57 protein-coding genes and 1 tRNA gene (2 of these 58 only partly in view) are annotated in these 55,584 nt (G+C 64.7%); 22 read left to right on the top strand and 36 right to left on the bottom strand.

Annotated elements, in window-relative coordinates:
- From pilW to trmJ, 13 genes are all read right to left on the bottom strand, one after another.
- Positions 1-461, bottom strand: partial view of a type IV pilus biogenesis/stability protein PilW gene (gene pilW, locus OGL92_RS08070; protein WP_263142532.1) — the 5' portion only. 301 nt of this gene lie to the left of the window's left edge; 461 of the gene's 762 nt are visible here — the first part of the coding sequence; the start codon lies at positions 459-461; its stop codon lies beyond the left edge, outside the window.
- 12 nt (positions 462-473) lie between these two features.
- Positions 474-1,619, bottom strand: coding sequence for a 23S rRNA (adenine(2503)-C(2))-methyltransferase RlmN (gene rlmN, locus OGL92_RS08065; RefSeq protein ID WP_263142531.1), 1,146 nt, complete (start codon positions 1,617-1,619; stop codon positions 474-476).
- A 22-nt stretch (positions 1,620-1,641) separates the two neighbouring features.
- Positions 1,642-2,073 carry a nucleoside-diphosphate kinase gene (ndk, locus tag OGL92_RS08060; protein ID WP_263142530.1) on the bottom strand — a complete coding sequence of 144 codons (432 nt, stop codon included), beginning with the start codon at positions 2,071-2,073 and terminating at the stop codon, positions 1,642-1,644.
- 91 nt (positions 2,074-2,164) lie between these two features.
- Positions 2,165-2,365, bottom strand: a complete 201-nt coding sequence (gene iscX, locus OGL92_RS08055; protein WP_263142528.1) for a Fe-S cluster assembly protein IscX — start codon at positions 2,363-2,365, stop codon at positions 2,165-2,167.
- 9 nt (positions 2,366-2,374) lie between these two features.
- On the bottom strand, positions 2,375-2,713 hold the full coding sequence (gene fdx, locus OGL92_RS08050) for an ISC system 2Fe-2S type ferredoxin (RefSeq protein ID WP_263142527.1): 339 nt from the start codon (positions 2,711-2,713) through the stop codon (positions 2,375-2,377).
- A 3-nt stretch (positions 2,714-2,716) separates the two neighbouring features.
- On the bottom strand, positions 2,717-4,579 hold the full coding sequence (hscA, locus tag OGL92_RS08045) for a Fe-S protein assembly chaperone HscA (RefSeq protein ID WP_263142522.1): 1,863 nt from the start codon (positions 4,577-4,579) through the stop codon (positions 2,717-2,719).
- Between the two features lie 45 nt (positions 4,580-4,624).
- The gene (hscB, locus tag OGL92_RS08040; protein WP_263142519.1) at positions 4,625-5,146 is read right to left on the bottom strand and encodes a co-chaperone HscB; all 522 of its coding nucleotides are present in this window, start codon (positions 5,144-5,146) and stop codon (positions 4,625-4,627) included.
- Positions 5,147-5,154: 8 nt separating this feature from the next.
- Complete coding sequence (gene iscA, locus OGL92_RS08035; RefSeq protein ID WP_263142516.1) at positions 5,155-5,478, bottom strand: iron-sulfur cluster assembly protein IscA; 324 nt, start codon at positions 5,476-5,478, stop codon at positions 5,155-5,157.
- Between the two features lie 16 nt (positions 5,479-5,494).
- Positions 5,495-5,881, bottom strand: a complete 387-nt coding sequence (iscU, locus tag OGL92_RS08030; RefSeq protein ID WP_263142514.1) for a Fe-S cluster assembly scaffold IscU — start codon at positions 5,879-5,881, stop codon at positions 5,495-5,497.
- Positions 5,882-5,913: 32 nt separating this feature from the next.
- Positions 5,914-7,128 carry an IscS subfamily cysteine desulfurase gene (locus OGL92_RS08025; protein WP_263142513.1) on the bottom strand — a complete coding sequence of 405 codons (1,215 nt, stop codon included), beginning with the start codon at positions 7,126-7,128 and terminating at the stop codon, positions 5,914-5,916.
- Positions 7,129-7,166: 38 nt separating this feature from the next.
- Positions 7,167-7,661 (bottom strand): Fe-S cluster assembly transcriptional regulator IscR, encoded by a 495-nt coding sequence (gene iscR / locus OGL92_RS08020; protein WP_263142511.1) that lies wholly within the window; start codon positions 7,659-7,661, stop codon positions 7,167-7,169.
- Positions 7,662-7,797: 136 nt separating this feature from the next.
- The gene (gene cysE / locus OGL92_RS08015; protein ID WP_263142509.1) at positions 7,798-8,571 is read right to left on the bottom strand and encodes a serine O-acetyltransferase; all 774 of its coding nucleotides are present in this window, start codon (positions 8,569-8,571) and stop codon (positions 7,798-7,800) included.
- The gene (gene trmJ, locus OGL92_RS08010) at positions 8,571-9,344 is read right to left on the bottom strand and encodes a tRNA (cytosine(32)/uridine(32)-2'-O)-methyltransferase TrmJ (RefSeq protein ID WP_263142507.1); all 774 of its coding nucleotides are present in this window, start codon (positions 9,342-9,344) and stop codon (positions 8,571-8,573) included. The genes cysE and trmJ overlap by 1 nt, the downstream gene beginning before the upstream one ends.
- Before the next feature lie 144 nt (positions 9,345-9,488).
- On the opposite strand from trmJ, the gene suhB reads away from it, so the two are divergent.
- A complete protein-coding gene (gene suhB, locus OGL92_RS08005) occupies positions 9,489-10,304 on the top strand; it encodes an inositol-phosphate phosphatase (protein WP_263142505.1) in 816 nt (271 codons plus the stop codon).
- A gap of 57 nt (positions 10,305-10,361) precedes the next feature.
- Here the strand turns inward: suhB and OGL92_RS08000 are convergent, their stop codons facing one another.
- From OGL92_RS08000 to queA, 6 genes are all read right to left on the bottom strand, one after another.
- Entirely contained in the window at positions 10,362-10,913 is a 552-nt protein-coding gene (locus OGL92_RS08000) for a glycine zipper 2TM domain-containing protein (RefSeq protein ID WP_263142503.1), read from the bottom strand.
- A 122-nt stretch (positions 10,914-11,035) separates the two neighbouring features.
- The gene (gene secF, locus OGL92_RS07995) at positions 11,036-11,953 is read right to left on the bottom strand and encodes a protein translocase subunit SecF (protein WP_263142502.1); all 918 of its coding nucleotides are present in this window, start codon (positions 11,951-11,953) and stop codon (positions 11,036-11,038) included.
- A gap of 9 nt (positions 11,954-11,962) precedes the next feature.
- A complete protein-coding gene (secD, locus tag OGL92_RS07990; protein ID WP_263142496.1) occupies positions 11,963-13,825 on the bottom strand; it encodes a protein translocase subunit SecD in 1,863 nt (620 codons plus the stop codon).
- A 61-nt stretch (positions 13,826-13,886) separates the two neighbouring features.
- Positions 13,887-14,225 (bottom strand): preprotein translocase subunit YajC, encoded by a 339-nt coding sequence (gene yajC, locus OGL92_RS07985; protein WP_263142491.1) that lies wholly within the window; start codon positions 14,223-14,225, stop codon positions 13,887-13,889.
- Positions 14,226-14,267: 42 nt separating this feature from the next.
- Entirely contained in the window at positions 14,268-15,383 is a 1,116-nt protein-coding gene (gene tgt, locus OGL92_RS07980; protein ID WP_263142596.1) for a tRNA guanosine(34) transglycosylase Tgt, read from the bottom strand.
- A gap of 14 nt (positions 15,384-15,397) precedes the next feature.
- The gene (gene queA / locus OGL92_RS07975) at positions 15,398-16,447 is read right to left on the bottom strand and encodes a tRNA preQ1(34) S-adenosylmethionine ribosyltransferase-isomerase QueA (RefSeq protein WP_263142481.1); all 1,050 of its coding nucleotides are present in this window, start codon (positions 16,445-16,447) and stop codon (positions 15,398-15,400) included.
- A 109-nt stretch (positions 16,448-16,556) separates the two neighbouring features.
- Between queA and OGL92_RS07970 the strand changes: the two genes are divergently transcribed.
- Positions 16,557-16,641 (top strand) — tRNA-Leu (locus OGL92_RS07970).
- 402 nt (positions 16,642-17,043) lie between these two features.
- Here the strand turns inward: OGL92_RS07970 and OGL92_RS07965 are convergent.
- Complete coding sequence (locus tag OGL92_RS07965; protein WP_263142480.1) at positions 17,044-18,357, bottom strand: PAS domain-containing methyl-accepting chemotaxis protein; 1,314 nt, start codon at positions 18,355-18,357, stop codon at positions 17,044-17,046.
- 786 nt (positions 18,358-19,143) lie between these two features.
- Between OGL92_RS07965 and OGL92_RS07960 the strand changes: the two genes are divergently transcribed.
- Entirely contained in the window at positions 19,144-19,875 is a 732-nt protein-coding gene (locus OGL92_RS07960; RefSeq protein ID WP_263142477.1) for a hypothetical protein, read from the top strand.
- A gap of 109 nt (positions 19,876-19,984) precedes the next feature.
- Here the strand turns inward: OGL92_RS07960 and OGL92_RS07955 are convergent, their stop codons facing one another.
- Both OGL92_RS07955 and OGL92_RS07950 read right to left on the bottom strand, forming a co-directional pair.
- Positions 19,985-20,188 carry a hypothetical protein gene (locus tag OGL92_RS07955; RefSeq protein ID WP_263142476.1) on the bottom strand — a complete coding sequence of 68 codons (204 nt, stop codon included), beginning with the start codon at positions 20,186-20,188 and terminating at the stop codon, positions 19,985-19,987.
- A 157-nt stretch (positions 20,189-20,345) separates the two neighbouring features.
- A complete protein-coding gene (locus OGL92_RS07950) occupies positions 20,346-20,591 on the bottom strand; it encodes a hypothetical protein (protein WP_263142474.1) in 246 nt (81 codons plus the stop codon).
- 571 nt (positions 20,592-21,162) lie between these two features.
- Here OGL92_RS07950 and OGL92_RS07945 point away from each other — a divergent pair.
- Entirely contained in the window at positions 21,163-21,375 is a 213-nt protein-coding gene (locus tag OGL92_RS07945; protein WP_143486974.1) for a cold-shock protein, read from the top strand.
- A 95-nt stretch (positions 21,376-21,470) separates the two neighbouring features.
- Positions 21,471-21,968, top strand: coding sequence for an RDD family protein (locus tag OGL92_RS07940; RefSeq protein WP_263142471.1), 498 nt, complete (start codon positions 21,471-21,473; stop codon positions 21,966-21,968).
- A 48-nt stretch (positions 21,969-22,016) separates the two neighbouring features.
- Here OGL92_RS07940 and lptG read toward each other — a convergent pair whose 3' ends face one another.
- On the bottom strand, positions 22,017-23,078 hold the full coding sequence (gene lptG / locus OGL92_RS07935) for an LPS export ABC transporter permease LptG (protein ID WP_263142469.1): 1,062 nt from the start codon (positions 23,076-23,078) through the stop codon (positions 22,017-22,019).
- Positions 23,071-24,186, bottom strand: a complete 1,116-nt coding sequence (gene lptF, locus OGL92_RS07930; protein WP_263142467.1) for an LPS export ABC transporter permease LptF — start codon at positions 24,184-24,186, stop codon at positions 23,071-23,073. The genes lptG and lptF overlap by 8 nt, the downstream gene beginning before the upstream one ends.
- A gap of 486 nt (positions 24,187-24,672) precedes the next feature.
- Between lptF and OGL92_RS07925 the strand changes: the two genes are divergently transcribed.
- From OGL92_RS07925 to OGL92_RS07915, 3 genes are all read left to right on the top strand, one after another.
- Positions 24,673-26,160, top strand: coding sequence for a leucyl aminopeptidase (locus OGL92_RS07925; RefSeq protein ID WP_263142466.1), 1,488 nt, complete (start codon positions 24,673-24,675; stop codon positions 26,158-26,160).
- A gap of 81 nt (positions 26,161-26,241) precedes the next feature.
- The gene (locus OGL92_RS07920; protein WP_263142464.1) at positions 26,242-26,670 is read left to right on the top strand and encodes a DNA polymerase III subunit chi; all 429 of its coding nucleotides are present in this window, start codon (positions 26,242-26,244) and stop codon (positions 26,668-26,670) included.
- Positions 26,671-26,678: 8 nt separating this feature from the next.
- Positions 26,679-27,104 (top strand): DNA polymerase III subunit chi, encoded by a 426-nt coding sequence (locus OGL92_RS07915; protein ID WP_263142460.1) that lies wholly within the window; start codon positions 26,679-26,681, stop codon positions 27,102-27,104.
- A 13-nt stretch (positions 27,105-27,117) separates the two neighbouring features.
- Here OGL92_RS07915 and OGL92_RS07910 read toward each other — a convergent pair whose 3' ends face one another.
- The gene (locus tag OGL92_RS07910) at positions 27,118-27,714 is read right to left on the bottom strand and encodes an ACP phosphodiesterase (RefSeq protein ID WP_263142458.1); all 597 of its coding nucleotides are present in this window, start codon (positions 27,712-27,714) and stop codon (positions 27,118-27,120) included.
- Between the two features lie 121 nt (positions 27,715-27,835).
- On the opposite strand from OGL92_RS07910, the gene OGL92_RS07905 reads away from it, so the two are divergent.
- Genes OGL92_RS07905 through OGL92_RS07895 form a run of 3 tightly spaced genes read left to right on the top strand, consistent with a single transcriptional unit; the run spans position 27,836 to position 30,417 of the window.
- The gene (locus OGL92_RS07905; protein WP_263142455.1) at positions 27,836-28,138 is read left to right on the top strand and encodes a metalloregulator ArsR/SmtB family transcription factor; all 303 of its coding nucleotides are present in this window, start codon (positions 27,836-27,838) and stop codon (positions 28,136-28,138) included.
- A 48-nt stretch (positions 28,139-28,186) separates the two neighbouring features.
- Complete coding sequence (locus tag OGL92_RS07900; RefSeq protein ID WP_263142454.1) at positions 28,187-29,350, top strand: MFS transporter; 1,164 nt, start codon at positions 28,187-28,189, stop codon at positions 29,348-29,350.
- Positions 29,351-29,367: 17 nt separating this feature from the next.
- The gene (locus OGL92_RS07895; RefSeq protein ID WP_263142452.1) at positions 29,368-30,417 is read left to right on the top strand and encodes an alkene reductase; all 1,050 of its coding nucleotides are present in this window, start codon (positions 29,368-29,370) and stop codon (positions 30,415-30,417) included.
- 48 nt (positions 30,418-30,465) lie between these two features.
- On the opposite strand, the gene OGL92_RS07890 is transcribed toward OGL92_RS07895, so the two are convergent.
- A complete protein-coding gene (locus OGL92_RS07890) occupies positions 30,466-31,290 on the bottom strand; it encodes an ATPase (RefSeq protein ID WP_263142450.1) in 825 nt (274 codons plus the stop codon).
- Positions 31,291-31,609: 319 nt separating this feature from the next.
- Between OGL92_RS07890 and OGL92_RS07885 the strand changes: the two genes are divergently transcribed.
- On the top strand, positions 31,610-31,873 hold the full coding sequence (locus tag OGL92_RS07885) for a hypothetical protein (protein ID WP_263142448.1): 264 nt from the start codon (positions 31,610-31,612) through the stop codon (positions 31,871-31,873).
- A 2-nt stretch (positions 31,874-31,875) separates the two neighbouring features.
- Here OGL92_RS07885 and OGL92_RS07880 read toward each other — a convergent pair whose 3' ends face one another.
- Together OGL92_RS07880 and OGL92_RS07875 are read right to left on the bottom strand one after the other, a co-directional pair.
- Positions 31,876-32,865, bottom strand: a complete 990-nt coding sequence (locus OGL92_RS07880; RefSeq protein ID WP_263142447.1) for an NAD-dependent epimerase/dehydratase family protein — start codon at positions 32,863-32,865, stop codon at positions 31,876-31,878.
- Positions 32,866-32,965: 100 nt separating this feature from the next.
- The gene (locus OGL92_RS07875) at positions 32,966-33,859 is read right to left on the bottom strand and encodes a LysR family transcriptional regulator ArgP (RefSeq protein ID WP_263142446.1); all 894 of its coding nucleotides are present in this window, start codon (positions 33,857-33,859) and stop codon (positions 32,966-32,968) included.
- Positions 33,860-34,052: 193 nt separating this feature from the next.
- Here OGL92_RS07875 and OGL92_RS07870 point away from each other — a divergent pair, with 193 nt between their 5' ends.
- From OGL92_RS07870 to OGL92_RS07860, 3 genes are all read left to right on the top strand, one after another.
- The gene (locus OGL92_RS07870; RefSeq protein WP_263142445.1) at positions 34,053-34,655 is read left to right on the top strand and encodes a LysE/ArgO family amino acid transporter; all 603 of its coding nucleotides are present in this window, start codon (positions 34,053-34,055) and stop codon (positions 34,653-34,655) included.
- Between the two features lie 223 nt (positions 34,656-34,878).
- Entirely contained in the window at positions 34,879-35,460 is a 582-nt protein-coding gene (gene sodB, locus OGL92_RS07865) for a superoxide dismutase [Fe] (protein WP_263142443.1), read from the top strand.
- Between the two features lie 274 nt (positions 35,461-35,734).
- Positions 35,735-37,798, top strand: coding sequence for a GGDEF domain-containing phosphodiesterase (locus OGL92_RS07860; protein WP_263142439.1), 2,064 nt, complete (start codon positions 35,735-35,737; stop codon positions 37,796-37,798).
- A 22-nt stretch (positions 37,799-37,820) separates the two neighbouring features.
- Here OGL92_RS07860 and OGL92_RS07855 read toward each other — a convergent pair whose 3' ends face one another.
- Both OGL92_RS07855 and OGL92_RS07850 read right to left on the bottom strand, forming a co-directional pair.
- Positions 37,821-38,717 carry an E3 ubiquitin ligase family protein gene (locus OGL92_RS07855; RefSeq protein ID WP_263142438.1) on the bottom strand — a complete coding sequence of 299 codons (897 nt, stop codon included), beginning with the start codon at positions 38,715-38,717 and terminating at the stop codon, positions 37,821-37,823.
- Entirely contained in the window at positions 38,717-39,289 is a 573-nt protein-coding gene (locus OGL92_RS07850) for a LemA family protein (RefSeq protein WP_263142436.1), read from the bottom strand. Before OGL92_RS07850 ends, OGL92_RS07855 begins: the two co-directional genes overlap by 1 nt.
- 179 nt (positions 39,290-39,468) lie before the next feature.
- Between OGL92_RS07850 and OGL92_RS07845 the strand changes: the two genes are divergently transcribed.
- From OGL92_RS07845 to OGL92_RS07815, 7 genes are all read left to right on the top strand, one after another.
- Positions 39,469-40,830, top strand: a complete 1,362-nt coding sequence (locus OGL92_RS07845) for an imelysin family protein (protein ID WP_263142434.1) — start codon at positions 39,469-39,471, stop codon at positions 40,828-40,830.
- Positions 40,831-40,996: 166 nt separating this feature from the next.
- Positions 40,997-42,424: a di-heme oxidoredictase family protein gene (locus OGL92_RS07840; RefSeq protein ID WP_263142433.1), complete on the top strand. Its 1,428-nt coding sequence runs from the start codon at positions 40,997-40,999 to the stop codon at positions 42,422-42,424.
- Positions 42,425-42,435: 11 nt separating this feature from the next.
- The gene (locus OGL92_RS07835; protein WP_263142431.1) at positions 42,436-43,500 is read left to right on the top strand and encodes an imelysin family protein; all 1,065 of its coding nucleotides are present in this window, start codon (positions 42,436-42,438) and stop codon (positions 43,498-43,500) included.
- Positions 43,501-43,540: 40 nt separating this feature from the next.
- Positions 43,541-44,635 (top strand): DUF1513 domain-containing protein, encoded by a 1,095-nt coding sequence (locus tag OGL92_RS07830; protein WP_263142429.1) that lies wholly within the window; start codon positions 43,541-43,543, stop codon positions 44,633-44,635.
- 72 nt (positions 44,636-44,707) lie between these two features.
- A complete protein-coding gene (locus OGL92_RS07825) occupies positions 44,708-46,339 on the top strand; it encodes a methyl-accepting chemotaxis protein (protein ID WP_263142428.1) in 1,632 nt (543 codons plus the stop codon).
- A 220-nt stretch (positions 46,340-46,559) separates the two neighbouring features.
- Entirely contained in the window at positions 46,560-47,711 is a 1,152-nt protein-coding gene (locus OGL92_RS07820) for an efflux RND transporter periplasmic adaptor subunit (RefSeq protein ID WP_263142426.1), read from the top strand.
- Between the two features lie 24 nt (positions 47,712-47,735).
- Positions 47,736-50,792 (top strand): multidrug efflux RND transporter permease subunit, encoded by a 3,057-nt coding sequence (locus OGL92_RS07815; RefSeq protein ID WP_263142425.1) that lies wholly within the window; start codon positions 47,736-47,738, stop codon positions 50,790-50,792.
- Positions 50,793-50,907: 115 nt separating this feature from the next.
- Here OGL92_RS07815 and OGL92_RS07810 read toward each other — a convergent pair whose 3' ends face one another.
- The 6 genes from OGL92_RS07810 to OGL92_RS07785 all read right to left on the bottom strand — a co-directional run.
- Positions 50,908-51,135: a hypothetical protein gene (locus OGL92_RS07810; RefSeq protein WP_263142420.1), complete on the bottom strand. Its 228-nt coding sequence runs from the start codon at positions 51,133-51,135 to the stop codon at positions 50,908-50,910.
- Entirely contained in the window at positions 51,132-51,854 is a 723-nt protein-coding gene (locus tag OGL92_RS07805) for a lipopolysaccharide kinase InaA family protein (RefSeq protein ID WP_263142415.1), read from the bottom strand. The genes OGL92_RS07810 and OGL92_RS07805 overlap by 4 nt, the downstream gene beginning before the upstream one ends.
- A gap of 497 nt (positions 51,855-52,351) precedes the next feature.
- Positions 52,352-53,992, bottom strand: coding sequence for a chaperonin GroEL (groL, locus tag OGL92_RS07800; RefSeq protein WP_263142413.1), 1,641 nt, complete (start codon positions 53,990-53,992; stop codon positions 52,352-52,354).
- Between the two features lie 46 nt (positions 53,993-54,038).
- Positions 54,039-54,332: a co-chaperone GroES gene (locus OGL92_RS07795; RefSeq protein WP_263142412.1), complete on the bottom strand. Its 294-nt coding sequence runs from the start codon at positions 54,330-54,332 to the stop codon at positions 54,039-54,041.
- Positions 54,333-54,611: 279 nt separating this feature from the next.
- Positions 54,612-55,076, bottom strand: coding sequence for an FxsA family protein (locus tag OGL92_RS07790; RefSeq protein ID WP_263142411.1), 465 nt, complete (start codon positions 55,074-55,076; stop codon positions 54,612-54,614).
- A gap of 159 nt (positions 55,077-55,235) precedes the next feature.
- Positions 55,236-55,584 carry the 3' end of a DUF2470 domain-containing protein gene (locus OGL92_RS07785; RefSeq protein WP_263142409.1) on the bottom strand. 371 nt of this gene lie beyond the right edge of the window, so 349 of the gene's 720 nt are visible here — the last part of the coding sequence; its start codon lies off the right edge, out of view; its stop codon occupies positions 55,236-55,238.

Below are 55,584 nucleotides of genomic sequence, written 5' to 3'. Positions count from 1 at the left end.
AGCGCCACCGCGGTCAAGCCGAGATTCTCGAATACCCGCGAGCGCTCGGGGTACAGGTTGTCCGCCGCCGCTTGCTCGAAGCGTTGGTAGGCTTCCTTGTAGCGTTTCTGCTCGAACAGGAAGCCCCCGTAGTTGTTCAGGATGCGTGGGTCGGAACCGCGGGCCGAAAGCGCCTTGCGGAACTCCTCGTCGGCCAGCTCCGGCTCCAGTTCGCTCTGGAAGACCAGGGCAAGGGCGGCGTGGGCGTCGGCATTGGAGGAATCCAGTTCGAGCGCCTGCTTCAAGGGCACCTTGGCCCGCTCGCTGTCGCCCTGTTGCAAATAGCCGATGCCCAGTTGGATGTAGGCATCCCGTGCCTCGTCGCGCCCTTTCGAGGTGCGCATCGGATCGACGTTGCCGGTGGTCACGCAGCCGGCGAGCAGGCCGGCGACGATCAGTAATAAAGACGTCCTTGGAATCATCGAGTCCTCCCTTCAGGTCCGGTTGGCACTATGGGGCGCATCCGCCTCGCCATTCAACTGCCGCACGGCGATATAGCGCTCGCTGCGGCGGGTACGGTCCATGACCTGTCCGACCAGTTGGCCGCAGGCGGCGTCGATGTCCTCGCCCCGGGTGGTGCGAACGGTGACATTGTGCCCGGCCTTGTGCAGCAGGTCCTGGAAACGCCGGATCGCGTTGTTGCTGGGCCGCTCGTAACCGGAGAAGGGAAAAGGATTGAAAGGAATCAGGTTGATCTTGCAAGGAACGTCGCGCAGCAGCTCGATCATCTGGGCCGCGTGCTCGGGCTGGTCGTTGACGTCCTTGAGCAGGGTGTACTCGATGGTCAACAACCGTTTCTCGCCCAACCGCGAAACGTAGCGCTTGCAGGCCGCCAGCAACACGTCCAGCGGGTATTTCTTGTTGATCGGCACCAGCTTGTTGCGCAACTCGTCGTTGGGCGCGTGCAACGACAGCGCCAGGGAGACGTCGATGGCTTCGGCCAGTTTGTCGATCATCGGCACAACGCCCGAGGTGGACAGGGTCACCTTGCGCTTGGAAATGCCGTAGCCGAGGTCGTCCATCATGATGTGCATGGCGGCGACCACGTTATCGAAGTTCAGCAGCGGCTCGCCCATGCCCATCATCACCACGTTGGTGACGGCGCGATCGATCTTGGCGGGGACGGTGCCGAAGGATTTGTTGGCGATCCACACTTGGCCGATCACCTCGGCGGCGCTCAGGTCGCTGTTGAAGCCTTGCTTGCCGGTGGAGCAGAAACTGCAGTCGAGGGCACAGCCGGCCTGGGAAGAGACGCACAGGGTGCCGCGGCCGCCCTGGGGAATGTACACGGTCTCGACACAGCTGCCCGAGGCCACGCGCACCACCCACTTGCGGGTGCCGTCGCTGGAAATGTCTTCGGAGACGATTTCCGGACCGCGGATCTCGGCGCAGGCCTTGAGCTTATCGCGCAAGGCCTTGCCGATATTGCTCATGGCGTCGAAGTCATCGACGCCAAAATGGTGAATCCACTTCATCACCTGACCGGCGCGGAAACGCTTCTCCCCGATGGACTCGAAGAAGTGCTCCAGTTGCTGCTGGGTCATGCCCAGCAGGTTGGCTTTTCCGGTGGTTTCCGTCATGGCTTCACCCTCGCGGCTCGCGTCAGCGAGTGCGAGCGCATACCTCGGTAGCGGCGAAGAAATAAGCGATTTCGCGAGCGGCGGAAGCCTCGGAATCGGAACCGTGGACGGCGTTTTCGTCGATGGAAACGGCGAAATCGGCGCGGATGGTACCGGCTTCGGCTTTCTTCGGATCGGTCGCGCCCATCAGTTCACGGTTCTTGGCGATGGCGCCTTCGCCTTCCAGTACCTGCACGACCACCGGGCCGGAAGTCATGAAGGACACCAGGTCCTTGAAGAAGGGGCGTTCTTTGTGCTCGGCATAGAAACCACCGGCTTCGCGCTCGGACAGCTGGACCATCTTGGCGGCGACGACGCGCAGGCCGGCTTTTTCGAAACGGGTGACGATCTCACCGACGACGTTCTTGGCAACGGCGTCCGGCTTGACGATGGACAGGGTACGTTCAACAGCCATGTAAAACTCCAGAAACAAGGATTTAAAGCGAAAAATTAAACCCGCGAATTATACGCGGGTTCCAGTCAAATGCGTAGGGTGGCACCTTGGCTCAGTCGAGCTCTTCGATCCAGGCGCCCTGGATCGCCTCCAGCACCTTTTCACCGCCTCGCTGCGGGTCGTCGCTGAAGTCCGGCAAACCGATGACCCAGCGATGCAGGTCGACGAAGTTGATGTAGCGCGGATCCACGTCCGGTTTGCTTTCCGCCAGTTCGATGGCGATGTCCAGCACATCGGCCCATTTCAGACTCACGGCCATCTCCTAGTGCTTTTCCGAAACCTGGTTGAGGGTATAGCGGGGGATTTCCACCACCAGATCCTGCTCGCCGACCAGCGCCTGGCAGGACAGCCGCGACTGCGGTTCCAGCCCCCAGGCCTTATCCAGCATATCGTCTTCCAGTTCGTCGGACGCTTCCAGCGAGGCGAAGCCCTCGCGTACCACCACGTGGCAGGTGGTGCAGGCGCAGGACATCTCGCAGGCGTGCTCGATTTCCAGGCCGTTGCGCATCGCCGCGGCGATGATGGTCTCGCCCGGCTTGGCCTCGACCACCATGCCCTCGGGGCAATGTTCGGCGTTAGGCAGAAATACGATCTGCGGCATCAGTCATTCCTCAAGTTCATTCAATCGACGTCCGGCCAGAGCCGCCTTGACGCTCGCGTCCATCCGCCGCGCGGCGAAGGCGTCGGTCACCTGGGACAGGCGCTTGGTCTGGCGCTCGATGGCGACGCCGTCGGTTCCGCCCGCCAGCTCGCGGAGCACTCGCATCTGCTCTTCGATGGCCTCGCGCTCCTCGGCATCCAGCAAGCGTTGGCCATCCACTTCCAGGGCGGCCTGCACGGATTCCAGCAGGCGCTGGGCATCCACCTGCTGCTCGCGCAACGCACGGGCAGCCTTGTCGTCTCCGGCATGCTGGAAGGAATCCTTCAGCATGCGCATGATCTCGCCGTCGGTCAGTCCGTAGGACGGCTTGACCTGGATGCTCGCCTCCACCCCGGAACCGAGCTCGCGGGCGGCGACGCCGAGCAAACCGTCGGCATCCACCTGGAAGGTCACGCGGATCTTCGCCGCGCCCGCCACCATGGGCGGAATGCCGCGCAACTCGAAGCGCGCCAGGGACCGGCAGTCCTTGACCAGCTCCCGCTCGCCTTGCAGGACGTGGATCATCATGGCCGTCTGGCCGTCCTTGTAGGTGGTAAAGTCCTGCGCGCGCGCCACCGGGATGGTGGTGTTGCGCGGAATGACCTTCTCCATCAGCCCACCCATGGTTTCCAGGCCCAGGGACAGCGGGATCACGTCCAGCAACAGCAGTTCTTCGCCACCGCGGCGGTTGCCGGCCAGGGTGTCGGCCTGGATCGCCGCACCGATGGCGACCACCTGATCGGGATCGATATCGGTCATGGGCTGGCGCCCGAACAGCTCGCTCACCCCCTGGCGAACGCGCGGAACCCGGGTCGACCCACCCACCATCACCACGGCTTCCACCTCGGAAATCTCGATGCCGGCGTCCCGTACCGCCCGGCGGCAAGCCTTGAGGCTGCGCATCACCAAGGGCTCGATCAGGGCATCGAAGTGCTGGCGGCTCAAAACACCGCTCCAACCGCCATAGGCCAGGGAGGTCGCGTCAGCCTGGCTGAGCGCTTCCTTGGCGGAGCAGGCGATTCGCAATAACTGCCGCTGCGCGCCGGGGTCGAGGTCGGCGGACAGGCCGGCCTGCTCGATGATCCAGCCGGCGATGGCGTGGTCGAAGTCGTCACCGCCCAGGGCACTGTCGCCCCCGGTGGCCATGACTTCGAAGACGCCGGCGGTCAGGCGCAGAATGGAAATATCGAAGGTACCGCCGCCCAGGTCGTAGATCGCCACGACCCCTTCCGCCTGCTGGTCCAGCCCGTAAGCCACGGCAGCGGCGGTGGGTTCGTTGAGCAAACGCAATACGTTCAGGCCGGCCAGACGGGCAGCGTCCTTGGTCGCCTGGCGCTGGGCGTCGTCGAAATAGGCCGGCACGGTGATGACCGCGCCCACCAGCTCGCCGGCCAATGCCGCCTCGGCCCGCTCACGCAGCGCACGAAGGATTTCCGCCGACACCTCCACCGGGCTCTTCGCGCCCTGCACGGTGTCGATGAACGGCATGTGCGATTCACCCTCGACGAACCGGTAGGGCAACTGCTCGCCCAACTGTTTCACATCGGCCAGCCCACGCCCCATCAGGCGCTTGACCGAGAGCACGGTATTGAGGGGATCTTCGGAGGCGGCAGCCTTGGCGCCCTGCCCGACCTCGACGCGGTCGGCGTGATAGCGCACCGCGGAAGGCAGGATGACCTGCCCCGCGGCATCCGCCAGGGTTTCGGCCAGGCCACTGCGGACAGCGGCTACCAATGAATTGGTGGTGCCCAGATCGATGCCCACGGCCAGGCGACGCTGGTGTGGTTGCGGGCTTTGTCCGGGCTCGGCGATCTGCAGTAGAGACATGCTTATCTATGAATTGGGCGCTGCGCCTGGAAAGGTCCGCGCGGATTAATCGTCGAGGCGCTCTTCCAATTGGCGCACCTCGTGGGAGAGTTTGTCGAGGAACTGCATGCGGCGCACCAGTCGCTCGGCTTCCTCGCGCCGCGCCGGCTGATCCCAGCACTCGGCGAACCGCGCTTCCAGCTCGGCCTGGGCCGCCTTCAATCGCAGCTTGAATGGGGTGACGCCCGGCAGGTCGGCATTGTCCTGCAATTCTTCCAGTTCTTCACGCCATTGCATCTGTTGCAGGAGGAATTGCGGATCCTGCACCGTGGCTTCCAGCGGCAATTCGCCACCCTGCAACGCCAACAGGTGAAGCGCACGCTGTGGCACGCTCTTCAGCGTCTGGTAGGCCTCGTTGAGCTGCGCCGCCTGCTCGAGCGCCAGGCGCTGCTCGCGCGAAGACGCATCGGCGAAGCGATCCGGATGCACGCCCCGCGCCAATTCGCGATAACGCGCGGCCAGGCGGTCGAGATCCAGCAGGAACGCCGGTTGCAGGTCGAAGAGCGCGAAGTGACAGGGTTTACCCACGGACGGCCTCAAACGTTGAAACTTTCGCCGCAGCCACACTCACCACGCACGTTGGGATTGTTGAACTTGAACCCTTCGTTCAAGCCTTCGCGAACGAAGTCGAGCTCGGTGCCGTCGAGGTAGGCGAGACTCTTGGGATCGATGATCACCTTGACCCCGAAATTCTCGAATACCTCATCCTCGGCTCCCACTTCGTCGACGAACTCGAGCACGTAAGCCAAGCCGGAACAACCGGTGGTGCGGACGCCCAGGCGAATGCCTTCGCCCTTGCCGCGCCCTTCGAGGGAGCGGCGCACATGGAGAGCAGCCGCTTCAGTCATGCTGATAGCCATGGGACCTCCCGTTGGTTCAGAGCAGGCCTTTCTTCTGCTTGTAGTCCCGCACGGCCGCCTTGATGGCGTCCTCGGCGAGCACCGAGCAGTGGATCTTCACCGGCGGCAGCGCCAGCTCTTCGGCGATGGTGGTGTTCTTGATGGTCTCGGCCTCGTCCAGGGTCTTACCCTTCATCCACTCGGTGGCGAGGGAACTGGAGGCGATGGCCGAGCCGCATCCATAGGTCTTGAACTTGGCGTCTTCAATGACGCCTTGCTCGTTGACCTTGATCTGCAGGCGCATCACGTCGCCGCAGGCCGGCGCGCCGACCATGCCGGTCCCCACGTCGGGGTCCTCCGCATTCAGCTTGCCGACGTTGCGCGGGTTCTCGTAGTGGTCAATGACCTTTTCGCTGTAAGCCATGGTGCTTTACTCCTCGCTCATCAGGGGCAGCATCAATGTGCCTGCCATTCGACCTTGGAAAGGTCGACGCCCTCTTTATACATATCCCAAAGGGGAGACAATTCGCGCAGCTTGTCCACGGACTCGCGGATCTTGCTCGCGGCGTAATCCACTTCTTCTTCGGTGGTGAAACGGCCGAAGGTGAAACGGATCGAGCTATGCGCCAACTCGTCGTTGCGACCCAGCGCACGCAGGACATAGGAAGGTTCGAGGGACGCCGAAGTACAGGCCGAGCCGGAAGAAACCGCCAGGTCCTTGAGCGCCATGATCAGCGACTCGCCCTCGACGTAGTTGAAGCTGACGTTGAGGTTGTGCGGCACCCGGGCGATCGCGCTGCCGTTCAGGTACAGCTCTTCCATGCCCTGGATGGCATTCCAGAATCGATCGCGCAGGGCCTGGATACGCACGCGCTCGCCAGCCATCTCTTCCTTGGCGATCCGGAAGGCTTCGCCCATGCCGACGATCTGGTGAGTCGCCAGGGTGCCGGAACGCATGCCGCGCTCGTGGCCGCCACCATGGGTCTGCGCCTCGAGGCGCACCCGGGGCTTACGCCGAACGTAGAGCGCACCGATGCCTTTCGGGCCATAGGTCTTGTGGGCGGAGAAGGACATCAGGTCGACCTTCATCTTCTCCAGGTCAATCTCCACTTTGCCGGTCGATTGGGCCGCATCCACATGGAAGAGGATGCCGCGCGACCGGGTCAGTTCGCCGATCGCGGCGATGTCGTTGACCGTACCGATCTCGTTGTTCACATGCATCACCGAGACCAGGACGGTGTCGTCGCGCAACGCAGCCTCGACCAGCGCCGGGGTGACCAGGCCATCTTCGCCGGGCTCGATGTAGGTGACCTCGAAGCCTTCGCGCTCGAGCTGGCGGACGGTATCCAGCACGGCTTTGTGTTCGATCTTGGACGTGACGATGTGCTTGCCCTTGGACGCGTAGAAATGCGCCACGCCCTTGATGGCCAGGTTGTCGGACTCGGTCGCACCGGAGGTCCAGACGATCTCGCGGGGGTCGGCATTGACCAGCTCGGCCACCTGACGACGAGCGTTCTCCACCGCTTCCTCGGCTTTCCAGCCGAAGGCGTGGGAACGCGAGGCCGGGTTGCCGAAGTTGCCGTCCACCAGCAGACACTCGCTCATCTTCTGCGCGACGCGCGGGTCCACCGGTGTGGTAGCGGAGTAATCGAGGTAAATCGGCAATTTCATCGGTGCTCTCCTAATCAGGTATCAGGCAGGCGTCCTGCTCATTCGACGGCGGACGCTTCAATCTTGTCGAGACGCGGTGTGCGAGCGGTGCCGCAACGACGCTGGTCCTGGCGCAGGGCGACTTCCTGAACCTCGCGCCGGGTGACCAGATCCGCCAGGCTGATGCCGCTGAGGAACTCATGGATCTGCAGACTGAGGTCGCACCACAGATGGTGGGTCAAGCAGGTGTCGCCGGAATGGCAATCCCCGAGCCCCTGGCAGCGCGTGGCGTCCACCGACTCATTGACCGCATCGATCACCTGGGCCACATGGATGCCCTGCATGTCGCGGGACAACTGATAACCACCGCCCGGACCCCGCACACTGGTGACCAGGTTGCCACGGCGCAACTTGGCGAACAGTTGTTCGAGATAGGACAGGGAAATGCCTTGGCGCTCGGAAATGTCCGCCAAGGAAACGGGTCCATGCTGTGCATGCAACGCCAGATCGAGCATGGCGGTGACGGCGTAACGGCCTTTGGTGGTCAGTCGCATGGTGATTACCACGGAATCGCTGATTTGCAGCGATTATGCAATTCCCGAGTATTTAAGTCAACTATAAGACCTAGTAATTGACTCGGGATTGGGCGAAGGAAGCGCGCGCATGATAGCAGAATGCGACCGACCGGCGTCAGGCGGGAGGACCCACTTCCTCCTTGACCCCGGCGAAATCCTCTTCGCGGAGTTCCGGCAACGCGTTCGCGCAGTAGTCGCTGCCCAACTCGGTCAGCGCCTTGCACATGCCGTCGAGCCGACCGTCCATCGCCTGGATGTGATCCAGCAACTGGCCGATGGCCCGTGCCACCGGGTCGGGCATGTCCCGCCCCACGCCATAGGCATCGAACCCGAACTTCTCGGCGATCTGCTGACGCTTGGCTTCCTGCTCGTCGTCGGGCTTGACGATGATCCGCCCCGGAATACCGACTGCCGTGGCGCCCGGCGGTACCGCCTTGGTCACCACCGCGTTGGAGCCGATCTTCGCCCCGGCCCCCACGGTAAAGGGGCCGAGCACCTTGGCTCCGGCGCCCACCACCACTCCGTCCTCCAGGGTCGGGTGGCGCTTGCCTTTGTTCCAACTGGTCCCGCCCAGGGTGACACCTTGATAAAGCGTCACGTCGTCACCGATCTCAGCGGTCTCGCCGATGACGATGCCCATGCCATGGTCGATGAAAAAGCGCCTGCCGATCTTGGCTCCCGGATGGATCTCGATGCCGGTGAGCCAGCGACCGAAACTCGATACCAGGCGCGCCAGCCACATCCAGCCGTGGACCCAGAGGCCATGGGCCAGGCGGTGCAACCAGAGGGCATGCAGCCCCGGGTAGCAAGTCAGCACTTCCAGAGCGTTACGCGCGGCGGGATCGCGATGGAAAATGCTTTGGATATCTTCTCGGACACGCTCGAACATCAGAGCTCCCTCCGCTTATGGGGTTCGCCGCGAACGGCCTTCTGGGTTTCGGTGAGAATGCCCCGAAGGATATTCATCTCCAGCTTGCTGATCGCACTTCGCCCGAACAGGCGACGCAGGCGCGACATGAGGTGGCGCGGGCGCTGCGGATCGAGAAAACCGACCTGGACCAGGGTGCTTTCGAGATGCCCATAGAACAGCTCGAGCTCGTCCAGAGTGACGGGCTGGGCGTTCTGCTCGGCCGCGGCCTCGAGCTTCTCCATCTTGGTCGGCTTGCCCTGCGCGGCCAACCAGGCCATGCGCACCTCATAGGTCAGCACCTGCACCGCGGTGGCGAGGTTCAGCGAGGAGAATTCCGGATCGGAAGGGATGTGCACGTGGTAATGGCAGCGCTGCAGCTCGGCGTTGGTCAGGCCTGCATATTCCCGCCCGAACACCAGGGCCACTTCGCCGCCGGCCCCGACCTGATCCAGGCAGACGCTGGCGCACTCGCGGGGATCGAGCAGCGGCCAGGGAATTTGCCGATCCCGCGCGCTGGTGCCGAGCGCGACGGTGCAACCGACCAGGGCCTCTTCGAGCGTACCGACCACCTGCGCCCGCTCCAGCAGGTCGCTGGCGCCTGACGCCCTGGCGCTAGCCTCATCGCTGGGAAAGACTTCGGGGTCCACCAGTACCAGGCGCGACAACCCCATGTTCTTCATGGCGCGTGCCACGCCCCCGATGTTGCCGGGGTGGCTGGTATTGACCAAAACCACGCGTATGTTCTGCAACAATGCGAACGCTCTCACACAAGCCGAGGGGGAGCGGAATCTTACCGAAGGCCCCGGGCGAACGCCATGCGCGCGCAGCCCAGCCTGGCGAGCCGAAGCTTTTCTGGTAACATGTCCGGCTTTCTTTAACGCCCCAGGTGACCCCCCATGCAGCCTATGCTGAATATCGCCCTGCGCGCCGCCCGCAGCGCCGGTGAATTGATTTTCCGCTCGATCGAACGCCTGGATGTCATTTCGGTGAACGAAAAGGATGCCAAGGACTACGTCACCGAGGTGGATCGCAGCGCCGAGCAGACCATCATCCAGGCGCTTCGCAAGGCCTACCCGAACCACGGCATCCTCGGCGAGGAAACCGGCCTGAGCGAAGGCAGCGGCGAAGGCGCCGACTATCAGTGGATCATCGACCCCCTGGATGGCACCACCAACTTCGTCCGCGGCGTGCCGCATTTCGCCGTGAGCATCGCCTGCAAGTATCGCGGCCGCCTGGAACACGCCGTGGTTCTCGATCCGATCCGCCAGGAAGAATTCACCGCCAGCCGCGGCCGGGGTGCCGCCCTCAACGGACGCCGGCTGCGGGTCAGCCCGCGTAAGAGCCTGGACGGCGCCCTGATCGGCACCGGCTTCCCGTTCCGCGACAGCCAACTGGAAAACCTCGACGCCTACCTGGGCATGTTCCGCAGTCTGGTCGGCCAGACGGCGGGCATCCGCCGCGCAGGCGCCGCCAGCCTGGACCTGGCCTACGTGGCCGCGGGCCGCTTCGATGCGTTCTGGGAGTTCGGCTTGTCGGAGTGGGACATGGCGGCGGGCGCGCTGCTGATCCAGGAAGCCGGCGGCCTGGTGAGCGACTTCACCGGCGACCACGACTTCCTCGAGAAAGGCCATATCGTCGCCGGAAACACCAAGTGCTTCAAGGCGGTCCTCACCGCCATCCAGCCGCACCTGCCGCCTTCGCTGAAGCGCTGACAGCGATCGTCCGGACATGAAAAAAGCGCCTCTCGAGGCGCTTTTTTCATGGAGCATTCAGCGTGCTATCTGATCCTGCCTGACCAGGATCAACTGGCCTTGCTTGTTCAGGGGAATCTGCGCGCCGGGATCGTGATCCATGCGCACCTGATCGACCTTGCCATTGAGCTGGTACTTGACGTCATAACCGACGAGCTTCTCGCTGGTGTCCTGCACGGTGCTGCAACGGGTCTCTGTGGTGGTGTAGGTATCCCGGGACTGCATGTTGCCCTGCACCTGATTCCCCGCGTAGCCACCGCCGACGGCACCTGCCACGGTGGCGATCTTCTTGCCGCTGCCACCGCCGACCTGGCTACCCAGCAATCCCCCGGCGACCGCCCCCAGGACCGTCCCCGCCAGCTTGTGCTGGTCCTGCACGGGACGCTGGCGGGTCACGGCGACGTCCTTGCAGACCTCGCGGGGGGTTTTCACGGTTTCGTTGACCGGCTGGACCGCTAGCACTTCAGCGTAATCGGGACCGCTGTTCACCAGGCTGTACGTGGCTACGGCCCCGCCTGCGGTCACACCGACGGCGCCCAACACGGCACCGACGAGCATCGATTTGTTCACGCGAACCTCCTGACTTCATCCAAACCGGGCTTGTGCCCTACTCCCAGCCTTGGAGGATTCGCGTCGGGCCAAGTTCCCATGGCACGCCTCCAGCCTTCTAGGGCGAGAGGCGCGTCACAGGCTCAGGGACGTTCGTCGACCTCGGTCACGGTCGCCGTGGGGATGAGGTCTTCGCTGGTCAGGTTCAGCCAGATCAGCACCACGTTGGCGATGTAGATGGAGGAGTAGGTACCGGCCAACACCCCGACGAACAACGCGATGGAGAATCCGAACAGGTTGTCGCCCGCGAAGAACAGCAACGCGACGATGGCCAGCAGGGTGGAAATGGACGTGGCCATGGTGCGCAGCAAGGTCTGCGTGGTGGAGATGTTGATGTTCTCGATCAGGCTCGCCTTGCGCAGCACGCGGAAGTTCTCGCGCACCCGGTCGAAGACCACGATGGTGTCGTTCAACGAGTAGCCGATGATCGCCAGGACCGCCGCCAGCACCGTCAGATCGAAGGTGATCTGGAAGAACGACAGGATGCCCATGGTCACGACCACGTCGTGCACCAGCGACAGGATCGCCCCGACGGCGAACTTCCACTGGAAGCGGAACGCCACGTAGATGAGGATCCCGCCCAGGGCCAGGAGCATGCCGAGGCCGCCCTGGTCACGCAGTTCCTCGCCGACTTGTGGCCCGACGTATTCCACGCGCTTGACCTGCACCGGGTTGTCGCCGCCATTCCTCTCGCGGAGCGCGGCCGCCACCTTGTTGCCCAGTTGCGGGTCGTCGCCCTGGAGGCGAACCACCACATCGGTGGTGGCGCCGAAGCTCTGTACGACGGCCTCGCCATAACCGGCGGCGACCAGTTCAGCGCGAACCTTGTCGAGCTCGGCCGGACGTTCGTAGGCCAGCTCGATCTGCGTGCCGCCAGTGAAGTCCAGGCCGAAATTGAGCCCTTTGTAGAACCAGCTGAACAGCGCCAGCAGCGTCAGGATCATGGTCAGGGCGAACGCGAAATTGCGCACGCCCATGAAGTTGATAGTACCTAGTTTCATGGGTGCCCCTTAGATCCACAACTTCTTGAAGTCACGGCCGCCGAAGATCAGGTTGACCATGCCGCGGGTCACCATGATGGCGGTGAACATCGACGTGAAAATACCCAGCGACATGGTAACGGCGAAACCCTTCACCGGGCCGGTGCCCATCGCGAACAGGATGCCACCGACCAGCAACGTGGTCAGGTTGGCGTCGAGAATCGCGGTGAAGGCCCGGTCGAAGCCCTCGTGTATCGCCCGCTGCGTGGACATGCCGTTGGCGATCTCCTCGCGGATCCGCGAGAAGATCAGCACGTTCGCATCCACCGCCATCCCCATGGTCAGGACGATACCGGCGATACCCGGCAGCGTCAGGGTGGCGTGCAGCACCGACATCAAGGCCAGCAGCAGCACCATGTTGAGTGCCAGGGCCACCGTGGCCAGCAAGCCGAAGAAGCGGTAGATGGCGATGATGAACAACGACACGAACAGCATGCCCCACAGGGAGGCATCGATACCCTTGACGATGTTATCGGCGCCCAGGCTCGGGCCGATGGTGCGTTCCTCGGCGAAGTACATCGGCGCGGCCAGGCCACCGGCGCGCAGCAGCAAGGCCAACTCGGAGGATTCGCCCTGGCCGTTCAGACCGGTGATGCGGAACTGGCTGCCGAGGGCCGACTGGATGGTCGCCAGGCTGATGATCTTCTTCTCTTCCTGGAAGGACTGGACCATCACTTCCTTTTCGACGCCCTCGACGGTCTGCTTCTCGTAGCGCGTGACCGGCTTCTGCTCGATGAAGATCACCGCCATGCTGCGCCCGACGTTGCTGCGGGTCGCCCGGTTCATCAGCTCGCCGCCATGGCCGTCGAGGTGGATGTTCACCTGCGGACGGCCGTTCTCGTCGAAGCTCGCCTTGGCATCGGTGACCTGGTCGCCGGTGATGATCAGGCCACGCTCCAGCTGCACAGGCGGACGGCCCGGCTCGCGGAACTCGAAGGGCTCGCTGGCGGCCTTGCTCGCACCGCTCTCGGCGGCGAGGCGGAATTCCAGATTCGCGGTCTTGCCGAGGATGCGCTTGGCTTCGGCGGTATCCTGCACGCCCGGCAGCTCCACCACGATACGGTTGGCGCCCTGACGCTGTACCAGCGGCTCGGCGACACCCAACTCGTTCACCCGGTTACGGACGGTGGTGAGGTTCTGACGGATCGAGTACTCGCGGATTTCCGCCAGCTTGGCCTGGGTCAGTGCCAGGCGCATGATCCGCTGGCCGTTACGCTCGGTGGTGGTGATCTCGAAATCGTTGAAGCTCTTGCGGATCAGCGACTGGGCCTTTTCCAGGCTCTCAGCGTCGGCGAAGCCGAGCTGGATCGCGGTCTCCTGGGCCGGCAGGCTGCGATAGCGCACGCGCTCCTTGCGCAGCAGGCTCTTCACATCGCCCTCGTAGACCTTGATCCGGGCGCTCATGGCTTTTTCCATGTCCACTTCGAGGAGGAAGTGCACACCGCCGGACAGATCGAGGCCCAGCTTCATCGGCGTGGCGCCCAGGCTGCGCAGCCAGGCCGGCGTGGTGGGTGCCAGGTTGAGCGCGACCACGTAGTCGTCACCCAGCTCCTTGCGCACCACGTCCTTGGCCGGCAACTGATCGCCCTGCTTGAGCAGGCGCAGCAAACCGCCGTGCTGGCTCAGGCTGGTCGCCTTGACGGCAATACCGGCGTCGGCCAGCGCCTTGCCGGCGCGATCCAGTGCGACCTGATCGATCCTCAGCGCCGTGCTGGCGCCGCTGATCTGGATGGCCGGATCGTCTGGATACAGGTTGGGTGCGGAATAGATAAAGCCGACTGCGAGAACCGCCACAATCAGCAGATATTTCCACAGAGGGTACTTGTTGAGCATGAGACCGCCCGTTATGACGCGGGGCGCCTGATGGCGCCCCGTCTTGGTGAAGAACGAATCGTTAGATGGCTTTCAGAGTGCCCTTCGGCAGCGTGGCGGCGATGGCCGCTTTCTGAATTTTCAACTCGACGGTGGCGGACACTTCGATGACGACGAAGTCATCGGACACTTTCACCACCTTGCCGGCGATGCCCCCGGAGGTGACCACCTCGTCGCCTTTCTGCAGGTTGCCGAGCAGGTTCTTGTGCTCCTTGGAGCGCTTGGCCTGCGGGCGCCAGATCATCATGTAGAAGATGACCAGGAAGCCGACCAGGAACACCCACTCGAAGCCGGTGCCGGCAGGACCGGCCGCTGCTGGTGCGGCGGCATCAGCGAAAGCGGCGGGAATCAGAAAGCTCATGGATCACTCCTGTTGCTAAGTTCTTGGAAAAATGAGGATTTATCAGTCCAGCGGCGGCGTTGGCAAACCGCGCCGAGCATAGAAGGCATCGACAAAGGCGGCCAATGTACCCTGTTGAATTGCCTCGCGCAAACCAGCCATCAGGCGCTGGTAATGCCGCAAGTTGTGAATGGTATTGAGCATGCTGCCGAGCATTTCGCTGCATTTGTCCAGATGGTGCAGATAGGCGCGCGAGAAGTGCCGACAGGTGTGGCAGTCACACTCAGGGTCCAGGGGCGACTCATCGTAGCGGTGGGTGGCGTTGCGGATCTTCAACACACCGGTCTCGACGAACAGGTGGCCGTTGCGCGCATTGCGCGTCGGCATCACGCAATCGAACATGTCGACCCCGCGGCGCACGCCTTCCACCAAGTCTTCCGGCTTGCCCACGCCCATCAGGTAGCGGGGCTTGTCGGCGGGCATGTGCACCGGCAGGAAATCCAGCACCCGGATCATTTCCTCCTTGGGCTCCCCTACCGAGAGGCCGCCGATGGCCAGGCCATCGAAGCCGATCTCGTTCAGCCCATCCAGCGAACGCCGGCGCAAGTCCTCGTGCATGCCGCCCTGGACGATGCCGAACAGCGCCGCGCTGCTGTCGCCATGGGCGGTCTTGGAGCGCTGGGCCCAGCGCAGCGACAACTCCATCGAGCGGCGCGCCACCTCGTGGTCCGCCGGATAAGGCGTGCACTCGTCGAAGATCATCACGATGTCCGAGCCCAGGTCGCGCTGGACCTGCATCGACTCCTCCGGCCCCATGAACACCTTGGCGCCGTCCACCGGCGAGGCGAAGGTCACGCCCTCCTCCTTGATCTTGCGCATGGCGCCCAGGCTGAACACCTGGAAGCCGCCCGAGTCGGTGAGGATCGGCCCTTGCCATTGCATGAAATCGTGGAGGTCGCCGAGACGCTTGATAACTTCGGTGCCCGGGCGCAACCAGAGATGGAAGGTATTGCCGAGGATGATCTGGGCGCCGATCGCCTGGATGTCGCGCGGCAACATCCCCTTCACCGTACCGTAGGTGCCCACTGGCATGAACGCCGGGGTTTCCACCACGCCACGCGGGAAGGTCAGGCGTCCGCGACGGGCCTTGCCCTCGGTGGCGAGCAATTCGAAGGTCATGCGGCAAGTGCGCGTCATACGGAAGCCTCGGGCCCGCGCGCAGCGGGATTGCGGGTGATGAACATGGCGTCACCGTAACTGAAGAAGCGATAGCCCTGCTCCACCGCCACGGCATAGGCCGCCATGGTCTGCGCATAGCCGGCGAATGCGGACACCAGCATCAGCAAGGTGGATTCGGGAAGATGGAAATTGGTGACCAGGGCATCCACGACGTGGAAGGGCTTGCCGGGATAGAGAAAGATGTCGGTGTCGCCGCTGAAGGCTTCGAGCCGGCCGCTGCGTGCTGCGCTTTCCAGCGAGCGCACGCTGGTGGTGCCCACCGCGATCACCCTGCCGCCACGGGCCTTGCAGGCGGCCACCGCAGCCACCACGTCCTGGCCCACTTCCAGCCATTCGCGATGCATGTGGTGATCCTCCAGCCGCTCGACGCGCACCGGCTGGAAGGTGCCGGCGCCGACATGCAGGGTCACGAAGGCGCTTTCCACGCCCATGCGGCCGATGGCGTCCAGTAGGGCGCGGTCGAAATGCAGCCCGGCGGTCGGCGCCGCCACCGCGCCGGCATGACGGGCGTAGACGGTCTGGTAACGCTCGCGGTCGGCTTCGTCGTCGGCACGATCTATATAAGGAGGCAACGGCATGTGCCCGATACGGTCCATCAGCGGCAGGACCGGTTCGGCGAAGCTCAGCTCGAACAAGGCCTCGTGGCGAGCCACCATCTCGGCCTCGCTGCCATCGTCCAGCAGGATCCGGGAACCTGGCTTGGGCGACTTGCTGGAGCGCACGTGAGCCAGTACGCGCTGCGCGTCCAGCACGCGCTCGACGAGAATTTCCAGCTTGCCGCCGGAGGCCTTGTGGCCGAACAGGCGCGCGGGGATCACCCGGGTATTGTTGAACACCATCAGGTCGCCCGGCCGCAGGTACTCCAGCACGTCGGCGAACCCGCGGTGGGCCAGGGCACCGCTCGGCCCGTCGAGAACCAGCAAGCGGCTGGCGCTACGCTGCGCCAGGGGATAACGGGCGATCAGGGCTTCAGGCAACTCGAAATGGAAGTCGGCAACACGCATGGCGGAAGGTCGTTTCGCAGGGCCGCGAATCTTACCGGAAATACCCGAAACTGACCACGCAAGCGGATTGACCATCGCCCCGGGCCTCCCTATACTTCGCCGCCATTGTGCCCCGGTGGCGGAATCGGTAGACGCGGCGGATTCAAAATCCGTTTTCGAAAGGAGTGGGAGTTCGAGTCTCCCCCGGGGCACCACGAACACGTTTCAGGATGCGCCACCCAGCACCTGGAACCCAATAGAACCGGCCTTAGAGCCGGTTTTTTTGTGCCCGCATGCACCGCCATAAATCGCTACGGTTCATGGCGCCATACAAGCCTATCTGGAACGCGGCGGCACCCGCATCGCCCTTGGACTTCCAGAGCCCTGTTCGGCCGGTACCCCTTAAGCGCCGCTTTGTCCCACAGCCACCCGCATTCGCCAATGCGCCCCTCACAGGAGAACACTCCTGCCGCGACGATGGCCGAGGAAGTGGCTCCATCCCGTCCGTGCAAGGGCGCCAAGCGCCCTAATCGAGGGCCTTCGCCGCGAATGGTTCGCCCCTCCACGGATTCTCGGTCAGCGCGCGGAATCGATCATCGTCGAACCGGGTTCGGCGATCACTTCAACTGATTGGCGAAGCGCTCCACGGCACCCACGACTTGCTTGGCCCCCTGCTGGATCTCGACGATGACAGCGCCCGACTGGTTGGCCAGGGTCAGCCCCCTCTCCGCCTGCTCCCGGCTACTGGCCATGTTCTTGATCGCGTCATCGACGAGCATCTGGTTCTGCTGGACCACGGAGACGATTTCCTCGGTGGCGCCGCTGGTGCTGCTGGCCAATTGCCGGACCTCGTCGGCGACGACGGCGAAACCCCGCCCCTGTTCGCCGGCACGCGCCGCCTCGATGGCCGCATTGAGCGCGAGCAGGTTGGTTTGCCGGGCGATGCCGCCGATCGTCTGCACCATGGTGCTGATCAGCAGGGACTGTTTACCCAAGGCCGCCATGCTTTCGGAGGCAGACTGGGTTTCTTCGGAAATACGCTGCATGGTCTGCACGGTGCTGTTGACCACGCGGGCGCCTTCCTGGGCACTCAGGTCGGTTTTCTGGGAAATCTCATAGGCGATGTCGGCGGCTTCGTTCACCTCGATCTCACGAACAACCTGATCGGTGATCACGATGGCGAACTTCACCACCTTGTACAGGTGATCCTGGGTGTCTCGCACCGGATTGTAGGTAGCCTCTAGCCAGACGGGGTTCCCATGGCTGTCTAAGCGCTTGAATCGGCCCGCCACGAAGTCGCCGCGGTTCAGCCTCGCCCAGAAATCCGCGTAACCGGGCGAGTTGGCTTCTTCGGGTTCGCAGAGCATACGGTGGTGCTTGCCTTTTATCCGGTCGAGGCTGTAACCCATCGCCTGGAGGAAGCGTTCGTTGGCGGTCAACACATGGCCTGCCAGATCGAACTCGATGACCGCGGTGGAGCGAAGAAGGGCCTTGATGAAGTCCTCGTTTTCGCGGGCCTTGTCCATGGATTCGGTTATTTCCGTGCCCAGGCACTGGATTTTCAGCAGCTTTCCATCCTCGTCCATGAGCGGTTGCCAGCACGCCTGCAACCAGACCAGCGCCCCGTCGGAGCGCAGGAAACGATAACGGTCGCTGACCGAAGTTCCTTTGCCGACGGCCTCTCGAAGATTGCGAAAACAGGACAGCGTCTTGACGTAAGCGGGAACCACGTCGTTCAGCGGCAGATCCTGCAGCCGGTTCCTGTCGTACCCGAGGAACCGGGAGAAGTTGTCGTTGAATTCGATGATCCGGTACTCCGGATCGACCGTCAGCATGATCATCTCGGCCTGCAGGCCCGCGTGAAATTGTCGAAGAAGAGACAATTCGGCGTCTTTTGCTCTCAAGTCCTTTTTCAAGCGGTTGCTGAACATGCTCGTTCTCCGAATGCGGGCCGTTTCAACCTTTCCAAATGACCGTTTCGCTGTGCCAGGGCTCCAGCGGTTGGTGGCGGGTCTCTTCGATCGACAGAGCGCCCTGGGACCGCGCTCTGTTTTCCGAAGCCTGGCGTCTTGGGCCTCGTGGACGTAATGCGAAGGCGCCTTCTCGGAAATCGTCAAGACCCCCGTATGCCTGCCGCTCCCGCCTTGGAACCTTGCAAGTGGTTTCCACGCCCTGACACAGGCTGCCGGGAGCTTGCTGAACCCCCGTAGTATCGAATCGGCATCTCCGCCTGAGTGTAGTCGAACATGGACTACCCACCTCTCGGCCCGTCACTTGGCATGACGAAGCGCTTCGCGCCGCTCTGCTGCGGGCGTTGCGAGCGGACAAACCAAGCGCTGGCACTGCACGGTTTCGTGCTTGCCCCCACGAACAGCACGACTCGGGACAACCCTCCATTTTCCGGATGCTCACGTTGACCGGGTTATGTTCAGAAGCGCCGGGTCGGGCTCCTCGAGGGATGCCTGCTTATTTCGCCCGCACGAAGAGGATATGATGCCCCTTCGCCAGTACCACGCTAGACAAGAGCCATAGCCTCGAAAGCAGGCAAGCTGTCGCTACGCGGCTGCCCCTTGCGAAGCGCCGCGACAGGCGAAAGCGCCCGCCGATGTCAGGCTGGATGCCGTACTGCTTCACTCTCACTTCGATCGCGTCACTGCACGGCGGAAACCATCGCAGAACGCCGTCGACCCGGACGCAAACAGCTGTTAAGGAGCTCCATGAGGATCATTCGGACCATCGTATTGCTGGCCCTGGTTTCACAACTCGCCGCCTGCGCATTCGGACGGCGCATCGATTACACGACGGCGGTGCCCAACCTCAATCTGGCGACCCGCGATACCGTGGCGGTCTCGGTGATCGAGGAGCGGCCCTACGTACTCTCCCGCAGCAAGCATCCGAACTATGTCGGCACCATGCGCGGCGGGTATTACAACCCGTTCAATGTCGTCACCCTCAGCGGCGGGTCGCTCGCGACCGATCTTCAACAGGCCCTGGTATCCGGTCTGCAGCGGTCGGGGATCAAGGCGAATACGCAAATCTACAAGGCAACCAAATCGGAGAATCCGGGCGAGGTGCTGCTGGTCATACAGGTCCGGGAATGGAAAAGCGATACCTATGTCCATACCCGCTTCGATTACGACCTCACCGCCACGGTCTACGACCATCAAGGCAAGACCCTGGCGACCCAGCAAACCAAGTGGTCAGGGCAAATCGCCAACTTCATCGAGGCCGGCAAGCTGGCGCTCGCCCAGGCCGTGGACAACGGCGACATCAAACGCGCCCTGGAAGCAAAAGCGCCGGAAACCGTGGTGCCGGCCAAGACCGCGCCTGCCGGCGGGAACGGACTGTCAGGCTCCAACGCTTACGATGAGTGCATGAAACACGTGATGCGAGTGACCGACCGGGCTCTGCGCTTGCAGATGATGTTCGCCTGCGATACCAGCCAATAGCTGGGGGCACGTGAAAGGGCCATAAGGGCTTTTAGAAGAGAATGAAGCGCTCGAAGGGCATATGCCCTTCGAAAGTGGAAAAGCCCAGGGCTCTGGGCTTTCGAGCGATCTAGCTCGGCTGTCCCGAGCCGTCGACGCCTTCGATATCCGGATCGTCCGGAGCGACTTCGGGTTCCTGAGGATTCACGACATCCTCCACCAGCGAACCGGGATCTTCATTGCCCGGATCGTTCATTCCAGGCGGAGAACCGCCACCACCGGGATGGTTTATCGTCCCGGGATCCTTTTCGACATCAGACGAGTCGTTGTTCATAGGCACCTCTCGAACGAGTCCAGAGCTGGACCCGTACGCATTGGATAGAGGGCGACGAACACACGTTCCACAGCATCCCAGGCCAATCGTCCGATAGGACGAGCGGATGCCAAGACCTGTACTGGCGGATGTGCCGCGCTGAATGCATTACAGGGCGTCAGACCGCGTGCTCTTCCCAGATCAACTCGCCTTCGTCGGTGATTTCCAGCACCTTGGTCAAGGCCGCTTCCGCCGCTTCGTCGGCCTCGCTGGCCAATGCGTAGGCCTGGTCGTTCGCCACCTTGTGGAAATGGGGCTTTTCCTGGGCATTGCGACGCATGACACCAATCACCGCCTTGAAGCCACCGTCCTCGGGGTAGGCGGACGAAATCGCCTCGAATTCTTTGAAATGCTTGCGAGCCATCTGCTTCTCCATTGAGCCAATCGACTGGGTCAAACAATGGACAGCAGTCCAGGCGAGAAAGATTCCCCGCCATCGGGCGTTTATTTTCACCCCCAAGTCGCGGGCAAGGCTCCCTAGCCTGCCGACACGGACGCGGAAATAGGCGTGCACCCTTGTCCCGAGGAACTGGAAACTCGCTTGCCGCAGCGCCGTTCCCGTCGCGACTAGAAACCTTTCGAAGCCTCTAGAACGGCCCTTTCAGGGCATGGAGACGTGGTTCCGCGCGCCGCTCATCGGGCAAGCGGCGAACAATCTTTTCGAGCCCCATACAAACGTAACGGGTTCGGGTGTATGTTCTCTCCCGCCCCCCTGCCAAGCATCGCTTTTCGGGGGTTGGCATTTGCCAGAGAGTTAGCGTAGAGTGTGCCCACTGTGTTTGCATGGGTCGCTGTTGAATCGTGACCTGGTGCAGTAGATCCTACAGATCCGCTACATCCCGCTCGACTTCTCTTACTCTCTGCAACCAGTTCCAGCCCTCTATGCTTTAGAGCCATAGAGGCTGTCATCAACTCTAGTTTCAAGGAAATAAGACATGTCGAATCGTCAAAACGGCACCGTTAAATGGTTTAACGACGAGAAGGGTTTTGGTTTCATTACCCCTGAGAGCGGTCCGGATCTGTTCGTACATTTCCGCGCTATCGAAGGCAACGGCTTCAAGAGCCTGAAAGAAGGCCAGCGCGTTAGCTTCGTCGCGGTACAAGGTCAAAAAGGCATGCAGGCTGACCAAGTCCAGATTCTGGGCTGATAGTCTCTGCTAGGAAGCCCCTGATGGCGACATCAGGGGCTTTTTTTTGCCTGGGATTTCGTAGAATGCGCCCTTTTCCGATTAGCGAGCCCGCCATGGCGAATCACCCACTGCGCCCCCAGGGCGATTTCCCCCCCGCCCGCTTCGTGCGCCGCCTGGCCGCCATCTTCTACGACAGCCTGCTATGCGTTGCCCTGATGATGGTGGTGACGCTCGCTTATCAGCACATCCTCCTTCGCCTGATTTATGGCAGCGAGCGGCTGCGGGCCCTGTCCGAAGCGGGCGCGCTCGACCACGACCCCCTGCTCGCCACCCTGCTGCTGTTCAGCCTGTTCGGTTTCTTCGCCTACTTTTGGACCAGGAACGGGCAGACCCTGGGCATGCAGGTCTGGAACATTCGCGTGCAGAACGCCGACGGCTCGGCCATCGGCCTGTGGCAGGCCTTGCTGCGCTTCGTCATCGCCCTGGGCTCCTGGCTGTGCCTCGGCCTGGGCTTTCTCTGGATGCTCTGGGACAGGCAGCGGCGCAGTTGGCACGACCGCTATTCGGAAAGCCTGATCGTGCAGTTGCCGAAGAACATCCACAGGAAGTGATCAAGAAAAAGCCGTCCAAGGGACGGCTTTTTCTTTCCGGACGATGTATCAGCCGGCGCGCCTCAACAACCAGACGCCGGCTATCCCGCACAGCCCTGCGGGAATCAACACCGCCAGCAGCGGGGAGAAGCCGAAGACCAGGCTGGACGGCCCCAGCAGGTCCTGGCTGATCCGGACCACGAAGCCAATCACCACGCCGGTGAACACGCGCTGCCCCAGGGTGACCGAACGCAGCGGCCCGAAGATGAATGAAATCGCCATCAGCACCAGCGAAGCGGTGACCAACGGCTGCAACAGCTTGCTCCAGAACGCCAGCCAGTAGCGACCGTTGTTCAGGCCCTGGTCGGCCAGGTAATGGATGTAGCGCCAAAGCCCGGTGATCGACAGCGCCTCCGGCTCCATCACCACGGTCCCGAGCAGTTGAGGCTGCAATTCGATGTCCCAGCGCTCGCTGGCGGCCTGGACCACCTCTGTCTTGCGCTCGCGGAAAAAGGTGGTCGCCACATCGTCCAATTGCCAGTGATCGCCTTCGTACACCGCACGCTTGGCGAAACTGGCCGACAGCAAGTGACGCTCCCCATCGAAGTGATAGCGGGTCACGCCGTAGAGGATCCCGCTGGGCTGCACGGCGTTGATGTGCACGTATTCCTGGCCCTGGCGATGCCAGAGGCCGCGCTTGGAGCTTTGCGCATCGCCTCCGCCCTGGGCCAGGGAACGGTCGGCCTGGGCAATGTTTTCGCTCCAGGGCGCCAGGTATTCGCCGACCAGCACACCCGCCAGCATCAGCACCAGCAGGGGCTTCATCACCGCCCAGACGATCCGCCCGATGGACACCCCGGCCGCGCGCATCACCGTGAGCTCGCTGCTGCTGGCCAGGCTGCCGAGGCCGATCAGGCTACCGATCAGCGCCGCCATCGGCAGCATGTCGTAGGCCCGCCTGGGAGCGGTCAGGATCACGTAGGAGAAGGCCTGCCCCAGGCTATAGGAGCCGCTGATATCGCCCAGCTCGTCGATGAAGGCGAACAGCAGGGCGAGCCCGAGGATGACGCCCAGCACGGCGAGGATGCTGACGAATACCGTGATGCCGATGTAGCGGTCGAGCTTAGCCATGGGCCACCTCCTGCGCACGACGCGACGCCCACTTCAGCCGCATCGGCTCCCAGTAGAGCAACGCCAGGCCGACCAGGAGGAAGATCAGGTGCACCCACCACAATCCGATCGCCATGGGAATCTTGCCCTTGTCCAACTGCCCCCGCGCCGCGATCAGCAAGGCCAGGTAGCCCATGTACAGCAAGACCGAAGGCAGCAGCTTGAGGAAACGCCCCTGGCGCGGGTTGACGCGCGAAAGCGGAACCGCCAGCAAGGCGACGATGAATACCAGCAAGGGAATCGACAGGCGCCATTGCAACTCGGCCTGGTAGCGCGGGTTGTCGCTGCCGATCAGGTCGGCGGTCGGCACCGCCTCGCGCTCGCCGATCTCCGAGCTGACCTCGGGCTTCGGCAGCAGGACGCCGTAGGTTTCGTATTGCACCGCCCGGTAATCCGCCATGCCCGGATTGCCGTCGTAGCGGTAGCCGTTTTCCAGGATCAGGTAGCGGCTGCCGTCGGGCTGGATCACTTGCCGTCCCCGCTCGGCCACCAGCACGCCGATCCCTCGCTCCTTGCCGTTCTCCGCCACGCGTTTTTCCGAGATGAACACTTCGCCCAACTGGGCGCGATCCTCGGACAGCGTTTCGGTGTAGGTGACCCGGGAACCGTTCTTCATGGTCTGGAAGCGGCCGGGAACCAGCGTGTCGAATTCGGTGAGGGCGTCCTGCTGGTTGAGGATGCGCGCGACCCCGGTCACCCCCTGCGGCGCCAGCCCGAGGCTGAGCCAGGCCACCAGCAGCGCCACCAGCAGTGCGGGCGCCAGGCTGTAGGCCATCAACCGCTGCTGGCTCATGCCAGTGGCGGTGAGCACGGTCATCTCGCTGTCCAGGTAGAGCCGGCCATAGGCGAGGAGGATGCCGAGGAACAGCCCAAGGGGCAGGATCAATTGCAGGAAGCCGGGAAGCCGGTAGCCCATGATCAGCAGCAGCACACCGGGATCCAGGGCGCCCTGGGCGGCTTGGGCGAGATACTTGATGAAACGGCCGCTCATGATGATCACCAGCAGGACGGCCGTGACCGCACTGAGGGTCAGCAGAACCTCGCGGCAGAGGTAACGGAAAACGATCAAACCAGGGACACTCCAGGGTTGTCAGGCTCGGTTGGCCACGCACGGACCGGCCGCGCTCATGCCCGCCCACTTACCGGCGGCGCCTGAAAAATAGCCGGCATTATCCAGCGATTCGAAGTGCGTGTCACGGAATAGGCAGTGCCGCGGAAGGCGTAGACCGCGGGTTGGCGCTGGCGTTCGCGAGGCGGGGGAAGGCTGGGCATAGGTATCGGGCGGCAGTAGGATACGCGCCACACGTGTGCGACCATGCGTGGCCGTGCACCCATGCCGCTCGCCGCGCATCGGTCCGGCACCGAGCGCCAGTCCGCGAACCTCGCGGATCGTTTCGCCCGCGCTCGAGTCGGAGTTTCCGGACGCCCGCCGCTCCAACGGACGGATCGCGCAGCCACCGCCGATCGCATTCGCACCGAGAACATCGATCGATCATTACAGGGACGGATCGAATCAAGCCTCGATCCCGACCACTTGTCTTAAGGACACCTCACCATGGAATTCCTTGTCAAAAGTGCTCGTCCGGAAAGCTTGAAAACCGCCACGCTGGTCCTCGCCGTCAGCGAAGGCCGTAGCCTGGGCCACGTCGCACAGGCCGTGGATGCGGCCAGCGGCGGTGCGATCACGTCCGTGCTGCAACGCGGCGACCTGGCCGGCAAGGTCGGCCAGAGCCTGTTGCTGCACAGCCTGCCCAACCTCAAGGCCGAACGCGTCCTGCTGGTCGGCAGCGGCCAGGACGAATTGTCCGACCGGCAATTCCGCAAACTGCTCGCGAGCCTGCTCGCGACCCTCAAGGGCCTCGGCGGGACGGACGCGGTGCTGGCCCTGGGTGCGCTGAAGGTGAAGGGCCGCGACGCTTACGCCCAGGCACGCCTGATGGTGGAGTGCCTGGCCGATGGCCTCTACCAGTTCGACCGGTTCAAGAGCCAGAAGGCCGAACCCTACGCCCTGAAGAAGATCACCCTGCTGACGGACAAGGCCGACCTGGCCTCCGTCGAGCGCGCGCGCCTGCAGTCCCAGGCGATCGCCAACGGCATGGCCCTGACCCGCGACCTGGGCAACCTGCCGCCGAACCTTTGCCATCCGACCTTCCTCGGCGAAGAAGCCAAGGCCATGGCCAAGGCGCACCCGAATCTCAAGGTCGACGTGCTCGACGAGAAGAAGCTGCACGAACTGGGCATGGGCTCGTTCCTCGCCGTGGCCAAGGGCAGCGAGCAGCCGCCGCGGCTGATCGTGTTCAACTACCAGGGCGGGCAGAAAGGCGAGCAGCCTTACGTGCTGGTGGGCAAGGGCATCACCTTCGACAGCGGCGGGATCAGCATCAAGCCCGGTCTCAACATGGACGAGATGAAGTACGACATGTGCGGCGCCGCCAGCGTGTTCGGCACCTTCCGTGCCGTGCTGGAAATGCGCTTGCCGATCAACCTGGTCGGTGTGCTCGCCTGCGCCGAGAACATGCCCAGCGGGCGCGCGACCCGTCCCGGCGACATCGTCACGACGATGAGCGGGCAGACCGTGGAAATCCTCAACACCGACGCCGAAGGCCGTCTCGTGCTGTGCGACGCGCTGACCTACGTGGAGCGCTTCAAACCCAAGGCAGTGATCGACATCGCGACCCTCACCGGCGCCTGCATCGTCGCGCTGGGCAGCAACACTTCCGGGCTGATGGGTAACGACGACGCGCTGGTGCAGCAACTGCTCGCCGCCGGCATCCATGCCGACGACCGTGCCTGGCAATTGCCGCTGTTCGACGATTATCAGGAGCAACTGGACAGCCCCTTCGCCGACATCGCCAACATCGGCGGCCCCAAGGCTGGCACCATCACCGCGGGGTGCTTCCTGTCGCGTTTCGCCAAGCAGTATCCCTGGGCGCACCTGGATGTCGCCGGCACCGCCTGGATCAGCGGCAAGGAAAAAGGCGCCACTGGCCGCCCGGTACCGCTGCTGACGCAATACTTGCTGGACCGCGCGAACCCGGCTTGAGCCTGGTGGCCGGCTCCCTTGGGAGCCGGTCCGACCCGATAGCCGTCGGTCGCCACCGGTGTCCGTTCAGATGAGCCGTATATGACCCGAGTCGACTTCTACATTTTGCCCAGCGGCGATCCCGATGCCCGCCTGACCGTCGCCTGCCGCCTCGCCGAGAAGGCCTGGCGGCAGGGCATGCGGGTCTACCTGCATTGCCAGGACGCGCCGCAGCGCGAGCGACTGGATGCCTGCCTGTGGAGCTTCAAGGGCGAAGCCTTCGTGCCCCACGACGCGCGCGAAACGGATGCCGAGGCGCAGGTCGCCCTCGGCCTGGGCGACGACCCGGGCAGCCACAACGACTTGTTGATCAACCTCGCGCTGACGGTTCCGGGGTTCTACGAACGCTTCGCCCGAATCGCCGAACTGGTGGTGGAAGAGCCATCGATCCGCCAGGCCGCGCGGGAGAATTTCCGTTTCTACCGCGAGCGCGGCTATCCTCTGCAGGATCACCGCCTGCCGCGCCTCTGATCCGAACCATGGACAACTCCAAACTGCCGCCCCGCCCCGCTCTGCTGGACGACCTCGAGTCGATCCGCAAGCTGCTCGACGAAAGCGACCTCGAACCGCCGCTGCTCACCGATACCCTCGATATCGACAACATTCCCCTGCTGTCCGAAGTCGTGGCGCCGCCGCCCACCGATGCCCGGGCCGCTCCCTCACTCGCTTCCGCCGCGGGCCGTCCACCCGCTGCGGCGAAAGCCGAACCGGCTGCGCCGCCCTTGGAGTTGCCTCATGCGGCCACTTCGGCGGCCGAACTGAATCGCCTCGACAGCGAACTGCGTGCCGCCGCGCAATTGATCCTGCAGGATGTGATCGACGATTTCGTGCCGCAGATCGAGGCCGAGCTCAAGCGGCGCCTCGAAGCCCGCCTGAACCGGCTGTTGCCGCCGCGCAAAGGCTGAGCGAGCGCGCCGGTCAACCCGCCGGGTCGGAGTCTTCGGCCAGCGCCGCGCGGGCGAAAGCCATCAGTTGCGGATAGAAAGCCCGGAAGTCCTCGCTGAGCACGCCGTACAGCTCGTCCAATTCAGCGTAGGCGCCCTGTAGCAGGTGCGGACGCGACAGCCGGCCACTCATGCCGGCGATGATCCGCTCGAACACCCTGAAATCCCGATAGCTGCCCAGCCAGTCCTGAGCCGCCATGTAAGGCGCCACGCCGACCAGTCGTTCCGGCAACGCCGGTTCCGTGGTCAGCACGCCGTAGACGCGCGAGGTGAAGCGCTCCAGCGGCTCTTCGGCATAGTCGCCCCAGTGCAAGGCCAGGCAATGGTCGAAGAACAGGTCCAGCAGGATGCCCGACGTGCGTCGACGCTCTTCGGGAAAGCGCGCCCGTGCCCGGGCGGTGAGCGGATGGGCATCGGTGAAGACATCGATACGCCGGTGCAGCCGGATCGCCGCCTCGATGCGCGGCGAATAACGACCGCCCAACGGCCCCTTGACGAAGTCGCCGTACAGGCTGCCGAGCAGTTGTTCCGGGGCGGGTCCACCCAGGTGGAGATGAGCGAGGTAGTTCATCGGGCAAGCTTACCGCGATCCGCATCACGGCAGTCGATAGCGACTATCGGCAGGAACGATCTGTATATCGTGCAAGTCCGATATAAGGTTCGCCTCAACCCGATACGCGACGAGCCAGCCGATGCCGATCGATCTCGATGAAGTCATAAAAGCCCTGGCCCACCCGGTGCGCCGGGACATCCTGCACTGGCTGAAGGAGCCCGAGCGTTACTTCGTCGACCAGGATCATCCCCTCGAGATTGGGGTCTGCGCCGGGAAGTTGGACCAGCGCACCGGCCTGTCGCAGTCCACGGTTTCCGCCCACCTCGCCACCTTGCAGCGCGCCGGGCTGGTCACCAGTCGCCGGGTCGGCCAATGGAATTTCTTCAAGCGCAACCAAGCGACCCTCGACGAGTTCCTTCGCCGGATCCGCGACGAGCTCTAGCCCCGACATCCCCGTCCGTCTCAACCCAGCTCCACAGGAACCCGGCCCATGCCTCCCTCGCTACTCATCCTCGCCCTCTCCGCGTTCGCCATCGGCACCACCGAGTTCGTCATCATGGGCCTGTTGCCGGATGTCGCCGCCAATCTGGGCGTCTCCATACCCGGCGCGGGCTGGCTGGTCACCGGTTATGCGCTGGGCGTCGCCCTGGGCGCGCCCTTCATGGCCATGGCCACCGCTCGACTGCCGCGCAAGCGGGCGCTGCTGGCGCTGATGGGGGTCTTCATCGGCGGCAACCTGTTCTGCGCCCTGGCCGCCGATTACGGCCTGCTGATGATCGCGCGGGTGGTCACCGCGCTCTGCCATGGCGCGTTCTTCGGCATCGGCTCGGTGGTCGCCGCCAGCCTGGTCCCGGCCAATCGCCGCGCATCGGCGGTGGCCCTGATGTTCACCGGGCTGACCCTGGCCAACGTGCTCGGCGTGCCCCTGGGCACCGCCCTCGGCCAGGCCGCCGGCTGGCGCTCGACCTTCTGGTGCGTGACGTTGCTCGGCGTGGCGGCCCTCGTCGGCCTGTGGCGGGTGCTGCCGGATAAGGCCGATGAAGAGAAGGCCGACCTGCGCAGCGAGCTCGCCGCCCTCGGCGGCGCCGGCCTGTGGCTGGCCCTCGGCAGCACCGTGTTGTTCGCCGCGGCGATGTTCTGCCTGTTCACCTACGTCGCGCCGCTGCTCGGCCAGGTCACCGGCGTATCGCCGCGGGGCGTGACCTGGACCCTGCTGCTGATCGGTCTCGGCCTGACCCTCGGCAACGTGCTGGGCGGCCGCATGGCCGACCGCAGCCTGATGCATACCCTGGTCGGGGTCTTCGCCGTCCTGGCGCTGATTTCCGCGGCCCTGAGCTGGACCAGCCAGTCGCTGATCGCCACCGAGGTCACCCTGTTCCTCTGGGCCGTGGCCGCCTTCGCCGCCGTACCGGCCTTGCAGGTGAACGTGGTCGCCTTCGGCCAGGGAGCGCCCAATCTGGTCTCGACCCTGAACATCGGCGCCTTCAACGTGGGCAACGCCCTCGGTGCCTGGGTCGGCGGCCTGGTGCTCAGCGAAGGCTACGGCCTGACCCGAGTTCCCCTGGCGGCCGCGGGCCTGGCCGCGCTCGCCCTGCTCGCCACCCTGCTGACCTTCAGTCAACGCAAGCCCGAGCCCATCGCGGCTCTCGATTAATCAACGGAGATTCCTTCATGCCCACGCTTTTCGACCCGATCAAGATCGGCGACCTCGAACTTCCCAACCGCATCATCATGGCGCCGCTGACCCGCTGCCGTGCCGACCAGGGCCGCGTGCCGAACGCGCTGATGGCCGAGTACTACACCCAGCGCGCCTCGGCCGGCCTGATCCTCAGCGAGGCCACTTCGGTGACGCCGATGGGGGTGGGCTATCCGGACACGCCCGGCATCTGGTCGGACGAACAGGTGCAGGGTTGGCTCGGCGTGACCAAGGCGGTACACGCCAACGGCGGCCGGATCATGCTGCAACTCTGGCACGTCGGGCGGATTTCCGACCCGATCTACCTGGATGGCGAAACGCCGGTGGCGCCCAGCGCCATCAAGCCCGAAGGCCACGTCAGCCTGGTCCGCCCGCAGCGTGGCTACGTCACCCCGCGCGCCCTGGAGACCGAGGAAATCGCCGACATCGTCGAGGCTTATCGTAGCGGCGCCGAGAACGCCAAGGCCGCCGGTTTCGACGGCGTCGAGATCCACGGCGCCAATGGCTATTTGCTCGACCAGTTCCTCCAGGACAGCACCAACACGCGCACCGATCGCTATGGCGGCTCCCTGGAGAATCGCGCGCGCCTGCTGCTGGAAGTGACCGATGCGGTGATTTCCGTATGGGGCGCCGGACGCGTCGGTATGCACCTGGCCCCGCGTGCGGACGCCCATGACATGGGCGACTCCAACCGCGCCGAGACCTTCGCCTATGTGGCGCGCGAGCTGGGCAAACGCGGCGTGGCGTTCATCTGCGCCCGCGAGCATGCCGCCGACGACAGCCTGGTGCCGCGTTTGAAGAAGGAATTCGGCGGTGTGTTCATCGCCAACGAAGGCTTCACCAAACAAAGCGCGACGGCCTGGCTGGAAAGCGGCAAGGCCGATGCGGTGGCCTTCGGCAAGGACTTCATCGCCAACCCCGACCTGCCGGCGCGCCTCGCGCAGGACGCGGCATTGAACGAACCGCATCCGGAGACCTTCTACGGCGCCGGCCCAGTCGGTTACATCGACTATCCACGCCTGTGACCGCCCATGAAAAACCCCGCCTCGGCGGGGTTTTTCATATCGGCCGCCTCAGCGGTTGTTGAGCTGTTGCTGCAGGTTCTGCACCTGGCTTTGCAAGGCACTGATGTTACGGGTCACCTGGCCGCGGAACGCATCGAATTCGGCGGTGCTGTTGCTGGCCGTCGGACGGCTATCCATTTCGCTGCGCAACACCAGAAGATCCTGCTCGAGGCGGGCGATGGCCTGGGTCGGGTCGCCCTGTTTCTTCAGGCCCGCGATCTCCGCGGACAGGGCCTTGAGCTGCGTATCCAACTGGGCCAGCGCCGCCTGGCCGGCGGCCGAGAATTTGTCCTGGGCCTCGGTCAGCGCCTTGAGACGGGCGTCGAGCTGGGCATTGGCGTCCTGCTGCGCCTTCACGTCCGCAGCCAGTTGTTCCAGGCGCTTGTCCACTCCGTCCTGCTGGCCGAGCGCCCCTTGTTGCTGGGTGCCAAGCTCGGCCAACTTGCCTTCCAACTGCTTGACCCTCAGCTTCAGGGCTTCGCTGCCGCTGGTGACGTTGGATTCCGTCGCCACCACCTTGCCGCTGATGTCCTGGATGCGGCCGGCGGCTTCCTCGCTGATGCGGGCGAAGCTCTCCTGGGTCGCCACCAGTTGCTGCTCCATCAGGGATATCTGCTGGAAGCTCCACCACCCGAGACCGCCCAGGGCGATCACCAAGGCTCCGATCAGTGCCCACAGCGGCCCGGTCGCGGGCCCGCGCGGCCGGGCGTCGACGGCGCGGCCATAGCCTGCCGGGGCGTCCGCGGCCGAATGAAGCGGACCCAGCTCGCGGTCGCGTACATCGGTGGTCAGGCTGGGCACATCGTCCAGCTCGTCGAAAGCATCGTTGCGCATGGGAAACCTTCGGAAGAACGCTCAACAGCGATGGGCGCGCAGTATACCGATTCCACACGGCGCCCAGCAGTTTCGCGCCAAGGCGGTGCGAGCTGCACCGCAACGGCGCCGAGCCGGAGCGGGTTCCCGCCGCACAGCCAGAACAAAGGGTTTTTGTGAACTGGTACGCGAATTGCTGACCGGCTCCGGTGGGCATTCGGCGCATAACGGGCACCAGATCCGAACATGCCGCCCGGCGCGCACGCGCGACTCCGGTCGAACGCGGCGAGCCACCCGACACGCCGGCCCTGCCGGCATTCTTCGAACAGGGGGATAGCGCATGGAATTGACCAAGGCAGTACTGGATTGCATGCAGGCGATACGCCGCCGGTTACGCGAGGAACAGGCGCTGGATATCCGCCTCAATCAGGCGGACGCGATCACGGCCATGCTGGCCGCCTGCGGCCAGTCGGAAAATCCCGATACCCAGGCGCTCGGCGAACGCCTCGCCGAACTCAGCGGCACGCAGGTCGCGGCACCCGCGCTGACCGAAGAGCAATTGATTGAGAAGTACACTCAGTACGCCGGCCCGCTGCGCGGATGAAATCAGCGCTGGCGTGCCTTCCAGTCGTCGCAGAACTCGTCGAGCGCGTTCCATAGGCTGACGCGCGGCTCATAGCCGAGGTACTGGCGGGCACGCCCGATGTCCAGGGTGAAGTCCTTCGCCATCACCGCGACGCCGAGCCGGGAAAGCGCCGGCTCCGGCCGTCCCGGCAGCAGGCGGCAGAGCGTCTCGTTGAGGGTCGCCGCCCACTGCATGGGCGCCAGGGGCACATGCCGGGTCACCGGCGGCAGGTCGAGGCGGCGCATCACGTAGTTGACCACGTCCCAGAGCGGGACGGGCTGCCCGTTGCTGATGTTGTAGGCCTTGCCCAGCGCCTCTCCGGTGGCCAGCAACGCGCACAGGATCGCCTCGTTGAGGTTCTGCACGCTGGTGAAGTCGGCGCGGTTGAGACCCTCGCCGACGATCGCCAGGCGCCCCTTGCGCTGCATCGCGATCAACCGCGGGAAGATGCTGGTATCGCCGGCGCCCGTGACGAAGCGCGGACGCAGCAGGATCGTCTCCAGGCCGAACTCCTCGGCGGCGAACACCTTGCGCTCGGCCAGGAACTTGGTCTTGCCGTAGTGATCGGCGAAGCGCCGGGGCACCTGCTCTTCGCGGATGCCGAGGTGGCTGTGGCCGTCGAAGTAGATCGACGGCGAGGACAGGTGTACCAGGCGGCGGACCCTTTGCTTCAGGCAGGCTTCCACCAAGTTCTCGGTCACCTCGACGTTGGCCTGGTGGAACTGCGCGTAGCGACCCCAGACGCCCACCGAGCCGGCGCAGTGCACCACCATCTCGATATCGCTACACAAGCGCCTGGCGAACGCGGGGTCGCCCAGGTCGCCCGGCAGGTACTCCGCGCCGGCCGCACGGAGCTCGCGCGCCGCATCCACCCGACGCCCGTTGATGCGCACGCCGAACCCCTGCTCCAGCGCAAAACGCGCGAAGCGTCCGCCGATGAAGCCACTCGCCCCGGTCACCAGAATCTTCATATCGCTCTCCTCAGCCAGCGGCTGACTCTACCAGCGCGACGAACCGCCCGCCCTGGCGTTGCGAGCCAAACCCGAGGCCATTGCGGTCGAGCGGCGCTTTTCATGCCGGCGGCACCAACCAGGCCGGCGCCTGCCGGCGCAGGTGCTCGGTGAGGCTCGCCAGCAAATCGCCGCCGTTACGCCAGTGGTGCCAATACAGCGGCACGTCGATCGGCCGCTCCGGCAGCAGCTCCAGCAGCTCGCCAGCGGCCAGCGCCGTGCGCGCCTGCAGCTCCGGCACCAGGCCCCAGCCGATCCCCGCCAGGGCGAGCCTGAAGAAGCCGTCCGCCGACGGGCACAGGTGATGCAGAAAACCGCCCCCGATGCCCAACGCCGCCAGGTAGCGATGCTGGAGCTGGTCATCGGAGCCGAACACGATCGCCGGCACCGCCGCCAGGCGGTCCTTCCGCAGCCCCTGGGGAAAATGCCGGGCCATGAACGCGGGGCTCGCCACCGCGCGGTAGCGCATGGCGCCCAGCGGAAGGCTGCGTGCTCCGGACACCGGCCGCTCGGAGCCGCAGAGGCAACCGGCCACCTCGCCGGCGCGCATGCGCCGCAGCCCGACATCCTGGTCCTCCACCACCAGGTCGAGCAGCACCCGGCGTTCGGCGCAGAACGCCGCGCTCGCCGAAGCCCACCAGGTCGCCAGGCTGTCGGCATTCAGCGCGATGCGCAGGCGCTCCGGCGATCCGCCCTCGTCCAACGCCGGCACCTGGCCCTGCAGGTCGCGCTCCAGCAGGCGTACCTGCTGCACGTGGTTGAGCAGGCGTCGGCCGACTTCCGTCGGGGTCGGCGGTGTGGCGCGCACCAGCACCGGCTGCCCGATCCGGGCCTCGAGCAACTTGATCCGCTGGGAAACCGCCGATTGCGACAGGCCCAACGCCTGCGCAGCCCGCTCGAAGCCGGCCTGCTCCACCACCGCCGCCAGGGCGGCGAGCAATTTGTAATCGAACACGAGACCCCTTATGAATTTAACTAATGCATGATCAGGAGGATTCGTTTCGCTTATACCAGCAGAACTGCCAAGGTGCGCTCGATTTCACTCGGAGCCGCCCCCATGTCCCGTCACGCCCCCACGCCTTCGTTCCACCTTGCCGCGCCCTGTCGCGGGCCCGACCGGCCCTCCCGCCCGGGGGAGTCCTGACGCCATGTGGCAGAGCTACCTCAACGGGATGCTGGTCTGCGCGGGACTGATCATCGCCATAGGCGCCCAGAACGCGTTCGTCCTCGGCCAGGCCTTGCGCCACGAGCACCACCTGATGGTGGCGGCGGTCTGCGTGCTGTGCGATGCCTTGCTGATCTGCGCCGGGGTCTTCGGCGTGGCCCGCCTGCTCACCGAGAGCCCCACGCTGCTGGGTCTGGTTCGTGGCGGCGGCATCCTTTTCCTGCTCGGCTACGGCGTCAAGGCGCTGCTGCGCGCTTGGCGCCCCCAAGGGCTGGAGCGTGCCGGCGAGAGCCGCAGTCATTCGCGCACCGCGGTGCTGCTGTCGACCCTGGCGATCACCTTGCTCAACCCCCACGTCTACCTCGATACCGTCCTGCTGATCGGCTCGCTCGGTGTCCAGCAGGCCTCGCTGGCCGCCTACGCGGCCGGTGCCACCAGCGCTTCGCTGATCTGGTTCTTCGGCCTGGCGCTCGGCGCGTCCCGGCTGGCGCCCTGGCTGGCCCGCCCGCTCACCTGGCGCCTGCTCGACCTGAGCGTCGCGCTGATGATGTTCGGGGTGGCGTTCCAGCTCCTTCTGGGCGACTAGCGTTTTGCGCTCCCGACGCCTTTGGGGAAAGCATCGGCGAAAGGCCGGCGAGCCCTTTGCCATCGGCTTTTCCATACAGTTGCCGCGTGGTTATGCCGCAGGTCGGATGCTATGATCCGGGGTTCGCGGCCAGAAGAGTACAAACTCACCAGCCGCACATTGGCCGCCCGTGAACGGCCTCGCGCTCGTCGCAAAATATCCTGACCTGAGAAGGAGATAGATCATGGCTTTCGAATTGCCGCCGTTGCCTTACGAAAAGAATGCCCTCGAGCCGCACCTCTCCGCCGAAACCCTGGAATACCATCACGACAAGCACCACAACACCTACGTGGTGAACTTGAACAACCTGATCCCGGGGACCGAGTTCGAAGGCAAGAGCCTGGAAGAGATCATCAAGACCTCTTCGGGCGGCATCTTCAACAATGCCGCACAGGTGTGGAACCACACCTTCTACTGGAACTGCCTGACGCCCAATGGCGGCGGCCAGCCCACCGGCGCGCTGGCGGAAGCCATCAACGCCGCCTTCGGCTCCTTCGACAAGTTCAAGGAAGAGCTGACCAAGACCGCCATCGGCACCTTCGGCTCCGGCTGGGCCTGGCTGGTGAAGAAGGCCGACGGCTCCCTGGCCCTGGCCAGCACCATCGGCGCCGGCAACCCGCTCACCAGCGGCGACACCCCGCTGCTGACCGTGGACGTCTGGGAGCACGCCTACTACATCGACTACCGCAACCTGCGTCCGAAGTATGTCGAGGCATTCTGGAACCTGGTGAACTGGGACTTCGTGGCCAAGAACTACGCCGCCTGATCCTGCCAGACCGCTCGAAGAAACCCGGCCTACGCCGGGTTTCTTTTTTCGTACCCTCCGTCTTCGCACCCAGTGTCGCCCTTCCTGCCTTAAGCCTGCGTTCACCTGTCGCACCGCCATGGGCGACACATGCCCGAGGCGGCGTTATTCTCCCAGCGTACGCGCTGGATCGATGAAACGGGCCACCGGTGTAATGGCCCTTTGACGGCTTACATCTGTTTGCCAATACTCACATCGGTCTGATACCCCTCCGGCATCGAACAAGGAGTTCTACTTGAAGCTGGAACTCAAACACAGCCTGTCGCTGAAATTGCTGCGCGTGGTGTTGCTCTCGGCCTTGGTGGTAGGAGTGCTGTTGAGTTGCGCGCAGATCGTTCTGGACGTCTACAAGTCCCGGCAGGCCGTGGCCAACGATGCGCACCGGATCCTCGGGATGTTTCGCGACCCCTCGACCCAGGCGGTGTACAGCCTGGACCGGGAGATGGGCATGCAGGTCATCGAAGGCCTGTTCCAGCACGAGTCGGTGCGGGTCGCCGCGATCGGTCACCCCAACGAGCCGATGCTGGCGGAGAAGGAGCGGCCCCTTTCGAGCCTGCCCACCCGCTGGTTGACCGACCCGATCCTCGGCCAGGAACAGACCTTCAGCACCCGCCTCGTGGGCAAGGGGCCCTACGGCGAGTACTACGGCGACCTCAGCATCACCCTGGACACCGCGCCCTACGGCGAAGATTTCGTCATGAGCTCGGTGATCATCTTCATCTCCGGGGTCCTTCGAGCCCTGGCCCTGGGGATGGTGCTCTACCTGGTCTATCACTGGCTGCTGACCAAGCCGCTGTCGAAGATCATCGAGCACCTGAGCAACATCAACCCGGATCGACCCAGCGAACACAAGCTCCCCATGCTGCCGGGCAACGAGAAGAACGAACTGGGGCTGTGGATCAACACCGCCAACGACCTGCTGGCCTCCATCGAACGCAACACCCACCTGCGCCGGGAAGCGGAAAACAGCTTGTTGCGCATGTCGCAATACGACTTCCTCACCGGCCTGCCCAATCGCCAGCAATTGCAACAGCAGCTCGACCAGATCCTCGAAAACGCCGGGCGCATGCAGCGGCGGGTCGCGGTGCTCTGCGTCGGCCTGGATGACTTCAAGGGCATCAACGAACAATTCAGCTATCAGATCGGCGACCAGTTGCTGGTCACCCTTTCGGATCGCCTGCGCGCCCACAGCGGGCGCCTGGGCGCCCTGGCTCGCCTGGGCGGCGACCAGTTCGCCCTGGTCCAGGCCGATATCGAGCAACCCTACGAAGCGGCCGAACTCGCCCAGAGCGTGCTGGACGACCTCGAGGCGCCGTTCGCCCTGGAACAGCAGGAAGTACGGCTGCGCGCCACCATCGGCATCACCCTGTTCCCGGAGGATGGCGACAGCACCGAGAAGCTGCTGCAGAAAGCCGAGCAGACCATGACCCTGGCGAAGAACCGCTCGCGGAATCGCTACCAGTTCTACATCGCCAGCGTCGACAGCGAAATGCGCCGCCGCCGGGCCTTGGAGAAGGACCTGCGCGAAGCCTTGCCGCGCGGAGAACTGTACCTGGTCTACCAGCCGCAGGTGGACTACCGCGACCACCGCGTGGTGGGCATCGAGGCCTTGCTGCGCTGGCAACACCCGCAACACGGCCTGGTGCCGCCGGACCTGTTCATTCCCCTGGCGGAACAGAATGGCAGCATCATCGCCATCGGCGAATGGATCCTCGACCAGGCCTGCCGGCAACTGCGCGAATGGCACGACCAAGGCTTCACCGAACTGCGGATGGCGGTGAACCTGTCCACCGTGCAGTTGCACCATGCCGAGCTGCCGCGGATGGTCAACAACCTGCTGCAGATGTATCGCCTGCCGCCGCGCAGCCTGGAGCTGGAAGTCACCGAAACCGGCCTGATGGAAGACATCAGCACCGCCGCCCAGCACCTGCTGAGCCTGCGCCGCTCCGGTGCATTGATCGCCATCGATGACTTCGGTACCGGATACTCATCACTGAGCTACCTGAAGAGCCTGCCCCTGGACAAGATCAAGATCGACAAGAGCTTCGTCCAGGACCTGCTGGAGGACGAGGACGACGCCACCATCGTTCGCGCCATCATCCAACTGGGCAAGAGCCTCGGCATGCAGGTGATCGCCGAGGGCGTGGAAACCCTCGAGCAGGAGAACTACATCATCGCCCAGGGCTGTAACGAGGGTCAGGGCTACCTGTACAGCAAGCCGCTGCCCGCCCGGGAACTCACGGCGTTCCTCAAGCAGGCGCGCCGTCTCAACTCGGCGGCCAATCCGGCCACGCTCTGACGAACCGGGCCACCCTGCCCACTCACAGATAAACCCCGAGCATCCAGGCGCTGGCCAGCGCGCCCACCAGGCAAACCGCGGCCCCCAGCAGGGCCTGGCGCCGCAGCCGGCCGACCAGGGAATCCTCGGCCTCGCTGGACAGAATGAACGGCAATGCCTCCGCCGGCCGACCCAGCTGATTCCGTGCGGGCGCCAGAACTGCCTGGCGTTGGCGATCCTCCGCTTCGAGGCGCGCGGCCAGGCGCGCGCGCGCCCATTCCGCTTCGCTCAGTTGCCCATCGCCATCGCTGTCGAAGCGCTTGAGCAGATCGCCGTAGTCGCGTTTCCATTCACGGATCACCGCGCCTTGCGCCGCTTCTGCGTCGAACGCCTGGCCGCCGCCGCCCAGGGTACGGAATTCGCCGATGGCATACAGGGATTCGCCCACATGGAAGCGCTCCTCGATATAGCGGTAATCGTTACCGCCGCTGAGCAGGTCGAACAAACCGTTCGATGCGCGCCTGGCCGAGGGGCGCGGGGTGTCGCCCTGCCAGACCTCGCGGGTGGCCGGGCGTATCTCCGCGCCGCGGGGATCGATCAGACACTCGCCGGTGCCGTCGTCCAGGCGCAGCCAGGCCTCGCTGCTGCCCATGTCGACCACCCGGAACTGGCGGTTCTTGCCGCTGCCGCTGCGTTCCTCGATGCGGAAGCGCCACCACAGGCAAGGCGTGCCCGAGAGCGGCGCCACGATGATCGCCTCGGGTTGCGCCAGCAACTGCCCGTTCAATTCGACGTAGCCCTGCGCCGCCGAGCGAATCTTCGAGGTCGGGGTATCCAGCAGGACGCGCGCCTGGGCCAGGCGTCGCAGGCACCACCATCCGCCCCCCAGGCAGCCACCCAGGCCGAAAGTGAGGCCGAAGGCCAGTTGCTGCAGGTCCATCAGCCGAACAGCGACTTCATGTCCACGTCGGCCTTCTCGGCCTCGCTGAATACCAGCAGCTCGGCCGGCTTGAAGCCATAGCGGCGGGCGATCAGCACATCGGGGAATTGCTCGATGCGCACGTTGTTCAGGTTCACCGCGTCGTTGTACAGCTCGCGGCGGTCGGCGATACCGTTCTCCAGGCCGGTGATGCGTTGCTGCAGGTGCTGGAAGCTTTCGTTGGCGCGCAGTTGCGGGTAGTTCTCCGCCAGGGCGAACAACTGCCCGAGGCCGCTGCGCAAGCCGCTCTCGGCCTGCCCCAGCGCGGCGATGTCGCCCTTCTCGCGAGCGCTGGCCACGGCATTGCGAGCGAGGATCACCGCCTCCAGGGTGCCGCGCTCGTGCTGCATGTACTGCTTGCAGGTTTCCACCAGCTTGGGCAGCTCCTCGTGGCGCTGGCGAAGCAGCACGTCGATGTTCGCCCAGGCCTTGGCGACCCCGTGCTTGAGCCGCACCAGGCCGTTGTAGAGGATCACGCCATAGGCGATGACGAGGAACAGGACGACCAGCAGGGCGACTAGGACGAGGTTCATGAAGGGCTCTCCGGAAGGTTGCTGGCATTCTAACGGCACGGGTGGTTCTTCAACGAGAACCCCCTCACGGGATTTAACCTGGCCAAATGCCTCATCGGCCTTTTCAAAAATGCAAATCTTTCGCATTATGTCGCGGTTTTCCAGCGTATCCGCCAACACCTAAAGCAAAGGACTCCGCCATGATCCGTACGCCTTTGGCCACTGCCAGTTTGCTGGCCATCGCCATTTCTCTCGCCGGTTGCGGCGACGACAAGGAAAAAGCCGCGGCACCGCAGGCCCCTGCCCCGGCCGCGAGCACCGCCGCGCCGGCTCCGGCCGCGACTCCCGTGGCGGCGACGGCCGGCAAGGTCGACGAAGCGGCGGCCAAGCAGGTCGTGACGCATTACGCCGACATGGCCGAGGCCGTGTTCAGCGATGCCCTGAGCACCGCCCAGACGTTGCAGAAGGCGATCGACGCGCTGCTCGCCAACCCCAGCGACGCCACCCTGAAAGCCGCCCGCGAGGCCTGGCTGGCCGCGCGCACCCCGTACTCCCAAAGCGAAGCCTTCCGATTCGGCAACCCGGTGGTCGACGAGTGGGAAGGTCAGGTCAACGCCTGGCCGTTGGATGAAGGCCTGATCGACTACGTCGCCGCCGATACCGCCCAGGCCCAGGGCAACCCTGCGGCCACCGCCAACATCATCGCCAACACCGAGATCCAGGTCGGCGAAGACAAGATCGACGTCAAGGAAATCACCGGCGAGAAACTCGCCAGCCTGAACGAGCTGGGCGGTTCCGAAGCCAACGTCGCCACCGGCTACCACGCCATCGAATTCCTGCTCTGGGGCCAGGACCTGAACGGCACCGGCCCGGGCGCCGGCAACCGTCCGGCCAGCGACTACCTGGAAGGCGCCGGTGCCACCGGCGGCCACAACGACCGTCGCCGCGCCTACCTCAAGGCCGCCACCGACCTGCTGGTGAGCGACCTGGAAGAAATGGCCGGCCAGTGGAAAGCCGGCGTCGCCGACAACTACCGCGCCAAGCTGGAAGCCGAAAGCGGCGAGAACGGTCTGCGCAAGATGCTGTTCGGCATGGGTAGCCTATCCCTCGGCGAACTGGCGGGCGAGCGCATGAAAGTGGCGCTGGAAGCCAACTCCACCGAAGACGAGCACGACTGCTTCAGCGACGACACCCACCACACCCTGTTCTACAACGCCAAGGGCATCCGCAACGTCTACCTGGGCGAGTACAAGAAGGTCGACGGCACCACCCTGAGCGGCGCGAGCCTGTCCTCGCTGGTGGCCAAGGCCGACGCCCAGGCCGACGCCACCCTCAAGGCCGACCTGGAGGCCACCGAGGCCAAGCTCCAGGCGCTGGTGGACAGTGCCGAGAAGAACGGCGTGCACTTCGACCAGTTGATCGCGCCGGACAATACTGCCGGCCAGCAACTGATCCGTGACAGCATCGCGTCCCTGGTCAAGCAGACCGGTGCGATCGAGCAAGCCGCCGGCAAACTCGGGATCAACGACCTGAACCCGGACAACGCCGACCACGAGTTCTGATCAGCGCGCCGGGAACCGCGGCGCAACGCCGCAGTTCCCGGCGATCCCACGGATTCCGGCGCTTCGCGCCCTTCCGAGGCGCTCGGCAAATGCTAATTGCTCTTATTCAAAACCCCCTGGCCTGCTAAGCTTGCCGCCCTTGTCCGCGCTGTCCTGGATTCCCGCGATGCCCGCCCCTACGGCCCTTCGCCGCCTGCCCCCCTTGCTGCTGGCCCTGTGCCTGGCGGCGTGCGACCAGGCTCCGCGTTTCACCCAGGCCGAGCCGGGCGAAGCACTTTCCGCCGGTGCTGCGACGGTCAGACAGGTCGGACGCAACGCCTTCTCCATGCCCTCCGGCAACCTTTCGCCCACCCGCCGGCTGGACTTCAGCGTCGGCAACAGTTTCTTCCGCAACCCCTGGGTCATCGCCCCGTCCTCCACCACCGCCCGCGACGGCCTCGGCCCGTTGTTCAACACCAACGCCTGCCAGAACTGCCATATCAAGGATGGCCGCGGCCATCCGCCCGGACCCGACGCGGACAATGCGGTGTCCATGCTGGTGCGGCTGTCGATCAAGCCGCTGGCCACCGCCGAGCACGCCGCCCTGGTGAAGCGCCTGGGCGTGGTGCCCGAGCCAGTCTATGGCGGCCAGTTGCAGGATGTCGCGGTTCCGGGCGTCGCCCCCGAAGGCAAGGTGCGCATGGACTACGAATACCTGCCGATCGCGTTCGCCGACGGCACCCGGGCGCAGTTGCGCCGCCCCACCCTGCGCATCACCCAGCTCGGCTACGGCCCGCTGCACCCGCAGGTGGAGATGTCCGCGCGGATTGCCCCGCCGATGATCGGCCTGGGCCTGCTCGAAGCCATCCCGGAAGACGCCATCCTGGCCAACGCCGACCCACAGGATCGCGATGGAGACGGCATCCGCGGCCGGCCCAACCGGGTCTGGGACGATGCCCGCGGCGAGACCGTTATCGGCCGCTTCGGCTGGAAAGCCGGGCAACCCAGCCTGAATCAGCAGAACATCCATGCATTCGCCGCGGACATGGGCCTGACCACCTCGGCGTTGCGGCATGACGACTGCACGCCGGCGCAGACCGACTGCCTCGCCGCCATCGACGGCGGCGACCCCGAGGTCAGCGACCACATCCTCGCGCAGATGCTGTTCTATACCCGCAACCTCGGCGTACCCGCGCGCCGCCAGGTCGAGGCGCCGGCGGTGCTGCGCGGCAAGGCGCTGTTCCACCAGGCCGGCTGCCAGCGTTGCCACGTGCCCGCCTTCACCACCGCCGCCGACGCGGCGGAGCCGGAACTGGCCGGGCAGCTCATCCGCCCCTACACCGACCTGCTGCTGCACGACATGGGCGAGGGGCTGGCCGACCAGCGCGGCGAATTCGAGGCCAGCGGCCGCGAATGGCGCACGCCGCCGCTGTGGGGCATCGGGCTGACCGCGGCGGTCAACGGCCACACCCAGTTCCTCCACGACGGCCGTGCGCGCAACCTGCTGGAGGCGATCCTCTGGCACGGGGGCGAGGCCGAATCGGCCAAGCAGTCCGTCCTGACCTTCGATGCCGAGCAGCGCGACGCGCTCTTGGCCTTTCTGAACTCACTCTGAGGAGCCCAAGCATGTTCCGTCCGAAACTGCTGTTCACCAGCCTCGCCGCCCTGGCCCTGGGCGCCTGCGCACCGCAGGACCCGCAGGCACAGACGTCCGCGGCACTGGCCAAGCAGGTGATCCTGCCCACCTACAGCCGCTGGGTCGAGGCCGACCGCCAACTGGCGGCCAGCGCACTGGCGTATTGCTCCGGCAAGGCCGACCTGGACAAGGCCCGCGCCGACTTCCTCGCCGCGCAGAAGGCCTGGGCCGAGTTGCAGCCCTTGCTGGTGGGCCCGCTGGCGGAAGGCAACCGCGCCTGGCAGGTGCAGTTCTGGCCGGACAAGAAGAACCTGGTCGGCCGCCAGGTCGAGCAACTGGTGAAGGCCCAGCCGCAGATCGACGTCGCCGCCTTGGCCAAGGCCAGCGTGGTGGTGCAGGGCCTGTCGGCCTACGAATACATCCTGTTCGACAGTGCCCTCGACCTGGCCGACGAAGCCCAGCGGGCGCGTTATTGCCCCCTGCTGGAAGCCATCGGCGAACGCCAGAAGAACCTCGCCGAGGAAATCCTCGGCAGTTGGAACAGCAAGGACGGCATGCTCGAGCAACTGAGCAAGTTCCCCAACCCGCGCTATGCCGACTCCCACGAAGCCATCGCCGAACTGCTGCGGGTGCAGGTCACCGCGCTGGACAGCCTGAAGAAGAAGCTCGGCGCCCCGCTCGGCCGCCAGAGCAAGGGCATTCCCCAACCCTACCAGGCCGAGGCCTGGCGCAGTCAGGCCTCGCTGGCCACCATCGGCGCCAGCCTGGCCAGCGCCGAAACCCTCTGGCAGGGCGTCGACAAACAGGGGTTGCGTACCCTGCTCGGCGACGACCAGAAAGCCCTGGCGGACAAGATCGACGCGGCCTATCGCGAATCGCGCCGGCAGTTCGACGCCCTCAAGCCGCCCCTGGCCGACCTGCTCGCCAGCGAGGATGGCCTGAAGCAGTTGAACGCCTTCTACGACAGCCTCAACGTCGTCCACCGCCTGCACGAAGGCGAACTGGCGCGGGCCCTGAACGTCCAGCTCGGCTTCAACGCCAACGACGGCGACTGAGCCCAGGGCTCGAGTCCCGTCCAACGAACAGGAGCGCATCATGCTGCGTCGACATCTCCTCGGTCTCGGTAGCCTGTTGCTCGGCGGGATGACGCTGGGCGGCTGGACGTTGAGCCGCAAGACCGCGAAACCCCTGCTGCTGTCCGCCCGCGACGATGCCGACGGCCAGCACTACGCCGTAGGCTATCGCCTCGACGGCAGCCAGGCGTTCGCCACGCCCGTGGCACAACGCTGCCACGACATCGTCGAACATCCCGCCCAGCCCCTGGCGTTGTTCGTCGCGCGGCGCCCCGGCACCCAGAGCTACCTGCTCGACCTGCGCGACGGGCGCCTGCTGCAAACCCTGGAATCCCCGCCGGACCGCCACTTCTACGGCCACGGCGTGTTCCACCGCGACGGCGAATGGCTGTACGCCACCGAGAACGACCTGCGCGACCCCGGTCGCGGCGTCCTCGGCGTGTACCGCTTCGACGGCGAGCGCCTGCTCCGGGAGCGCGAGCTGTCCACCCATGGCCTGGGGCCGCACCAGGTATCCTGGATGCCCGATGGCGAAACCCTGGTGGTGGCCAATGGCGGCATCCGCACCGAGGCGGAGAGCCGGGTCGACATGAACCTGCACGCCATGGAGCCGAGCCTGGTGCTGCTGCGCCGCGACGGCGCGCTGATCTCCAAGGAAACGCTGGCGCAGGCGATGAACAGCGTGCGGCACCTGGCCATCGCCCGCGACGGCACCATCGTCGCCTGCCAGCAGTACATGGGCGAATCGACCGACAGCGCCGACCTGCTGGCGATCAAGCGTCCGGGCCAGCCCTTCCAGCCCTTCCCGGTCGCCGAGGCACAACGCCAGGCGATGAACCAGTACACCGCCAGCGTGGCGATCCACGATGCCCTGCGCCTGGTGGCGGTGACCGCGCCGCGCGGCAATCGCTTCTTCATCTGGGACCTGGACAGCCAGCGACTGCGGCTCGATGCGCCTTTGCCCGACTGTGCCGGGATCGGCGCGATCGCCAACGGGTTCGTGGTCACCTCCGGCCAGGGCCGCTGCCGCCTGTACGATTGCCGTCGCGCGGAGATCCTCGGCAAACCCCTGGAACTGCCGGCGGGACTCTGGGACAACCATCTGCATCTGGCGTGACTCCGCGCGGCGCGCCGAGGCGCCGCCGGCTGGCCTACACTGACGACTCCTCCCGACGTGCCGAGGCGCATCATGTTCCTGCAACGCTCTCTTCGCAGCCAATTGCTGGCTTTACTGGGCGGCAGCCTGAGCCTGATCCTGGTGATCGCACTCGCCTGCTTCCTGCTTCTATCCAATGGCATCCACGCCTACCGTGGGTTGCTCGACGGCACGCTGGAAGCCTCGCGACTGGTGGACGAGGCCAACTTGGAATTCAAGGTGCAAGTGCAGGAATGGAAGAACGTCCTGCTGCGCGGCAAGGACCCGGCGAACCTGAACAAGTACTGGGGGCAGTTCGAAAGCCAGGAGGCCAAGGTGCAGGCCATCCTCGGCCGCCTGGTCGACTCGGCCAACGCCCAGGGCGAGCGCGACCTCAAGGCCCAGGCGGAAAAACTCCGCGACGAACACCGCAACCTGGGCGCCGCGTATCGCAAGGGTCGGGCCGACTTCCTGGCCGCCGACGCCAATCCCCAGGTGGGCGACGCCGCCGTGCAAGGCATCGACCGCTCGACCAGCGAACAGATGACGGCGCTGGTAGGGCAGTTGCACCAGCACGGACAGGCGCAAGCGGAGAGCATCGGCGCGCGAGCCAACGACACCATCGTCGTCGGCATCGGCGTGATGCTGGCCTCCAGCCTGTTGATCGGCCTGACCAGCCTGTGGCTGATCAATCGACGTCTGATCCAGCCGATCCGCACCCTGATCGATCATATCGAGGCGCTCAGCCGGGGCGATTTCGGCCAGCGCATGGACATTGCCCGGCGCGACGAACTGGGAAGCCTCGCCACGGCGGCGAATACCCTGCGCGACTTTCTGGCGGCGACCTTCGAGCGCCTGAAGCACAGCACCACCAACCTGGATGGCGCCAGCGGCGAGCTGAACGCCATCGCCGGCCTGATGGCCGAGGGCACCCGCGAGCAGTTTTCCCGCACCGATCAGGTGGCGACGGCCATGCACGAAATGTCCGCCACCGCCCAGGAAGTGGCTCGCCATGCGGCCGATGCGGCACGCGCCGCCGACGAGGCCGACCAGTCGGCACGCCAGGGCGAAACCGTGATGCGCGCCACCATCGCCACCATCACCGCCATGCGCAGCGAGATCACCAACACCGCGCAGGTGATCCGCCGCCTCGAGGAGGACAGCGGCCGGATCGGCAAGGTGCTGGAAGTGATCCGCGGCATCGCCGAACAGACCAACCTGCTCGCCCTCAACGCGGCCATCGAGGCCGCCCGGGCCGGCGAACAGGGCCGAGGCTTCGCCGTGGTCGCCGACGAGGTCCGTACCCTGGCGCAACGCACTGCGGAATCCACCGCGGAAATCCACCAGATCATCGATACGGTGCAGAGCGGCGCGGGCAATGCGGTACGCGCCATCGACGGCGGCCAGCAGCGCAGCGAGGAGAGCGTCACCCAGGTGACGGAGGCCGGCAGCGTGCTGCAACGCATCACCGCGGCGGTGGAAGCGATCCGCGACATGAACCGCCAGATCGCCACGGCGGCCGAGGAACAGACCTCCGTGGCCGAGGACATTTCCCGCAACCTGACCGAAATCACCGCCATCGCCACCACCAACGAAAAACACGTGCAACGGACCCAGGCGGCCAGCCGCGACCTGCATGGCCTGTCGAGCGGCCTGAACGAACTGTCCGGCCGCCTGCGCGCCTGAACCCCGGCATCCCGGCTGCCGGCGAAGCGCCGCTGAATATCCGCTTTCGCGGCGCGTTACTTGGAAAGACCCGACACCGTCCGGACGCCCGGCTCCGCTGGGCATTCCCCGGCAATCTTTTGCAAATGCGCCGCTTTGACGGAATGCGACGAGAAGGAATACTGTGTCGCCCCCTGCCTATTCCCCAGGCTATCCATCTGCCTTGCCAAGGAACCGGAATATGTTGCTCCGCCGCATGCTGATCATGCTGGGCGTCGTCATCCTCGTGGTGCTCGTCCTCGCCGCCTATAAAGGTTTCACCCTCTACCAACAGATCCAGGTGTTCAGCGCGCCCCAGCCGCCGATCAGCGTATCCGCGCAAACGGCCGACGACATGGCCTGGCAGAGCCGCCTGCCGGCGATCGGCACCCTGCGTGCCTATCAAGGCGTGGACCTCACCGTCGAGGTCGGCGGCACCGTGCGTGACGTGCTGTTCAAGTCCGGCGAGAAAGTGGCTCAGAACCAGCCGCTGATCCAGATGGACAGCGACGTCGAGCAGGCCAGCCTGGCGACGGTGGAAGCCCAGCTGGGCCTGGCGCGCCTGGAGTTCGAACGCGGGCGCAACCTGGTCAACCGCCAGACCATCTCCAAGAGCGAGTTCGACCGACTGTCCGCGGAGCTGCAGAAGGGCAACGCCAGCGTCGCGCAGTTGAAGGCGACCCTGGCGAAAAAGCGCATCCTCGCGCCCTTCGCCGGCACCATCGGCATTCGCCGCGTGGATGTCGGCGACTACCTCTCCTCGGCCACCACCATCGCCACCCTGCAGGACCTGAGCAAGCTCTACGTCGACTTCTTCCTGCCGGAACAGAGCGTGCCCAAGCTGGCGATCGGGCAGAAGGTGAACGTCAGGGTGGCGGCCTACCCCGATGAAACCTTCGTCGCCGAAATCAATGCGCTGAACCCCAAGGTGGAGAACACCACGCGCAACGTGCAGGTGCGTGCGCTGCTGGACAACCCCGGAAACCAGCTGCTGCCGGGTATGTTCGCCAACCTGGAGGTGTTGTTGCCGGACATGCAGCAACGGGTGGTGCTGCCGGAAACCGCGATCACCTACACCCTCTACGGCAACTCGGTCTACGTGATCGACGAGAAGAAAGGCGAAGACGGCCAGCCGGTGAAGGACGACAAAGGCGAAACGCAACTGGTGGCGGAGCGTCGCTTCGTCGAGACCGGCGAGCGTCGCGACGGCAAGGTGGTGATCCTCAAGGGCCTGCAAAAAGGCGAGCGCGTCGTCACCTCGGGCCAGTTGAAACTGGATAACGGCGCTCACGTCGTCATCGTCCCCGAACAGCCCGGACAGGCCGCTCAGGAAACCCCGGTCAGCGCGGGTTGACCGCCGGCCAAAAGGAATTTCACCATGGCTTTTACCGATCCTTTCATCCGTCGCCCGGTACTGGCGACCGTGGTCAGCCTGCTGATCGTGCTGCTGGGTTTCCAGGCGTTCGGCAGCCTGGTGATCCGTCAGTATCCACAGATGGAAAACGCCCTGATCACGGTGACCACCGCCTACCCCGGGGCTAACGCCGAGACCATCCAGGGCTATATCACCCAACCGCTGCAACAGAGCCTGGCGAGCGCCGAAGGCATCGACTACATGACCTCGTCGAGCCAGCAGAACCTGTCGATCATCTCGATCTACGCGCGCATCGGCTCCAACTCGGATCGCCTGTTCACCGAGTTGCTGGCCAAGGCCAACGAGGTGAAGAACCAGTTGCCCCAGGACGCCGAGGACCCGGTGCTGCAAAAGGAGGCCGCCGACTCCACGGCGCTGATGTACATCAGCTTCTACAGCGACAAGCTGTCCAACCCGCAGATCACCGATTACCTGTCCCGGGTCATCCAGCCGAAGCTGGCCACGCTGCCGGGCATGGCCGAGGCGGAAATCCTCGGCAACCAGGTATTCGCCATGCGCCTGTGGCTCGACCCGGTGAAGATGGGCGCCTATGGCGTCACCGCCAGCGACGTCAGCGAGGCGGTGCAGCGTTACAACTTCCTTTCCGCCGCCGGCGAGGTGAAGGGCGAGTACGTGGTCACCAGCATCAACGCCACCACCGACCTGAAATCCCCCGAGGCCTTCGCCGCCATCCCGGTGAAGACCCAGGGCGACAGCCGGGTGTTGATCCGCGATATCGCCCGGGTGGAAATGGGCGCCGAGAACTACAACTCGATCAGTTCGTTCGACGGCATCCCCTCGGTGTACATCGGCATCAAGGGCACGCCGAGCGCCAACCCACTGGACGTGATCAAGCACGTGCGGGCGATTCTGCCCGAGCTGGAGGCGCAACTGCCGCCCGACCTCAAGGTATCCATCGCCTACGACGGCACCCGCTTCATCCAGGCGTCCATCGACGAAGTGGTGAAGACCCTCGGCGAAGCCGTGCTGATCGTGATCGTGGTGGTGTTCCTGTTCCTCGGCGCCTTCCGCTCAGTGCTGATCCCGGTGATCACCATCCCGCTGTCGATGATCGGCGTGCTGTTCTTCATGCAGCTGATGGGCTACTCGATCAACCTGCTGACCCTGCTGGCCATGGTGCTGGCGATCGGCCTGGTGGTGGACGACGCCATCGTCGTGGTGGAGAACATCCACCGGCACATCGAGGAGGGCAAGACCCCCTTCGACGCCGCCATCGAAGGCGCCCGGGAGATCGCCGTGCCGGTGATCTCCATGACCATCACCCTGGCGGCGGTCTACGCCCCGATCGGCTTCCTCGCCGGCCTCACCGGCGCGTTGTTCCGCGAGTTCGCCCTGACCCTGGCGGGCGCGGTGATCATCTCCGGGATCGTCGCCCTGACCCTGTCGCCGATGATGTGCTCGCGCCTGCTGCGCCACGAAGAGAACCCCTCGGGCCTCGCGCACAAGCTGGATCACCTCTTCGAGCGCCTGAAGAGCCGTTACCAGCGCATGCTCCACGGGACCCTGAATACCCGCCCGGTGGTGCTGGTGTTCGCCCTGATCGTGCTGTGCCTGATCCCGGTGCTGCTGATGTTCACCAAGAACGAACTGGCCCCGGACGAAGACCAGGGGATCGTGTTCATGATGGCCAAGGCGCCGCAGCCGACCAACCTCGAGTACCTGAACAAGTACACCGGCGAATTCATGGAGATCTTCAAGGCGTTCCCCGAGTACTACTCCTCGTTCCAGATCAACGGGTTCGACGGCGTGCAGTCGGGTATCGGCGGCTTCCTGCTGAAACCCTGGGATGAGCGCGACCGCTCGCAAATGGAGCTGCTGCCGCTGTTGCAGGAGCGCCTGAACCAGATTCCCGGTCTGCAGATCTTCGGCTTCAACCTGCCCTCGTTGCCGGGCACCGGCGAAGGCCTGCCCTTCCAGTTCGTGATCAACACCCCGAACGACTATGCCTCGCTGCTGCAGGTGACCGAGCGGATCAAACAACGCGCCCAGGCTTCCGGCAAGTTCGCCTTCCTCAACGTCGACCTGGCTTTCGACAAGCCCGAGGTGGTGGTGGAAATCGATCGCGAGAAGGCCGCGCAAATGGGCGTGTCCATGCGCGACCTGGGCAGCACCCTGGCGTTGTTGCTCGGCGAAGGCGAGATCAACCGCTTCACCATCGAAGGGCGCAGCTACAAGGTGATCGCCCAGGTCGAGCGCGCCTACCGGGACAATCCGGGCTGGCTGAACAGTTACTACACCCGCAGCGAAAATGGCGAGATGGTGCCGCTGTCGACCCTGATCAAGGTCCACGACAGCGCGCGCCCGACCCGCCTGAAACAGTTCCAGCAGCTCAACTCCGCGATCATCGAGGGCTTCCCCATCGTCAGCATGGGCGAAGCGATCGACACCGTGCGGCAGATCGCCGAAGAGGAGTCGCCCCGCGGGTTCGCCTTCGACTACGCCGGCGCCTCGCGGCAATACGTGCAGGAAGGCAGCGCCCTGTACCTGACCTTCGCCCTGGCATTGGCGATCATCTTCCTGGTGCTGGCCGCGCAATTCGAGAGCTTCCGCGATCCCTTGGTGATCCTGGTAACCGTGCCCCTGTCGATCTGTGGCGCCTTGCTGCCGTTGTTCCTCGGCTGGTCGAGCATGAACATCTACACCCAGGTGGGCCTGGTGACGCTGATCGGCCTGATCAGCAAGCACGGCATCCTGATCGTCGAGTTCGCCAACCAACTGCGGCGCGAGAAAGGCCTGAACGCGCGGGACGCAGTGGAAGAAGCGGCGTCGATCCGTTTGCGCCCGGTTCTGATGACCACCGCGGCGATGGTGTTCGGCATGGTGCCGTTGATCCTGGCCACCGGTGCCGGTGCGGTGAGCCGTTTCGACATCGGCCTGGTGATCGCGACGGGCATGTCCATCGGGACCCTGTTCACCCTGTTCGTGCTGCCTTGCGTCTACACCCTGCTGGCCAAGGACGAGGTCCACGTGGCGAGGGTGGTTCCCGCACCTCAGCCTTGAAACGAAAGGGCGCGCTTCCCCTGGGGGAAGCGCGCCCTTTTTTTGCGAGCCCCGCACCGCTCGAGTCAGCCGCCGCTACCAGGCTTGGTAGAGAAGTGGCCTCTGCGGAGTGGGATCAGCTATGGGAAATGAAGCCCTGGGAAAGGCCGAACATCAGCAGCAGCAAGTCGCTGTCCGGCTCCATCCGCGCGTGGCTTCGCAGGATGGGCGGCAAGGGGCAGAAGCCCGCTTCGCTCTGCACGCTGATGATCTGCGGCGAAGGCTCATGCCAGGCAGCGGCGGCCAGCGAAGCCACCCCCATCGCGCCCGCCAGACAGAGAATTCGAGTGATTTCTAGCTTCATGTCTGCAACTCCTTGATAGTGCTGCCGAACGTAGCCTGATAACCGTAGATGAGTTTTTCCCAATCCACCGCGCTCCACGACGAATGGCGCCGCAGTTGCCGCAGGTCGTGCAGCGCCGCCTGAAGCCGGGTGAGGCGTCGGCGACTCTTTTCCAGGTCGAGCAGAGCGACCTCGACGGACACCTCGTCACCCGTGCCCTCCCCCACCTTGACGAACACATGCTTGGCATACAGGCATCCGTGCTGCCAGCGGCCTTTGTTCATCCGCGCCAGGGTGGCGCCGATTTCGCTCAGGAGGCGGTCGTGCACCTGCTCGCCGCATCGCTCGCGACCACCCGCGGCATACCAGCTGACGATGTCGATGAAGCCCTCCAAGGCTTCGCTGATCAACATCGCGCGCCAACCCTGGTCGCCCGCCCAATGGCAGCCGCAATAGATCAGCCGGGGCACGCGCACGCCCAGTGCACTCAAACCTTTCAGAGCCGCGCGTTCGCGCAATACGGTGGGGCGGCCCCAGGGATGCAGAAAGCTGCGATAGATGTGCCCGACCTGGCGCTTCGCATACACCAGGGTGCCATCGGGACGCTGCAAGCGTTGCACGCCGCTCTCGCCGCCGCGACGCCGGTTCGGCGGCTCGACCCAGTCCCCCTGCTGCGACCACCACTCCTCGAACTGCCCTTGTTCCAAAGCCGGCGAAGACGCCCGTTCAACCACTGCCATAGGTACTTCCCGTCTCGTCGCTCTCAAATGCGCCAACCTCGGACCGCGAATGGGTGCGGAGGTTACATGGCGCCGTCACGATCTCGCCCAGCCACAGCACCCCGTCGAGGCGCGACGATACGCGGTGCTCGATGCAGTGCGGTTGCAGTGGTTCTCGATGATCGCAGGGGGTGGAAAGCCGAATGCGAATGCAAGGGCCGTACCCACTTCCGTTCGCACGCTCTCTTTCGTTCCAAACCGGCACGCACCATAGCAGGCGGCATGCACGACGTGGGTGCTGCTCGTCAGCCGGGGCCGGAGGCCATTCGAGCCTGAAGCGCGTCCGCACCCGGACCTTCATCACATGCGCCGACCCCGATCGATCGATCCCTGTCGGCGCGATATGGCGTACCCGGCGCGCGGACGCTCGCCTGGCCCTATGGCCTGCCCAAGAAGGGTTGCTGCGCCCACAAAAAAGCCCCGCACAAGGCGGGGCTCTTCATCGGGGGTGGGGCGACTTACATCATGCCGCCCATGCCGCCCATACCACCCATGTCCGGCATGGCCGGAGCGGCCTTGTCTTCCGGAATGTCGGCGATCATGGCTTCGGTGGTGATCATCAGACTGCCGATCGAAGTAGCCGCCTGCAGCGCAGTACGGGTTACCTTGGCCGGGTCGAGGATGCCCATCTCGATCATGTCGCCGTAGACGTCGGTGGCAGCGTTGAAGCCGAAGTTGCCGGAACCCTGCTTGACCTTGTCGACCACCACGCTCGGCTCGCCGCCGGCGTTGGCGACGATCTGGCGCAGCGGGGACTCGACCGCACGGCGCAGCAACGCGATGCCGACGTTCTGGTCTTCGTTGTCGCCTTTCAGGCCTTCGATGGCTTGCAGGGCACGCACCAGGGCGACACCGCCGCCAGGCACCACGCCTTCTTCCACCGCGGCGCGGGTCGCGTGCAGGGCGTCTTCGACGCGGGCTTTCTTCTCTTTCATTTCGACTTCGGTGCCGGCACCGACCTTGATCACCGCAACGCCGCCAGCCAGTTTGGCCAGGCGCTCTTGCAGCTTCTCACGGTCGTAGTCGGAGGTGGTGTCGTCCACTTGCTTGCGAATCTGCGCGACGCGCGACTCGATGTCGGCTTGCTGGCCGGCACCGTCGATGACGGTGGTGTTTTCCTTGTTCAGCACGACGCGCTTAGCGTTACCCAGGTGCTCCAGGGTGGTGCTTTCCAGGCTCAGGCCGACTTCTTCGCTGATCACGGTACCGCCGGTGAGGATGGCGATGTCCTGCAGCATGGCCTTGCGACGATCGCCGAAGCCCGGAGCCTTGACGGCCGCGACCTTGACGATACCGCGCATGTTGTTCACCACCAGGGTGGCCAGGGCTTCGCCCTCGACGTCTTCGGCGACGATCAGCAGCGGACGGCCGGCTTTGGCGACGGCTTCCAGCACCGGCAGCATTTCGCGGATGTTGGATATCTTCTTGTCGACCAGCAGGATCAGCGGGCTGTCCAGCTCGGCGACCATGGTGTCCGGCTTGTTGATGAAGTAAGGGGACAGGTAGCCGCGGTCGAACTGCATGCCTTCGACGACGGACAGTTCGTTCTCCAGACCCGAACCTTCCTCGACGGTGATCACACCTTCCTTACCGACTTTTTCCATGGCTTCGGCAATGATCTGGCCGATGGACTCGTCCGCGTTGGCGGAGATGGTGCCGACCTGGGCGATGGCCTTGGAATCGGTGCACGGCTTGGCCAGGTTCTTCAGCTCGGCGACGATGGCGATGGTCGCCTTGTCGATGCCGCGCTTCAGGTCCATCGGGTTCATGCCGGCAGCGACGGCCTTCAGGCCTTCGTTGACGATGGCCTGGGCCAGGACGGTCGCGGTGGTGGTGCCGTCACCGGCAGCGTCGTTGGCCTTGGAGGCCACGTCTTTCACCAGTTGCGCGCCCATGTTCTCGAACTTGTCTTTGAGCTCGATTTCCTTAGCGACGGAAACGCCGTCCTTGGTGATGGCCGGGGCGCCGAAGCTCTTGTCCAGCACCACGTTGCGGCCTTTCGGGCCCAGGGTCGCCTTGACCGCGTCGGCCAGGATGTTGACGCCGACCAGCATTTTCTTCCGAGCGGAATCGCCGAATTTGACTTCTTTAGCAGCCATTGTGGTTGTTCCTCAATTCTGGATGGTTATACGAGAGTCGCGGGAATCAGGCTTCGATGACGGCGAGGATTTCGCTCTCGCCCATCACCAGCAGGTCTTCGCCATCGACCTTGACGGTGTTGCTGCCGGAATAGGGCCCGAACACCACCTTGTCACCGACCTTCACCGCGAGGGCACGGACTTCGCCGTTGTCCAGGACGCGACCAGTGCCTACCGCGACGATTTCGCCACGGTTCGGCTTTTCGGCAGCGGAACCCGGCAGCACGATACCGCCCGCGGTCTTGGTTTCTTCTTCGCTGCGACGGATCACGACGCGGTCATGCAGAGGACGAAGCTTCATTGTCGATCTCTCCCAATTAGTGTTTTTCAACGGCCGGCGATGACACCGGCGGGTTAGCAAATCCGGCGTTGCCGGTTGCGGCCCGCTGAGCGAGCCGCAGAAGACGGACTGTCGTGCAACGACAGCGACCTTGCGGTGACCGCTACATAAGGGCGCTGGAATGCATTTCAAGGGTTGGGGTGAAAATTTTTAACGAAAAGCGGGCGGCGTCCGGCGGGCTCGAGGGCGACCCGGACGCCCGCGAAAGCCTCCGGGCCCGGGGCGAAACCCCGGTGCGGGCTAGTCGCGACGCTGGTATTCGCCTTCGATGACGCGAGGTCCCGAGGCGTCGTGACGCGGAGCACCCTGGCGCGCGGCGAGATCCTCGGCGAAGGCGCGGCTACGCATCACCTGGGCCTCGACGCGGCGACGCAAGGTGCGGATCAGCATCCGCCGGGTGAAGGGGATCAGGCAAAACAGACCGAGCAGGTCGCTGATGAAACCCGGCAGGATCAACAGGCCGCCGCCGACGGCCATCAACAATCCCTCGAGCATTTCCTGCTCCGGCAGCTCGCCGCGACTCAGCCGCTCGCGGGCGCGCCACGCGGTAGAGACACCGGCCGCGCGCAACAACAGGCTGCCGAGCACCGCGGTTCCGATCACCAGGAACAGCGTCGCCAGGACACCGATCATGCTGCCCACTTTGATCAAAACCGCCAGCTCGAGCAGCGGAAACAGCAAGAACAACACGACGAACACACGCATGGAGGATTCCTTGGCGGAAGGACGGCTTCCGATTGCTTCTAGATGCCTGCGACCGCCCCGAAATTCAACCGAGCCCCTCGCGAGGCCGGGCGAATGGGCGGCGCAACCCAGTGGCTGCGCGGCCCGCACGTCGACAGCGACACTGTTACAGGATATGCGTCAGGCCTCGCGCGCCGGCCATTGCGTCGCATGGGCCAGCTCCACCAGCGCCTGCCGCACCGCGCCGGGGTCGCCACAGGGCCGCGGAAAGGGCAGCCAATGCAGTGTCCGTCCGAGGCGCAGGTGGAACCCTTCGCTGTCGAGGCCGACCATCTCGGCAGCGCCTTCGCCGGACAGCCCCGCCAGCTCGACATAGTGGGCGATGGCCTTCGCATGATCGGCGTTCATATGTTCGAGCATGCTCGAACCCCGCTCGCCGAAGAACGGATTGACCAGGGCCAGCTGGTTGATCCAGTGGATTTCGCCGAACCCGCCGATGTAGCGGCCGCGCACCGGTTCGAGCACCCAG

It is taken from the genome of Pseudomonas sp. RIT-PI-AD, assembly GCF_025642785.1.
Taxonomy (GTDB): Bacteria; Pseudomonadota; Gammaproteobacteria; order Pseudomonadales; family Pseudomonadaceae; genus Pseudomonas_T.
Note: the sequence above shows the minus strand (reverse complement) of the source record. Positions and strands in the feature narration are given on the sequence as shown.

Bases quoted from the DNA above. Each gene is read 5' to 3' on its own strand.
- rlmN (WP_263142531.1), bottom strand. From the start codon at position 1,619: ATGACGGAAACCACCGGAAAAGCCAACCTGCTGGGCATGACCCAGCAG.
- ndk (WP_263142530.1), bottom strand. From the start codon at position 2,073: ATGGCTGTTGAACGTACCCTGTCCATCGTCAAGCCGGACGCCGTTGCC.
- fdx (WP_263142527.1), bottom strand. From the start codon at position 2,713: ATGCCGCAGATCGTATTTCTGCCTAACGCCGAACATTGCCCCGAGGGC.
- hscA (WP_263142522.1), bottom strand. From the start codon at position 4,579: ATGTCTCTACTGCAGATCGCCGAGCCCGGACAAAGCCCGCAACCACAC.
- iscA (WP_263142516.1), bottom strand. From the start codon at position 5,478: ATGGCTATCAGCATGACTGAAGCGGCTGCTCTCCATGTGCGCCGCTCC.
- iscU (WP_263142514.1), bottom strand. From the start codon at position 5,881: ATGGCTTACAGCGAAAAGGTCATTGACCACTACGAGAACCCGCGCAAC.
- OGL92_RS08025 (WP_263142513.1), bottom strand. From the start codon at position 7,128: ATGAAATTGCCGATTTACCTCGATTACTCCGCTACCACACCGGTGGAC.
- iscR (WP_263142511.1), bottom strand. From the start codon at position 7,661: ATGCGACTGACCACCAAAGGCCGTTACGCCGTCACCGCCATGCTCGAT.
- cysE (WP_263142509.1), bottom strand. From the start codon at position 8,571: ATGTTCGAGCGTGTCCGAGAAGATATCCAAAGCATTTTCCATCGCGAT.
- suhB (WP_263142505.1), top strand. From the start codon at position 9,489: ATGCAGCCTATGCTGAATATCGCCCTGCGCGCCGCCCGCAGCGCCGGT.
- secF (WP_263142502.1), bottom strand. From the start codon at position 11,953: ATGAAACTAGGTACTATCAACTTCATGGGCGTGCGCAATTTCGCGTTC.
- secD (WP_263142496.1), bottom strand. From the start codon at position 13,825: ATGCTCAACAAGTACCCTCTGTGGAAATATCTGCTGATTGTGGCGGTT.
- yajC (WP_263142491.1), bottom strand. From the start codon at position 14,225: ATGAGCTTTCTGATTCCCGCCGCTTTCGCTGATGCCGCCGCACCAGCA.
- tgt (WP_263142596.1), bottom strand. From the start codon at position 15,383: ATGACCTTCGAATTGCTCGCCACCGAGGGCAAGGCCCGTCGCGGACGC.
- queA (WP_263142481.1), bottom strand. From the start codon at position 16,447: ATGCGTGTTGCCGACTTCCATTTCGAGTTGCCTGAAGCCCTGATCGCC.
- OGL92_RS07965 (WP_263142480.1), bottom strand. From the start codon at position 18,357: ATGTTCAGCAACCGCTTGAAAAAGGACTTGAGAGCAAAAGACGCCGAA.
- OGL92_RS07960 (WP_263142477.1), top strand. From the start codon at position 19,144: ATGAGGATCATTCGGACCATCGTATTGCTGGCCCTGGTTTCACAACTC.
- OGL92_RS07955 (WP_263142476.1), bottom strand. From the start codon at position 20,188: ATGAACAACGACTCGTCTGATGTCGAAAAGGATCCCGGGACGATAAAC.
- OGL92_RS07950 (WP_263142474.1), bottom strand. From the start codon at position 20,591: ATGGCTCGCAAGCATTTCAAAGAATTCGAGGCGATTTCGTCCGCCTAC.
- OGL92_RS07945 (WP_143486974.1), top strand. From the start codon at position 21,163: ATGTCGAATCGTCAAAACGGCACCGTTAAATGGTTTAACGACGAGAAG.
- OGL92_RS07940 (WP_263142471.1), top strand. From the start codon at position 21,471: ATGGCGAATCACCCACTGCGCCCCCAGGGCGATTTCCCCCCCGCCCGC.
- lptG (WP_263142469.1), bottom strand. From the start codon at position 23,078: ATGGCTAAGCTCGACCGCTACATCGGCATCACGGTATTCGTCAGCATC.
- OGL92_RS07925 (WP_263142466.1), top strand. From the start codon at position 24,673: ATGGAATTCCTTGTCAAAAGTGCTCGTCCGGAAAGCTTGAAAACCGCC.
- OGL92_RS07920 (WP_263142464.1), top strand. From the start codon at position 26,242: ATGACCCGAGTCGACTTCTACATTTTGCCCAGCGGCGATCCCGATGCC.
- OGL92_RS07915 (WP_263142460.1), top strand. From the start codon at position 26,679: ATGGACAACTCCAAACTGCCGCCCCGCCCCGCTCTGCTGGACGACCTC.
- OGL92_RS07910 (WP_263142458.1), bottom strand. From the start codon at position 27,714: ATGAACTACCTCGCTCATCTCCACCTGGGTGGACCCGCCCCGGAACAA.
- OGL92_RS07905 (WP_263142455.1), top strand. From the start codon at position 27,836: ATGCCGATCGATCTCGATGAAGTCATAAAAGCCCTGGCCCACCCGGTG.
- OGL92_RS07900 (WP_263142454.1), top strand. From the start codon at position 28,187: ATGCCTCCCTCGCTACTCATCCTCGCCCTCTCCGCGTTCGCCATCGGC.
- OGL92_RS07895 (WP_263142452.1), top strand. From the start codon at position 29,368: ATGCCCACGCTTTTCGACCCGATCAAGATCGGCGACCTCGAACTTCCC.
- OGL92_RS07890 (WP_263142450.1), bottom strand. From the start codon at position 31,290: ATGCGCAACGATGCTTTCGACGAGCTGGACGATGTGCCCAGCCTGACC.
- OGL92_RS07885 (WP_263142448.1), top strand. From the start codon at position 31,610: ATGGAATTGACCAAGGCAGTACTGGATTGCATGCAGGCGATACGCCGC.
- OGL92_RS07880 (WP_263142447.1), bottom strand. From the start codon at position 32,865: ATGAAGATTCTGGTGACCGGGGCGAGTGGCTTCATCGGCGGACGCTTC.
- OGL92_RS07870 (WP_263142445.1), top strand. From the start codon at position 34,053: ATGTGGCAGAGCTACCTCAACGGGATGCTGGTCTGCGCGGGACTGATC.
- sodB (WP_263142443.1), top strand. From the start codon at position 34,879: ATGGCTTTCGAATTGCCGCCGTTGCCTTACGAAAAGAATGCCCTCGAG.
- OGL92_RS07855 (WP_263142438.1), bottom strand. From the start codon at position 38,717: ATGGACCTGCAGCAACTGGCCTTCGGCCTCACTTTCGGCCTGGGTGGC.
- OGL92_RS07850 (WP_263142436.1), bottom strand. From the start codon at position 39,289: ATGAACCTCGTCCTAGTCGCCCTGCTGGTCGTCCTGTTCCTCGTCATC.
- OGL92_RS07845 (WP_263142434.1), top strand. From the start codon at position 39,469: ATGATCCGTACGCCTTTGGCCACTGCCAGTTTGCTGGCCATCGCCATT.
- OGL92_RS07840 (WP_263142433.1), top strand. From the start codon at position 40,997: ATGCCCGCCCCTACGGCCCTTCGCCGCCTGCCCCCCTTGCTGCTGGCC.
- OGL92_RS07835 (WP_263142431.1), top strand. From the start codon at position 42,436: ATGTTCCGTCCGAAACTGCTGTTCACCAGCCTCGCCGCCCTGGCCCTG.
- OGL92_RS07830 (WP_263142429.1), top strand. From the start codon at position 43,541: ATGCTGCGTCGACATCTCCTCGGTCTCGGTAGCCTGTTGCTCGGCGGG.
- OGL92_RS07825 (WP_263142428.1), top strand. From the start codon at position 44,708: ATGTTCCTGCAACGCTCTCTTCGCAGCCAATTGCTGGCTTTACTGGGC.
- OGL92_RS07820 (WP_263142426.1), top strand. From the start codon at position 46,560: ATGTTGCTCCGCCGCATGCTGATCATGCTGGGCGTCGTCATCCTCGTG.
- OGL92_RS07815 (WP_263142425.1), top strand. From the start codon at position 47,736: ATGGCTTTTACCGATCCTTTCATCCGTCGCCCGGTACTGGCGACCGTG.
- OGL92_RS07810 (WP_263142420.1), bottom strand. From the start codon at position 51,135: ATGAAGCTAGAAATCACTCGAATTCTCTGTCTGGCGGGCGCGATGGGG.
- OGL92_RS07805 (WP_263142415.1), bottom strand. From the start codon at position 51,854: ATGGCAGTGGTTGAACGGGCGTCTTCGCCGGCTTTGGAACAAGGGCAG.
- groL (WP_263142413.1), bottom strand. From the start codon at position 53,992: ATGGCTGCTAAAGAAGTCAAATTCGGCGATTCCGCTCGGAAGAAAATG.
- OGL92_RS07795 (WP_263142412.1), bottom strand. From the start codon at position 54,332: ATGAAGCTTCGTCCTCTGCATGACCGCGTCGTGATCCGTCGCAGCGAA.
- OGL92_RS07790 (WP_263142411.1), bottom strand. From the start codon at position 55,076: ATGCGTGTGTTCGTCGTGTTGTTCTTGCTGTTTCCGCTGCTCGAGCTG.